This is a genomic window from Micromonospora pisi (assembly GCF_003633685.1).
GTDB classification, from domain to species: Bacteria; Actinomycetota; Actinomycetes; order Mycobacteriales; family Micromonosporaceae; genus Micromonospora_G; species Micromonospora_G pisi.
On record NZ_RBKT01000001.1, the window covers coordinates 6,325,278 to 6,382,503 of the forward strand.

Genomic DNA, 57,226 nt, shown 5'->3' on the forward strand with positions numbered 1-57,226 from the left:
TCAAGACGAACATCGGTCACCTCGATGAGGCGGCCGGGGTGATCGGACTCATCAAGACGGCGCTGAGTCTGTACCATCGCGAACTCCCACCGAGCCTGCACTTCCGGTCACCGAATCCGCTCGCCCGACTGGAGCAGAGCCCGTTCTTCGTCAACACCCGGCTGCGGGAGTGGACCAGCCCACCGGGCCGGCCGCGCCGGGCCGGTGTCAGCTCCTTCGGCATGGGCGGCACGAACTGTCACGTGGTGCTCGAGGAACCGCCCGCGCCTTCCCCCGCCCCGTCCCACCCCGGCCGGTCGGCTCACGTCCTGCCGCTGTCCGCCCGTTCGACCGAGGCGCTGCGCGGCAACGTGCAACGCTACCTCCAGCACCTGAACGGGCAGGACGACGCGGCATTTCCCGACATCTGCTTCTCCGCCGCGACCGGCCGGCGGCACTTCGACACCCGCATCGCCGTCCTGGCCTCGGACGCGACGGACGCGCGCGCCCAGTTGGCCGCCGTGCTGGCCGCCCCGGATCTGGCCACGCTGGCGTCGCACGTCGGGGGCCGGCGGCCCACGGTGGCGTTTCTCTTCACGGGCCAGGGCTCCCAGTACGCCGGGATGGGCAGATCCCTCTATCAGAGCCAACCGGTGTTCCGCGCGGCAATCGACCGCTGCGACGAGGTGCTACGGCCGCTCACCGGCTGGTCCCTGGTCGAGGTCCTGTACGGCTCCGACCCGGACGGTTCCATCGACTCCACCGCAACGGCGCAGCCGGCGCTGTTCGCCCTCGGCTACGCGCTGCACGAGCTGTGGGTGTCCTGGGGCGTCCGACCCGACCTGCTGGTCGGCCACAGCCTTGGCGAGTACGTCGCCGCCTGCGTCGCCGGCGTGTTCAGCCTGGAGGACGGACTGAGGCTGGTCGCGGCCCGGGGCCGGCTGATGCAAGAGCTGCCCGGGGTGGGCGGCATGGTTCAGGTCGACGCGGACCGGGCGACGGTGGCGCCGTATCTGACGGGCCACGAGGAGGCGGTCACGGTCGCGTCCGTCAACTCGCCGGAATCCACGGTGATCTCGGGTCGGCTGGACGTCCTCGCGGTGATCCGCCGGGAGCTGACCGCCGCCGGGGTCGGGACGGTCTCCCTCAACGTCTCGCACGCCTTCCACTCCCCGCTGATGCGTCCGATGCTCGACGCCTTCCGAACGGTGGCCGAGTCGGTCCGCTACTCGGCGCCGACCGTCGACATCGTTTCGAACGTGACCGGGGAACCGGTCGGCCCGGGCGAGTTGGAATCCGCCGGCTACTGGGTCCGGCACGTCGTCGATCCGGTCCGGTTCGACCGCGCGATGCAGGTCGCTGACCAGCGCGGTGTCGGCGTCTTCGTTGAGCTCGGTGCCAAGCCGACGCTCAGCAACCTGGCCCGGCGGCAGGTGACCGGACCGGACGTCCATTGGCTGCCCAGCCTCACTCCCCGCGACCCGGACGCGGCGCTCGCCAGCATCCGCCAGCTCTATCTCGCCGGTGTGCCGGTGGACTGGTCCGGCTTTGACGCGCCGTTCCGGCGCCGCCGGGTGCCAGTGCCCACGTACGCCTTCCAGCGCCGGCGTCACTGGATCAAGCCCCGTCCGGCACAGCCGCCGGACGGGTCCGGACCCGTGTCGGTCGGGTCGGCACCGGTCGCGCTCGCGCCGGTCGCCGTCGCCGCGCCACCGGCCGGCGTCGACGTCGGCGACACGGTGTCCCGGCTCGACGTTGTCTGGGAGCCGGTAGCGGTCGGCACCGCCTCCCCGGCGGCGCGCCGTTACTTCGTGGTCGGCGACGAATCCGACCTCGCGAACGCGCTCGCCGGCCAGCTCCGCGCGCACGGCCACCGCTGCGTCGAGGTGGTCGGGGCCGACATGTCCGGTACGGTGTCCGCGCTCGACGGCGACCGACGCCTGTCCCGGGCGTTCGCCGAGCTCGCCGCCGGCGCCGCCGAGTTGCACGTGGTGTTCGTGCCGGCCCTTTCCCCGGACATCGCGGTGCCCGAGGCCCAGGCACGGCTGCTGACCCGGGCCCGGAACCTGCTGGAACTGGCGGCGGGTTCCACAGCCACGAGGAGCCTGTGGTTCGTCACCGGCCGGAGCCGCCCCGATGGGCCGACGACCGAGGCCGAGCTGGGGCACTCCGGTCTGGCGGCCCTGGCGAGGACCGTCAACGCGGAGCACCCGGAACTCGTCTGCGTCGCGTTGACCGTTCCTGCCCTGTCCGCCGGCAACGACCTGGAACTGGCCGCGGCCCTGCTACAGCGGGACGGCCTCGACGGCGAGGAGGAGTTGGCGGTCCACGGCGGCCAGGTGCACGCCGCACGCCTCACCGCCACGTCGGCGAACCCGGCGCAGGTCCGGTCGGTGCTGCCCATCCGCGCGGACGGCACGTACCTGATCACCGGTGGCACCAGCGGAATCGGGCTGCGGCTCGCGGTGGCCGTCGCGCGCCACGGTCCCGGAAGGCTGGTTCTGCTCAGCCGGCGCGGTGAGCCGGCACCCGGCGAGGAGGCCACCTGGGCCGCGCTGCGCGCGACCGGCATCCAGGTCGAGATGGTACGCGCCGACGTCGGCGACGGGCCGCGGATGCGCGAGGTGCTTGCCGGGTGCGGACCCGACCTGCGGGGCGTATTCCACTGCGCGGGTGTCCTGGACGACGCCATCCTGCTGCGCCAGGACCCAGAGCAGGCGGCCCGCGTGCTCCGGCCGAAGGTGAACGGTGCCTGGCTGCTCCACGAGCACACCCGGGACCGGGAACTCGACTTCTTCGTCCTGTTCTCCTCCCTGGCCTCGGTGCTCGGCTACCAGGGCCAGGGCAGCTACGCCTTCGCGAACGCCTTTCTCGACTCCCTGGCCCGGTACCGGCGGCAGCACGGCCTTCCGGCGCTCAGCGTGAGTTGGGCGAGCTGGGCCGGCGCCGGCATGACCGCCCGGCTCGCCGAGGCCCACCGGGCACGGCTGCGCGACAAGGGCGAGAGCCCACTCCTGCCTGGAGCCGCCATCGCCGCGCTGGCCTCCCTCATGGCCGACGACGCGACGCACGCCGCTGTGGCGTCTATGGACTGGGACCGCTTCGCCGCCTCCGCTCCGCGTACCCCGTCGATGGTCAGGGCCCTGGTGCGCGCGACGGTCCCGACGGCCCCGACCGGTGCGACGTTCGCCGCCCGGCTGCGCCAGGTGCCGCCCGATGCGTCCCGGGAGACCCTGCGGAACACGGTGACCGCCGCCGTCCGGGCGATCCTGGGTGGTGACACCGGCGAGATCGACCCCACCCGGGGCTTCACCGACCTGGGTGTGGACTCCCTCGGAGCGCTGGACCTGACCAGCAGGCTGAAGACGGACCTCGGGGTCGCCCTGCCGGCGACCCTGGCATTCGAGCACCCGTGCCTGGACGACCTGGTTACGCACCTCGAATCGCGGTACTTCGCCGAGGAGATCCGGGCCGAGTCGGTTACACCGGCCGTCGCCGGTAGGACCGCAGCCGAGCCGGAACCGCATGCGGAGGTCGCGCGGCCGGCGGGCGCGGTCGCGCTCATCGGTATGTCCTGCCGCTTCCCCGGCGCCGCCTCACCCGACGAGTTCTGGGACCTCCTGGTCCAGGGGCGGGACGCGGTGCGTGAGATCCCCGCCGAGCGCTGGGACGTCGATCAGGTCTACGACGCCTCCCCCGAGACACCGGGGACGATGTACGTCCGACGGGCGGCCTTCATCGACGACCCGGCGGCCTTCGACCCCGCGTTCTTCGGTATCTCGCCGCGTGAGGCGGCGAGCATGGACCCGCGCCACCGGCTGCTCCTCGAGGCGGCCTGGAGCGCGGTCGAGGCGGCCGGGATCGACCCGGGCTCGCTGCGTGGCAGCGACACCGCCGTATACCTCGGCTGTGACGAGTTCACCAACGACTACCTCCAGCATGCGGCGTCCCACCTCGACTCCGACCCGTACGTCGCGACCGGCACGACGTTGAGCTTCACGGCGGGGCGCCTGTCGTACAAGCTGGGCCTGCACGGACCGAGCATGGTGATCGCCACCGCCTGTTCCTCCTCACTGGTGGCGATGCACTCGGCGGTGCGGGCGATCCGCCAGGGCGAGTGCGGCATGGCCATCGTCGCGGGCGCCAAGCTCATGCTCGGACCCCAGGAGACGATCCAGCTGTGCCGGCTGCAGGCGCTGGCTCCCGACGGCCGGTCGAAGGCGTTCGCCGCGGACGCGGACGGCTTCGGCCGTGGCGAAGGCTGTGCCGCGGTGATCCTCAAGTCCCTGGACCGGGCGGTGGCGGACGGCGACCCTGTCCTGGCTGTGGTGCGCGGCACCGCGGTCAACCACGACGGACCGAGTTCCGGTCTCACGGTGCCGAGCGGTCCGGCCCAGACACGTCTGGTCAATCGGGCGTTGGCCGACGGCGGGCTGGACCCGGCGGACGTGACCTACCTCGAAGCACACGGGACGGGCACCCCGCTCGGCGACCCGATCGAGCTGCGCGCGTTGGGCGAGGTGTTCGCTCAGCGCCGGCAGCCTCTGCTGGTCGGTTCGGTCAAGGCGAACATCGGCCACCTCGAGGAGGCGGCCGGCCTGGCCGGCGTCATCAAGGTGGTGCTCGCGCTGCGCCACGGCGTGATCCCGCCGCAGATCCACTGTGCGACGCCGACCGACAAGGTGGACTGGGCGAGCCTGCCGGTGACGGTCCCGAGAACCGCGATGGACTGGCCGACGGGGGCGCCCCGGATCGCCGGCGTCAGCTCGTTCGGAATGAGCGGAACCAACGCGCACGTACTGCTGGAGGCGTTTCCGTCGTCGGCCGGGCGACCGGCCGTTCCGAGCGGGCCGCTCGTCTTCCCGTTCTCTGCCCGCGACCGGGCCGACCTGGTCGCCACCGTCCGGGCGTTCGTCGACGTGCTGGCCGCGCCGCACGACGCGGCGGAGGTCGCCTACACCCTGCAGGTCGGACGCAAGGCTCATCGCTGCCGGTTGGTCGTGGTCGCGGCGGACACCGCGGCGCTGCGGGCCCGGCTGGAGGGCTTCCTCCGCGGCACCCCCTCAGACGCGGACACCGTGTCCGGCGAGGCGGGTCGGACCAACGGCACCCAGCCGGCCGACACCGTCCGGCGGCTGATCGCTGACGGCGACCTGCACGGCCTCGCCAGGTTGTGGTGCGACGGGCACCGGGTCGACTGGCATCGCCTCTACGTCGGCGACGTCCCGCGCCGGATCGCGCTGCCGACGTACCCGTTCAAGCGTGAGCGGATCTGGATAGGTGAGGAAAGGACCCCCCTGGTGCCCTCTCAACGGACCGTCGACCAGACGCCCGACCGCGCCGACCTGGCGCGGGAGGTGGCCGCCGATCCGCCGGACGGGCTGTTCGACACGCTGCGGGCGCACGTCGCCGACCTGCTCGGCATGGCGCCGACGGCGCTGCCCGCGACGGCGTTCTTCGACAATCTCGGGGTCGACTCGCTGGTCTACATGCGGGTGAGCCATCTCGTCCGGGACCGCTTCGGGGTGGTGATCTCCTTCCAGCAATTGACCGAGGAGGCGAACAGCCTGCAGGAGCTGGTCGACCTGGTCTCCTCCCAGCTGACCCGGCGGCCGGCCGCACCGGCATCGGCGCAGCCCGGGCCGCGCGAGATCGACCCGGCACGGGCCGCCGCACCGACGCCCGCTACGCCGGCCGACGCCGCATCGGGGGTGCCGGCGTCGCGGCCGGAGCCGCAGTTCGGGTCAAGGCCCAGCGCGCCGCAGCGGGGACAGCAGCCGACCGAGCAGCTGACCGACCGGCAGGCCCGGTTCGTGGCTGAGTTCGTTGCGGCGTACGCGACGCGTACCAGCGGATCGAAGGCCGCCGCCGAGCAGGACAGACCGGTGCTGGCCAACTGCCGGATGCCACCGTTTCAGGCGCTACTCAAGGAGGTCTCCTACCCGATCGTCGTGGAGAGGTCGGCCGGCGCCCGGTTCTGGGACGTCGACGGCAACGAGTACGTCGACATCTCGATGGGCTACGGGGTTCACCTGTTCGGCCACTCGCCCTCCTTCGTGCTGGACGCACTCCGGGACCAGCTGGACAAGGGCCTGCACATCGGTCCGCAGGCCGTCTCCGCCGGGTCGGTGGCGGGACTGCTCTGTGAGCTGACCGGCATGTCCCGAGCGGCGTTCTGCAACTCGGGGACGGAGGCGGTGATGGCCGCACTGCGGTTCGCGCGCGCGGCGACGGGGCGTACCCGTTTTGTGATGTTCGAAGGCTCCTATCACGGCTGGTCCGACAACACGCTGGCCCTGCCCGCGGGCACGCGCAGCGCGGTCCCGATGGCGCGAGGCATCGGCGCCGGCGCGATGGACGACGTGGTGGTGTTGGAGTACGGGACCGAGGAGAGCCTGGAGATGATCCGCGAGCTCGGTCCTGAACTCGCCGCGGTGCTGGTCGAACCCGTGCAGAGCCGGCGTCCGGACCTGCAGCCGGTGAACTTCCTCCGGGAGCTGCGGGAGGTGACCCGGGCTTCGGGCACGGCCCTGGTCTTCGACGAGGTGATCACCGGGTTCCGGGTCCACCCGGGCGGAGCGCAGGTGTGGTCGGGAGTGGACGCCGACATCGTCACCTACGGCAAGATCCTCGGGGGTGGCCTGCCGATCGGGGCCATCACCGGCCGGGCCGAGTTCATGGACACCGTCGACGGCGGATCGTGGCAGTACGGCGACGACTCCGCGCCGACGGTACCCACCACCTTCTTCGGCGGCACCTTCAACAAGAACCCGCTGTCGATGGCCGCCGCCCACTCCGTTCTGACCAGGGTCAAGGCGGAAGGGCCCGAGCTGCAGCACCGGCTCGCCGACAGCGTTGCCTGGCTGGCGGACGACTTCAACGCCTTCTGCCGTCAGCAGGGCTTCCCGCTGCGGATCGTGCACTTCTCGTCCCTGTTCCGCTTCATCGGCGAGGGCGAGTACAGCCTGCAGCGGTTCCCGATCGCCATCGACCTGTTCTTCCGTCTGCTCGCGCTCAAGGGGGTCTACGTCCTCGAGACCCGGGTCTGCTTCCTGTCCACGAGCCACACCCCCGACGACGTCCGGTTTGTTTCGGAGACGGCGAAGGAGTGCCTGATCGCGCTCCGGAACGCCAGCTTCTTCGCTGAGGCGACCGCTGCCGGGCTGGCGGACGCACAACCGGGGCGTCGCCTGGCCGACGACGCCCGGCTCGGTCCCACATTCACCGTGCCGTACTCCGGGCACCAGGCCGAGTCCGCCGACGTGCTGTTGACCGGCGCGACCGGATTCCTCGGCGCCTACCTGGCCAGGGACCTGCTGCGCAACACCTCGGCGCGGGTCCACTGCCTGGTGCGCGCCCGCGACGCCGAGCACGCCCGCCAGCGGGTCCTCGACAACCTGGCGGCGAACGGGTGTCTGGAGTCCGGAGCGACCGAGCGTGTCGTCGGTGTCCCGGCCGACCTCGCCCGGCCGCGGCTCGGGATCGACGATCGCACCTGGCGACGGCTCGCCGAGGAGATCGGGGCGATCTACCACAACGGGGCACAGGTGAACTCCCTGCTGCCCTACGACAGGTTGCGCGCCGCCAACGTCGCCGGTACCCGGGAGCTGCTGCGCCTGGCGACGCACGTGCACGCCAAGTCGTTCCACCACGTCTCGTCCGACGCCGTCTTCGACGCGTACGGCTACCACCGTTACGCCACGATCTATGAGGACGAGCCGCTGGCCCACGCCGCGAGCCTCTACGGAGGCGGCTACGCCGAAACCAAATGGGTGGCCGACAAACTCGTCGAGCACGCCCGGGCCGCCGGCCTGCACGCGTCCATCTACCGCCCAGGACCGATCATGGGTGCGTTGTCCGGAGGATGCGGTCAGCTCGGCGACTTCATCACGCGCTTCATCAAGGGCGTCATCCAGTTGGGCGCCTGCCCGGAACTGGAGGCGACGGTCGACTTCGTTCCGGTCGACGTCGTCTCGGAGCTGATCGTCACGCTCTCGCGCGACGACGTCCCCCGGACGTACCACCTGACCCACCCGAACCCCATCACCTACCGGGAGTTCGTCGACGCGATTCGCGACGCCGGATACCGCCTCGATGTGCTGCCCCTGCACGTGTGGGACGCGGAGTTGGCGAAGCTGCGTTACGAGGACGACAACGCCCTCTATCCGCTGCTGCCACTGTTCACCGAGTCGTCCGACCCGGTGTTCCGGCGGTCGAGGCTGGACACCCGAAACGTGTCGGCCCACCTCCTGCGGCATCCGCCGTTGCTGGAGTTGGTCCCCGCGTACCTTCAGCGGTTCGCCGCGGCCGGGTTCCTGCCGCCCCCGTCCGGGCAGGTGGCCGGACGGCGCACCGAGGCACGGCGCAGTTGGTGAACGCGACCCTGACCGTGGCCGACATCGACCACGAGTGGATCCGTCGGCGCCTCGGCTGGCCGCTCGGCGCCAGCGAGGCGATCACCGTTTGTGCTGTGTCGCAGTCGGGTGGCCTCATGGGCGGCGTGTACCGGGTGAGCTGCGCCGGCCGGTCCTTCGTCTTCAAGGAGCCACCGGACGGCGGCACCCAGTGGGGGAGGTTGGCGCTGGACACCGGCCTGGTCGCGCGGGAGGTGCAGCTCTATCGACTCCTACAGTCGCTACGACCGCCGGTACCCGGGATCACGCCCGCCTGTCACTGGTCGACGTTGAGTGCCGGCGGCCTGGGAGCCCTCGCGCTGGAGGATCTCGGCCCGTCAGCCCCGGTCGGTCCCGTGATGGCCGCTGGCCTGACCAGCCCCCAAGCCGATGCCGCCATGCGAAGCCTGGCCCGCGCCCACGCCATCCTCGCGGCACAGGGGGTGGACCGGCCCCCACCTCCGTACCGGTGGCTCTACGCTGCCTCATCGCCGGGGCTGATCGCGGCGGTCCGGATGGGCCTGGACGATCTGCCGCGGGTGGCGGCGGAGCGGTGGCCGGAGAACCCGATGCTGCGCCGCCTACGGCGGATCGTCGACATCGACGTCGAGTCGGTGCTCGCCGACGCCCATTCGGCGCACTGCCTGGCGCTGTGTCACGGCGACGCCTGGGCGGGCAACATCCTGTTCCGCCCTGGCGGGGGAGGCAGCCAGTCAGTCGAGGCGCTTCTGCTGGACTGGCAGTTCGCCATGTGGGGCAACCCTCTCTCCGACGTCGCGCTGCTGCTCATGTCGTCCCTGACGCCGGCCGCCCGACAGGCCTCGGAGGATGAGCTGCTGCGCCGCTACCACACGGCCCTGACCACCTACTGGCCGGTCGACTACACCTTGGACGCCTGTCGGGACGACCTGCACCGGGCGGAGCCGGCCGCCGCGCTGGTGGCGCTGGCGTCGCTCGAGGCGTACACCAGCGGGATGGGGAACCAGGAGCTGCCCCGCCTGGCGGCCAGGGTCCAGACATGGCTGGACCGGGTGGCCTCCGACCGTCGCTGAGCCGGGTCAGCCGGTAGGGCGGGAGCGGGCCAGGGCCAGCGCACCGAGGACCATGGCGATCAGGCCCACCAGCAGGGCCACGTAGGCTCCGCCTCGCCCGTTGCCGGTGCCGATGCCGCTATCGGAGGTGGCCACAACCAGCCCGCCGAGGGCCATGCCGATCAGCCCTGCTGCCAGGGCCGCGTAGGCCCTGCCTCGCCCGTTGCCGGTGCCGACACGAGTGGTGGGGCGGGCCAGTGCCAGCCCTCCGATGATTACGCCGGTCAGCCCCAGCACGGCGGCCACGGTCGCCCCGAGTCGCCCGGCGCTCATGGTGTAAACACTGGCGGCAGCCGGTTGGGCCGAGACGTGCGCGGCCGCCGGTGCGGCGAGTCCGAGCCCCCCGAGGAGGGCGGGCGTGGCGGCAAGCACCAGTCGGAGTGACCTCAGGGTTGACGAAAGACTCATGTCCCTCTCCTCTTTCGTGCATCTCGTTTCAGCGGCATGGATGTCGTCTGATCGTGTCGCAGTGCGCGCCCCCGGTCGTCCAGCAGACGGAGGCAATTCGGGCTGCCGCCGACGGCGTCACCCGGCTGCTGTAGACGCCGCAGGCGCCGCGAAGGTACTGCGTTCGCGGTAGGCGGCCGCTCGTCCGCGAGCAGGATTCGCTCGCAGCAGCATCCGGCTAAGGTGCGCGCATGAGCACAGGGCGGTTCGGTGTTCGGGCCGGTGTCAGAGATTGGGCGATGGCCGTTTGCGTGGCGGCGGTGCTGTTGATCGCCGGGCTGTCCGAAAATCACTCCGCCACGGATATTGACCTACTCGGCTACGCGCTGCTGCTGGCTGGCGGCCTGGCGCTGGCCGCGCGCCGCCGGGCTCCGGTTGCCGTCCTGGCCGTCACCGGGCTGTGCGCGGTGGGCTATCAGGCGGTCGGTTTCGACGTGCCCGCCGTCGCGTTCCTGTTCGCGGTGTACGCCGCCGTGCGGGCGGGCCACCGCGTCATCACCGTCGTGGCGGCTGTGATGATGCTGGCCGCTCTTCCGCTCGCGGCCCTCGCCCTGCCACAGGACATGTCCGTGGGCGAGGCGTTCGCCCGGGGCCGGGGCGCCCTCGAGTTGGCTTGGCTGGTCGCCGCCGGTGCCGCGGGTGAAGCGCTGCGGCAGGCCGAGCGGCGGGCGGACGAAGCCGAACGCACCCGGGAGGAGACCGCGCTGCGCCGCGCCGACGAGGAGCGGCTGCGCATCGCGCGGGAGCTGCACGATTCGCTCACACACCAGATCTCGATCATCAAGGTGCAGGCCGAAGTAGCCGTCCACCTGGCCCACAGGCGCGGTGAACAGGTGCCGGAGGCTCTGCTGGCGATCCGGGAGGCCGGTCGTGAGGCGACCCGGGAACTGCGAGCAACGCTGGAGACGCTGCGCGACGATGGCAGGACCCCGCCGCACGGGCTCGACCATCTCCCGGAACTGGTGGAACGGGCCCGTGCGACCGGCCTGGACGCGACGTTGACGATCGCGGGGCAACGACACGAGGTGCCGGCCGCGGTGGACCGGACCGCCTACCGGATCGTCCAGGAGTCCCTCACCAACATCGCCCGTCACGCCGCTGCCGCTACGGCATCGGTCCGGATCGACTACCGTCCGGACGCCCTCGCGATCCAGGTCGACGACGATGGCAGGGCCACGCCGGACAGCGTCCCGGTGCCCGGTGTCGGGCTGATCGGGATGCGCGAACGAGTCACCTCCCTCGGCGGTCACCTGCGTGCGGAACCGCGTGGCGAGGGTGGGTTCAGCGTCCACGCCGAACTTCCGGTGGGCCGAACGTCATGATCCGCGTCCTGCTGGTCGACGACCAGCCGCTCCTTCGCAGTGGCTTCCGCGCGCTCCTCGACGTCGAAGACGACATCGAGGTGGTAGCCGAAGCCGCCGACGGAGAGGACGGCCTGGCGCTCGCCAAGGAACACCTGCCGGACATCGTGCTCATCGACATCCAGATGCCGGTCATGGACGGCATCGAGGCGACCCGGCGTATCGCCGCGGACCCGACCCTGTCCGAGGTGCACGTCGTCATCCTGACCAACTACGGACTCGACGAACACGTCTTCCACGCGCTGCGCGCCGGCGCCGCCGGGTTCCTGGTCAAGGACATTGTGCCAGAGGACCTTCTGCACGCCATCCGCGTCGCCGCGCGCGGCGACGCCCTGCTCGCACCCTCGATCACCCGCAAGCTGATCAACCGGTACGTCACCGAGCCGCTCCACACAGCCGCCAACAGAAGGCTGCAAGGGCTCACGAACCGCGAACGCGAGACGGTTGCCCTCCTCGCGCGGGGCTTGTCCAACGACCAGATCGCCGAACGTATGGTGATCAGCCCGCTGACCGCCAAAACCCACATCAACCGGGCCATGGCCAAGCTGCACGCCCGTGACCGGGCTCAACTCGTGGTCCTCGCCTACGAGTCCGGCCTGGTGGCCCCACGCGACCGCTGACAGTGGCGGCCCGCACGGTTCACCCTCGCGGAGTGACCGACGCTCTGGCCACCGCGATCACCGCCGGCATGCGTGGCGACGCGCCCAATTGCCGACGAGCCCCGGTCAATCGCTGACGGATTGACCGGGGCTCGTCGGTTGGCGACTGTCAGACGAGGTCGAACCGGTCGAGTTCCATGACCTTCGTCCACGCTGCGACGAAGTCAGCCACGAACTTGTCGCGGGCGTCCTGGCTGGCGTAGACCTCCGCCAGGGCGCGCAGCTGGGAGTTGGAGCCGAAGATGAGGTCGACCGCGGTGGCGGTCCACTTCACCTCATCGGTGGCCAGGTCGCGGATCTCGTACACGTGCTCGTCGGACTCCGACGACTTCCACCGGGTGCCCGGGGAGAGCAGGTTGGCGAAGAAGTCGTTGGTGAGCACGCCGGGCTGGTCCGTGAGGACGCCGTGCCGGGTGCCACCCGTGTTGGCCCCGAGGGAGCGCAGGCCGCCGATGAGGACGGTCATCTCGGGAGCGGTCAGGTTGAGCATGTAGGCACGGTCGATGAGCAGTACTTCCGGCTGGGTCTTCTCGCCGGGACGCAGGTAGTTGCGGAACGCGTCGGCGCGCGGCTCGAGGACCCGGAAGGACTCGACGTCGGTCTGCTCCTGCGTGGCGTCGGTGCGGCCCGGGTGGAACGGCACGGTCACCTCGAAGCCGGCTTCGCGTGCCGCCTTCTCGACCGCGGCCGAGCCGGCCAGCACGATCAGGTCGGCGAGCGAAATCTTCGCGCCGCCGGCCGCGTTGAACTCCCGCTGGATGCCCTCGAGGGTGTCCAGGACCTTCGCGAGCTGCTCGGGCTGGTTGACCTCCCAGCTGCGCTGGGGCTCGAGACGGAGCCGAGCGCCGTTGGCGCCGCCGCGCTTGTCGGTGGAGCGGTAGCTCGCGGCGGAGGCCCAGGCGGTGGAGACCAGTTGGGCGGTGGTGAGGCCGGACTCCAGGACCTTCGCCTTGAGGGCGGCAACATCGGCGTCACCCACGAGTGCGTCGTTGACGGCCGGCACCGGGTCCTGCCACAGCTGGGGCTCGGCGACCCACGGTCCCAGGAAGCGGCTGACCGGACCCATGTCGCGGTGCAGCAGCTTGTACCAGGCCTTGGCAAAGGCCAACGCGAACTCGTCGGGGTTCTCGAGGAAGCGGCGCGAGATCTTCTCGTACGCCGGGTCGAAGCGCAGCGACAGGTCGGTCGTGAGCATCGTCGGCTTGTACTTCTTCGACGGGTCGTAGGCGTCCGGGATGATCGCCTCGGCGTCCTTGGCGACCCACTGCTTGGCGCCGCCGGGGCTCGTGGTGAGCTCCCACTCGTAGCCGAAGAGGATCTCGAAGAAACGGTTGCTCCACTGCGTCGGCCGGTCGGTCCAGGTCACCTCGAGGCCGCTGGTGATCGTGTCACGGCCCTTGCCGCTGCCGTGGGTGCTCAGCCAACCGAGGCCCTGCGCCTCCAGCGGGGCCCCCTCGGGCTCCGCGCCCACGTGGCGGTCGGCGACGCCGGCACCGTGGGTCTTGCCGAAGGTGTGGCCGCCGGCGATGAGGGCGACGGTCTCCTCGTCGTTCATCGCCATCCGGCCGAAGGTCTCGCGGATGAAGTGTGCCGCCGCCCGGAAGTCCGCACTGCCGCGAGGACCCTCGGGGTTGACGTAGATGAGTCCCATCTCGGTCGCGCCGACGCCCTGCGCCATCTCCGTGTCGGAGACGTAGCGCTCGTCGCCGAGCCAGGTGTCCTCCGGGCCCCAGAAGATCTCCTCGGGCTCCCATACGTCCTCGCGGCCGAAGCCGAAGCCGAAGGTCTTGAACCCCATCGACTCAAGGGCGACGTTGCCGGCGAGCACGAGCAGGTCGGCCCACGAGATCTTCTGGCCGTACTTCTGCTTGACCGGCCACAGCAGCCGGCGGGCCTTGTCGAGGTTGGCGTTGTCGGGCCAGCTGTTGAGCGGAGCGAAACGCTGACCGCCGTCGCCGGCCCCGCCGCGACCGTCCTGGATGCGGTAGGTGCCGGCGGCGTGCCAGCTCATCCGGATCATCAAGCCGCCGTAGTGGCCGAAGTCGGCCGGCCACCAGTCCTGCGAGGTGGTGAGAACCTCGACGATGTCCTGCTTGAGGGCGTCGACGTCGAGCTTCTCGAACTCCTTGGCGTAGCTGAAGCTCTCCCCGAGCGGGTTGCCCTTGGACGAGTTGGCGTGCAACACGGAAAGGTCGAGCTGGTTGGGCCACCAGTCCCGGTTGGTACGCGGACGACCGCCGGTCTTCGGGGTCGGCGAGTCGATCGCCGGGTTCTCGCTCTCACTACCGTGTGCGGTAACGGAGTCGTGCGCGACCGGGCAGCCGGCCGCTTCCTTCTGGTCCACGCCCTGTGCGCTGGAGGGACCATTGTTCTGGGTGTCGCTCATTTGCTTCCTTCCGAGCTGGCGAATCGCTGGGGCGTGCGTTCGGTCGCGCAGTCGGGGCAGGTGCCCCAGTAGACGACCTCCGCCTCGTCGACCACGAAACCGTGGTCGTCCGAGGCGGTGAGACAGGGAGAGTGGCCGACGGCGCAGTCGACGTCGGCGATCGCACCACAGGAGCGGCAGACGACATGGTGGTGGTTGTCCGCGACCCGGGACTCGTAGCGCGCGGTCGCACCGGCAGGTTGGATGCGCCGCACCAGACCGGCGTCGGTGAGCGCACGTAGCACGTCGTATACCGCCTGGTGGGAGACTGTGGGATGTTCCGTCCGTACCAGCGCGATCACCGTGTCGGTGTCGACGTGCGGGTGGTCGCGCAGTGCGGTGAGCACCGCCAACCGTGGCCGGGTCACGCGCAACGAGACCGCCCGTAGCTGCGTCTCGAAGTCCGACGTCACGTGATGAACATAGCCCACTGTTCTGGAACGGATCAAGTTTGGCTCCAGTTCCAACCCGTACACCTCGGTGACGCTGCGTGCAGGGAGCGACCACCGTGGTTGAGCTCACGATACGAGTGAGCAGCCGTTCTCGCAGCCAGTTGGATTACGACCTGTTTTCATCAGATTGTGATAGTGCGGGAGTGGCGTCAGCGGACTACTTGAGTGGTCTGTCGGATCTCCCTGTATATCGGTGACCCCCGCCGGCTCACTCTGAGGCGACCGCTCCGAACCCGGGGCCGGAGCGGTCGCCAAGTGCTGCGGACAAATCCGAGCGCGACCCGTCAGCGATGCCCACGGGCGTTGAGCCGAGCGGCCTGGCGTGTCAGGTGGTCGCGCTCGGCGAGGTTGGGTGCCCTCCGGGCCGCCTCGGCGTACAGCCGTGCCGCCGTCGTCAGGTCGCCGTCGCGCTCGTGGAGGTGCGCCGCGACCGCGGTGTGGCGGGGCAGTGAGTCGTCCAGCGCCACGAGTGCTGCCAGGCCGGCGCGCGGTCCGTCGGCCTCGCCGACGGCCACCGCGCGGTTGAGCCGTACGACGGGGTTGTCGGTCAGGCGCGCGAGCTCGTCGTACCACTCGACGACCTGTACCCAGTCAGTCTCCTCGGCGGTGGGCGCGTCGGCGTGGAGTGCGGCTATGGCGGCCTGGGCCTGGAACTCGCCCAGCCGGTCGCGGGCGAGGGCCGCCTGCAGGATCCCGACGCCCTCGGCGATCGACTCGGTGTCCCACCGACCGCGGTCCTGCTCGGCGAGCGGCACCAGGCTGCCGTCAGGCGCGGTCCGGGCGGCGCGCCGGGCGTGGTGGAGCAGCATGAGGGCGAGCAGTCCCGCCACCTCGGGGTGGTCGATCGCGGCCGCGAGCTGCCGGGTGAGCCGGATGGCCTCGGCGGCGAGGTCGACGTCGCCCGAGTAGCCCTCGTTGTAGACCAGGTAGAGGACGCGTAGCACGGTGGCGACGTCGCCGGGCTGGTTGAACCGCACACCGGAGACGGTGCGCTTGGCCCGGCTGATGCGCTGCGCCATGGTCGCCTCGGGCACCAGGTACGCCTGTGCGATCTGGCGGGTGGTCAGCCCACCGACAGCGCGCAGCGTGAGCGCGACCGCGGACGACGGCGTCAGCGACGGGTGGGCGCACAGGAAATAGAGCTGGAGCGTGTCGTCCACCATGGGCGCGGGCCCGGGCGTCGGCTCCTCGTCGAGGAGATCCTCACGCCGGCGGCGGGCGGCGTCCGCCCGGGTCGCGTCGAGGAACCGCCGCCAGGCCACGGTGACCAGCCAGCCCTTCGGGTCCCGAGGCGGGTCGGCCGGCCAGACGCGGACCGCCTCGACCAGCGCGTCCTGCACGGCGTCCTCGGCCGCCGCGAAGTCGGCTCCGCGGCGGACGAGGATCCCGAGCACACCCGGCGTGAGGCTCCGTAGCAGAACCCCGTCCAAGTGAGAGGTCATTCCGTGATTGTGCATGCCTCGCCCAGGAACGGGCGCAGCTCGAGCCACTCGTGGATCGGCTTCCCGCCCGCCCCGGGGGCGGCCGACAGCTCCCCGGCCAGCTCGATGGCGCGCTCGTAGCTGTCGACGTCGATCACCATCCAGCCGGCGATGAGGTCCTTGGTCTCCACGAATGGGCCGTCGGTGGCCGGCGGGCGACCCTCGCCGTCGTACCGGACGAACATCCCCTCGGGGGCGAGCGCCTGATTGTCGACGAACTCGCCGGTCCCCTCGAGTCGGGCCGCGAAGTCGCGCATGTACTGCACGTGGGCCGAGATCTCCTCCGGCGTCCACTGCTCCATGGGTACGTCGTTGGCCGGAGCCGGGGCGCCGCGGTAGTGCTTGAGCAGCAAATACTTGGCCATCGTGTTTCTCCTCGGCGCTGGTACGACCCATTCTGGTCGCGTTCGTTGCGGGGACGGAACCAGCCACGGGTTCTCGACATCGCTGCGCGAATCTTTCTGAGTTTCGTAGCTGAACCTCGGTGGGCCGGGTCGCGATTCGCGAGCAGCACCCGGATCGGGGTCATCGGGCTACGCCCGCTCCAGGCGGTCCTTCGATACCAGCACGCCGTCGGCGAAGCAGAGCCGGTAGAGGTGGTCCACGTTTGTTACCAGACCGGTTCCGGCCTGGTAGTAGACGCAGCTCGCGCCGGTCGGCGGCTCGGCGATCACTCGCGGTGCCTCGCCGAACTCGCGCGGCGGCAGCAGCGGCTCGATCTCCGCCCGGGGGCGGCCGAGCCGCAGCTGGTCGTACTGATCGTCCGGAAGTCCGGTCCGCATCACGGTGAGCAGCTGTACGACGGCAAGCCCCGCGACCAGCGCGAGCCCGACGCCCAGCGGCAGCGCGGCGGTCTGCAGCTGCCGGCGCCGGGTCAGCCGGTTGCTGACTCGCAGTGCGAAGCCGGACTGGCCACCGTCGTCGGCCCGTGGCCCGGCGTCATCGGGTAGCACCGCGCTCACCGACCAGCCGCCGCCGGGTCGTGGGCCGGCGTCCAGTCGGCCACCGACCAGCCGGACCCGCTCGTCCAGCCCGATCAGTCCCTGCCCGGTGCCGCTACCGCCGGCCGGCTGCGCCGGTGCCTCGTTCGCGACCTCGACGAGGGTGCCGGCGCCGTGCCGGGCGAGCGTGACGGTCACCGTGGCGTCGGGTGCGTACCGGGCCGCGTTGGTCAGCGACTCCTGGACCACCCGGTGGGCCGCGAGCCTGGTCATCGGCGACCACCCGGGGACCGGCTCGTCGTGCTGGAGCCGCACCCGCAGTCCGGCCCCGGCGGCCCGCCGGACCAGGTCGTCGATGCTCTCGTCCGCCGGCTGCAGGGCGGCGGCGTCCGTGCTACCGAGCACCTGGACGATGTCGTGCAGCCGGTCCGTCGCCCGGACCGCGCCGGCCCGCAGCTCGCCGGCGGCCCGGCGCTGCGCGTCGGTGAGGTCCGCCGCCAGCTCCAGCGCACCACCGTGCAGCGCGATCAGGGCCAGTTCATGCCCGAGCGAGTCGTGCATGTCCTGCGCGATCCGGGCCCGCTCGCGCAGCCGGGCCTGCTCGGCAACGATGCCGTGGTCCCGCTCGCGCTGCTCCGCGCGCAGTCGCCGGTACCGGCCGACCCACCAAGGCAGCACCGAGGTGACGAACGCGCCCATCACCAGCGTGAGCCAGGTCGAGCTGGGCTCGGGTGAGCGCCAGAACGCGAGCGCGAGGCCGATGAACGCCACAGCGGTGAACACCCACAGCGCGAGCGCGAGCGAGGCCATCCGCCGGCCGGCCGGGTAGGCCAGCATGATCATCACCAGCGGCAGCCAACCGCCGCCAGCGGCCAGCGCCTCCGACATGGACAGCCCGGCCGACGCCGCCAGCAGCGAGGCCCAGGCCAGGTCGGCTCGCCGGTATCGCACTCCGCCCACCCTACAAGTCACGGCTGGCCGGCACCCCTGACGAAGGTAAGGGGTGCCGGTCTGACGGAAGACCGATGTCCCCGGCGGGCCGGCCTCAATAGCCTCGACGAGCACCACCCACCGTCCGGTGCCGGACGAAACGACCGAAACACCGAAACACCGAAACACCGAAACACCGACCAGGAGACACATGATCACCGCTCGCGGCTTGAACAAGCGGTACGGCGAAAAGCTCGCCGTCGACGACCTCTCCTTCGAGGTACGCCCAGGCACCGTCACCGGCTTCCTCGGTCCCAACGGGGCGGGCAAGTCCACCACCATGCGACTGATGCTGGGTCTGGACCGTGGCTCCGGAGAGACGCTGTTCGACGGTCGCCGGTTCGGCACCATCAAGCATCCGATGCGCGAGATCGGCGCGGTACTCGAGGCGAAGGCATTCCACCCCACCCGCACCGCGCGCAACCACCTGCGCATGCTCGCGGCCGGCAGTGGCATCCCGGCCTCCCGAGCCGACGAGGTGCTCGAGTTCGTCGGCCTGTCCGACGTGAAACGCAAGCAGCCCAAGGGCTTCTCGCTGGGCATGGCCCAGCGGCTCGGCCTCGCGCAGGCGCTGCTCGGCGACCCCGGCACGCTGATCCTCGACGAGCCGGCCAACGGTCTGGACCCGCACGGCATCCACTGGCTGCGCGATGTGCTCAGGTCGTTGGCCGCCGAGGACCGCACCATCTTCGTCTCCAGCCATCTGCTGTCGGAGATGTCGCTGATGGCCGACCAGTTGGTGGTCATCGGGCGCGGCAAAATGATCTACAACGGTGACGTTGACGGTTTTGTCAGGAAGTTCACCCAGACGAGCGTCCTGGTCCGGACGCCGCAGGCCGAGCAACTCGCGGACGCGCTGCGTGGGGTCGACCGCGTCACCGTCGACGCTCTCGGCGACGGAGCGCTGCGGGTCGGCGGTGCCGACCCGGCCGCCATCGGCGAGGTGGCCTACCACGCTGGCGTCATGCTGCACGAGCTGACTCCCCAGACGGCGTCGCTGGAAGCGGCCTTCATCACCGCGACCGGCGCGTCCGAGGAGTACGTGGCGCACGAGCCCACCGGCGCGTCGCCGCCATCCGGGCCGCCCGCGGCCGGCCACGGCACGTACGGGGGTGTCGCATGAGCGACGCGCTTCGGTTCGAGTGGGTGCGGCTGCGCACCCTGCGCTCCACGTACTGGCTGATCGCCTCGGCGCTGGTCCTCAACGCCACCGCCGCGTTCCTGGTCGCGTTCGTGACCCGCGACGACCCGTTGGACAACGACATCGTCGGCACGGCGATCACCAGCGGCGGCGCGAATCCGCCGGTGCCACTCGCGGCGGTCTTCATTGCCGTCATCGGCATCCTCGCCACCGGTCACGAGTACCGGTACGGCACGATCCAGCCGACCCTGACAGCGATCCCGCGGCGCTCGACCGTGCTCGTAGCCAAGATCATCGTTGTGGCGGCGGTCGCGACAGCCTTCGCGGTGGTGTCCATGATCGCCAACGTCGCAGTGGGAACGGTCTTCTGGGGCGAGTTCCCGGATCTGACCAGTCACCCGCTCGATGAGGCGCTGCCGGGGTATCTCATCCTGGTGCTTCTCTGGGGGGTGTTGGGCACGGTCCTGGGACAGCTGTTCCGTGGCGTGGCGTCACCGTTGATCCTGATCCTGGCGGTTCCACTGGTTGTCGAACAACTGATCTTCAGACTGTCGTTCGTTCCGGCGCTGGACTGGTTGCAACCGGCAGTCAAGTTCCTTCCGTTCCTCGCCGGTCAACAGTTGGTCAACCTCAGCGGAGAGGCCGGCGGCACCACCGTGGCCGGGTCCGGGTTCGAGCTGTTCGACCGGTGGGCCGCCGGTGGCGTCTTCGCCACGTTCGTCGCGATCATCCTCATCGCCGCCCGGACCTTGTTCGAGCGCCGCGACGCCTGACGGGACGGCACGGCGGGTTGGGCGGCGGCGGATGGCCCGGCTTGCCACGTGGGCGGTGTTGCCGGCGGTGCCGGCGACCGTGGGAGCCGGGCCGCCGGGGGAGCGCCACGACCAGTGCCGCCGGTACGCCCGGGACCCGGCTCCTCGTGAACGGTCCGGCCGCCGGCAGACCGTGAAGGCGCTGGCTGGCGCTCCCTCTGTTTAGATGTTCCGACGAACGAGGAAGGGAGCGGTACGCCGTGACGCCAGAGCTTCAGGAGCAGGAGCAACGCCTCCAGTTCGACCGCTTTGACCATGACGACGCCTGGGACCTGGGAAATCGTCTGGTCGGGCTGGCCAGAGAGCGCGGCCATGCTGTCACCGTCGACATCCGCCTGGGCGACCAACAGCTCTTCCACTACGCGTTTCCCGGCACCTCCGCCGACAACGACGACTGGATCGAACGGAAGATCCGCGTCGTCCGTCGGTTCGGACACAGCTCCTACCTCGTCGGCCAGACCTACCGAGACCGCGGCACCACCTTCGAGGAACAGTCCCACTTCGAAACCGCCCTGTACGCCGCGCACGGCGGCTGCTTCCCGATCATCCTCAGGGGCACCGGCCCGGTCGGCACCGTCACCGTCTCGGGCCTGCCCCAGCTCGACGACCACCGCCTTGTCGTCGAGGCCATCGGACTCTTCCTGGACGCCAAGGGCTCCGAGGAGCAGTCTGTCTCGTGAACGGCTCCGTCTCGCCGTCGCGTTACTTCTGGTATCCGTAGTTGTCGCAGGTCCGGCGCTGGAGAACGCAGTTTTTGGTGCGCTTGTTCATGGTGTCGACGTCCCACATCACAAACGCGTCACCGTGCATCGACGAGGCGCTCTTACCCTCCTTGTCCGAGGAGAGGTAGTAGCCCGCCGGGGTGCCCTTGGCCCCGTACCGGATGTCGAAGGTGATTGCCGGGATCTTCACCGGGTGACTGCGTGGGCAGGTGTTGCCGGCGCCGTACGCCACATGGTCCTTGTGGTTGGGGCTGTCCAGGTGCTTGCCGTCCCAGCAGTCCGGGAACTGCATCATGAAGTGCAGCGTGGCGTCCCCGCCACAGATGGGCCAGTTGCCGTTGGTGCTGCGGGCGATGCCGTCGAGGTCGCCGGGGCCGTAGAAGGCGCAGTAGAACTGGCCGGTCGCGCCGCGCGGCGTCGGTTTCTTCTTCTTGGCGTCGCCGGTGATCATGCGCAGACCGTTGGGCATCGGCATCTGGCCCGTCGAGTTCGACATGTGCGAGCGGTAGTAGACCCGGAAGCCCGTGGTCTCGACCGGCTTGCCGGTCGCGTTGTCGTAGAGCGTCGGCACCCAGTAGGCGGAGTGGTCCTGGACCGGCTTGCAGGAGGTGGCCGTGAACTTCGTCAGGTCCTCGGCCACGGTGTTCGCGTCGACGGCCTTGTTGCCGACGAAAGAGTGCATGTGCGAGGCGCCGGGCAGGCCGGGGGCGACAATCGGGTCGTCCGGCAGCGAGTGACTGTACTGACAGTCCGCCCGGAACTCCGGGAGGTTGCCCACGCCGGCCGGAACGGGGTCGACCTTCAACGCGTTGTACGCGCTGACCTGCGCCTTCCACGCCGTGTTGTCAACCGGGACCCAGCCGGTCCTGGGGATCTTCGGAGCGGTAGCGGCCGAAGCCGTAGCGGCTGCGGACGGCGTCACGGAGGCTGAGACGGAGGCGGACGGCGACGCGCCGAGCGCCTCCGCCTGCGCGGCCGACGGTGGGGTGTCCACGAGGGCGTTGGCCGCGTTCGACACTTCGGGTTTGGTGGCGGCGTCGGCGAGGTACACGACTGCGGCCGCGACGACGATCACGACGGCGGCCACGCTGGCGGCCATGCTCCGCCTGTCCCGGGCGAGCCGCCGCAGGAGGCCCGGACGGGACGGCGGTGGGCTTGCTTCGGGTTCGCGGAACGAGGTGTACGACACGGGTCACTTCTCCAGAAGCAAGGCACGACAAGCCGACCGGACGGCCACGGCCGCCGTATGTTAGGCGCTCTCCGCCCGTACCCGATAGGTTCTTAAACCTTCCTTAAGCACTCGGCCGAAGGACTGGACCTGTCCTCGGGTGGGTCAGCGCTTTCCGACTCCGTCGAGGAAGGTGGAGACGACCACGTCGGCGGCCCGGCCCGGCGCGAGGTCGGCGAAGTCGTGCGCCGCGTTGTCCACGAGTCGACCGAGCGTGGCCAGGGCCCAGCCGTCCGGGAGGTCCGCTCGGATCAGGCCCTCGTCGACCGCGCGGGCGAGGAAGTCGCGCAGGCGGCCGGTCTGCGCGTCGGCCCGCTCGGCCGCCTCCGGGTCCTGTCGGATCAGGCGGCGCAGGTGCAGGGGCCACTGACGGCTGACCGGGATGATCGATTCGACGTAGCGGTGCAGCGCCACGACGACCGGAGCCTCGGTGAGTCGGGCCTCGTCGAGCACCTTCTCCGAGGCGTCGAGTTTTGCCACGTAGACGGCGGACAGGAGCGCGTCCCGGGTCGGGAAGCGTCGGTAGACGGTGCGCCGGTCGACGCCCGCCTGCGCCGCGATCGTCGCGATGCTCGTCGCCGGGTCGTCCGCGAGTAGTCGTGCACCGGTGTGCAGGACTGCGTCCAGATTGCGTACGGCATCGGCTCTCATCGCGCTAACTGTACCGTCGGTGTGGCGGAAAACCGCCGCTGAGCTGTTCTCTTGTGACGGTCACGGCCGACCGGGGCGCCCTCCGCTACGAAGCCGGGGTGTTTGGCATCGTCTGCCCGTTATCAGATGCTGGCCGAATGAAGTGTCACACACTTGTGGCGGTTGAGTGGCGCTAGAGCCGCGTCTGGCTAGCATTTGTGGAGACGAAGGTCTGCCAGCAGGAGGACATCATGATCATGCGCGACAAGCTCTACATCGGTGGCACCTGGACCGCCCCGAGCAGCCCCGACCTGCTCGACATCCGCTCGCCCCACGACCAGTCGCTGGTCGGCCGTTCGGTACAGGCGTACCCGGTCGACGTGGACCGCGCGGTGTCCGCGGCGCGCCGGGCGTTCGACGAGGGCCCCTGGCCGCGTACCTCCCCGAAGGAGCGGCAGGAACTGATCATTCGGCTCAACGGGTTGCGGGAGGCACGCGCCGACGAGATCGCCGAACTGATCACGAAGGAGCGCGGCAACCCGCACTGGTTCAACAAGGCGGGGCAGGCCGGACTCACCCGGCAGGCGCTCGGCTACCTCAAGGCCGCCCGCGAGTTCGGCTGGGAGGAGACCCTCGAACCCTCCGTTCCCGGCGCGTCCTTCCGCAGCGTCGTACGCCGCGAACCGACCGGCGTGGTCGCCGCGGTCATCCCATGGAACTCGCCCTACTCCGCCGCGCTGGCCAAACTGATCCCCGCGCTCCTGGCGGGCTGCACGGTCGTGCTCAAGACATCGCCCGAGAACTCGCTGAGCATGATGGTGCTGGCGGAGATCTTCGACGAGCTGGGTCTGCCCGAGGGCGTGGTCAGCATCCTTCCCGCCGACCGCGAGACCAGCGAGTACCTGGTCGCTCATCCCGGCGTCGACAAGATCTCCTTCACCGGCTCCACCCGGGCGGGCCGGGCGATCGCGGCCGTCGCGGGTCAGCAGCTCAAGCGGGTGGGGCTGGAACTCGGCGGGAAGTCGGCGATGATCATCCTGCCCGACGCGGACCTCAAGCAGGTCGTACCGTCGCTGAAGTTCTCCTCCCTGGCCAACAACGGCGAGGCGTGCATCGCGCAGACCCGGATCCTCGCCCCACGCGCCCGGTACGAGGAGATCGTCGCCGAGCTCAAGGACCTGCTGGAGAGCCTCAAGGTCGGTGACCCGTCGGACCAGGACACCTTCGTCGGCCCGCTGGTCCGGGCAGACCAGCAGGAGCGCGTACGTGACTACATCCGCCTCGCGGTCGAGGAGGGTGCGCGGCTGGTGACCGGTGGCCCGGAGTCCCCGGAGGGACTGGAACGGGGCAACTACGTCAAGCCGACGCTCTTCGCCGACGTCGACAACTCCATGCGGATCGCCCGCGAGGAGGTCTTCGGTCCGGTCCTCGTGGTGATCCCGTACGAGGACGAGGAGGAAGCGGTCCGCATCGCCAACGACTCCGAGTACGGTCTCAGCGGCGGGGTCTGGACCGCCGACGACGCCCACGGCCTGGAGATCGCCCGACGGGTGCGTACCGGCACGTTCACGGTCAACGGGGCCCCGATCGGCTTCGACGGTCCGTTCGGCGGCTTCAAGACCAGCGGCGTCGGCCGGGAGTACGGTGCGGCCGGCCTGACCGGGTACGTCGAGCAGAAGACCATCACCGTCCCCGCCTGAGGGAGCTCGCTCAGAGCACCCGCACCGGACTTCCGGCGAGGAAGGCGTCGATGTCCTCCACCGCGTCGCCGTAGAACACCCGGTAGGTCTCCCGGGTGACGTAGCCGAGGTGCGGGGTCAGCACCGTGTTCGGCGCCGTGCGGAGCGGGTGGTCGGCGGGCAGTGGTTCCACGTCGAAGACGTCCAGCCCGGCGCCGCCGATCCAGCCCTCCCGTACCGCGGTGAGCAGGGCGGCTTCGTCGATGATCGGGCCCCGTGAGGTGTTGACCAGGTACGCGTCCGGGCGCATCGAGCGCAGCTCGGCCTCGCCGATCAGGCCCCGGGTCCGGTCGCTGAGCTGGAGGTGGACGGTCACGATGTCCGAATCCGCGAACAGCTCCTCCTTGCTCACCGCGCGTACGCCCAGTTCGGCGGCGTGTTCGGGCCGGAGGTTCTGACTCCAGGCCACGATCTGCATCCCGAACGCCCGACCGACCGTCGCCACCTGGGCGCCGAGTCGACCCAACCCGACCACGCCGAGAGTGTGCCCGGCCAGGTCGCCGCCGATCGTGCTCTGCCAGCCGCCGGTCCGCACCCGCTGTGACTCGGCCGGAACCTGACGTACGAGTGCCAGGATCAGGGCCCAGGTGAGTTCGGCGGTGCCGGTGCCCACCCCACGGGTGCCGGTCACGGTGACGCCCCGTCGCTTGGCCGCCGACACGTCGATGGCGACGTTGGCCATCCCGGTGGTGACCAGCAGACGTAGCCGGGGCAGTCGGTCGAGTACGGCCTCGGGGAAGGGGGTCCGTTCCCGCATCGCCACCACGACCTCGGCGTGCGCGAGCCGTTGGACGAGAACGTCGGGGTCGTCGACGTGCTCGGTGAGAACGGTCAACTCGACCCGCTCACCGAGCCTCTCCCAGCCACCGAACTCGCGTGCCGCGTTCTGGTAGTCATCGAGCACCACGACCTGAACGGCCATCCCCGCCTCCCACGACATCCCGGCCCGCCCGGCTGTGGACACATCCGCAGGTGACGGCCTTTCCGTTCGACGATCATGGCATGGTCCGGCGGGCGTCGCACCGAAGGCCGAAAAGTTCACATCCAGTCCGCGCCCGGTGGGTGTCAGCCCGGCGGCTTCCGGGTCGGACCCCTGCGCACCTCGTCCTCAGTGGAATGCGAGCATGTCCGCCATGGAAATCTACGAGGACGCCCGTGAGGTATCGCGGGCCGATCTGGCCGCGTGGTTGCGTCAGCTGGCGAGCCAGCTGGAGACCGGTGGACAGCTCTTCTACGGTGCCGCCGGTGCGGTGACCGTCGCCGACCAGGTCCGGTGCGAGCTGGAGATCGAGCGGGAGAGCGACACGGAGATCTCGGTCGAGATCGAGTTCTCCTGGACCACCCCCGCGCCGGCCGAGGCCCCCGAATCGTCCGACGAGGCGGAGGCTACGGAGAAGGACGAGGAAGCGAAGGACGCGGAGGAGAAGACCCCGGAGGAGAAGACCCCGGAGAGCGACGCCAAGCCCACCGAAGCGGCATAGGCGGGCGTACGGTCCGCTCGCGGATCTTCGTGGTGGCGGGACCACCCACGCCGCTGGACAGGTAGGTCGAACGGCTCGTCACCGCAACCGGTGACGAGCCGTTCCGATGCCGAGCCGTGGCGGGTGCCGACCCGCCGTTGTCCGGCGCCGGGTCACCTCGGTCACCCGGGAAAGCGGTCGATGTTCTGCTCGACCCAGGTACGCAGGTGCGCCAGGGGTTCGCAGGCGTCCCGCCCGAGGGCGGTGAGCGCGTACTCGACGTGCAGTGGCACGGCGGGGTAGACGGTCCGGTCGACCAGGCCGTGGTCTTCGAGGCGCCGGAGGGTGTGGGTGAGCACCTTGGGGCTGATGCCCTGTAGGCGGGCGCGGATCGCGCCGAAGCGCTGCGGCCCCTGCTCGAGCGCGCCGAGGGCGAGGGCGCTCCACTTGTTCGCGAGCAGGTCGAGCATCTCCCGGCAGGGGCAGGCGGCGGCGTAGACGTCGCGGGTCCCGCAGGTCTCGGTGGCGCTGTGGTTCATGCGGGCACCGTACTACCCGACGGAAACTACGATCCCTTGACGGTAACTATCGCGTCGGGGATAGCGTCGGCGTATGAACGATGTAATGCGTGCGGTGGGTTACCGCCGGAACCTGCCGATCACCGACCCGGAGAGCCTCCTCGACGCAGAGGCCCCGATTCCCGCGCCCGGCCCGAACGATCTTCTCGTACGGGTGGAGGCGGTCTCGGTGAACCCGGTCGACGTCAAGGTCCGGGCCGGCGTCGACCCCGGCGGTGAGCTGAAGGTGCTCGGATTCGACGCGGCCGGCGTGGTCACGGCGGTCGGCGACCGGGTGAGCCGGTTCACCGTCGGCGACGAGGTCTACTACGCGGGCTCGATCGGCCGGCCGGGCAGCAACGCCCAGTACCAGGTGGTCGACGAGCACGTCGTCGGACACAAGCCGACAAGCCTGTCCTTCGCCGAGGCGGCGGCGCTTCCGCTGACCACGATCACCGCCTGGGAGGCGCTCTTCGACCGGTTCGCCCTGACCGAGAAGAGCACCGGTACGCTGCTCGTCCTCGGGGCGGCCGGCGGCGTCGGATCGGTGGCGGTCCAGCTCGCCCGTACCCTGACCGAGCTGACCGTGGTCGGCACCGCCTCCCGGCCCGAGTCCCGCCAGTGGGTCACCGAGCTGGGCGCTCACCAGGTGGTCGACCACCGGAACCTGGTGGAGGCGGTACGGGCCGTCGCCCCGGACGGCGTGGACTATCTGATCAGCCCGTTCACGGCGGGCAACATCGAGCGCTACGCCGAGATCGTCCGGCCCGGGGGGCACATCGTCGCCATCGACGAGCCCGAAGGACTGGACCTGCTGCCGCTCAAGGCCAAGAGCATCAGCTGGCACTGGGAGTTCATGTTCACCCGGCCGCTCTTCCTCCCCACCGACCCCGCCCAGCACGAGCTGCTCGAAGAGGTGGCGCGGCTGGTGGACGCCGGACGGGTGCGTACCACGATGACCAGTCAGCTCGGGCCGATCAACGCGGCGAACCTGCGGCGGGCGCACGAACTGGTGGAAACCTCCTCGACCATCGGCAAGCTGGTCCTCGCCGGCTTCTGACCCCGGTGCCCGGGTCGACGTCGGTCAGCTCTTCGGACGGAGGGCGTCGACCCGGGCCACCGACTCGTCGATCCGGGCCTCGGTGATCCGACCGGTACGGACCAGGTTGACGACGTCGTCGAGGGTCTGGTTGACGATGTTCGGGTCGTACGTCTGCTGGTTGCCGAACACCAGCAGGTCGAGGCCGGCTTCGAGGGCCAGTGCGACCGCCTCGTCCCGGCCGAACTTGCTGGAGATCGCGACGGCCTGCATGTCGTCGCTGACCACCGGTCCCTTCCAACCGAGCTGGCCCCGGAGCAGGTCCGTCACGACGGCCGGTGAGAGCGAGGCCGGGAGCTTCGGGTCGAGCTGGCTGTTGAGTAGGTGGCCGACGAGGATGGAGTCGACGTTGCCGCTGGCGATCAGCTTCTGGTACGGCTCCAGCTCGTTGCGGTGCCAGGTCCTGCTCACGTCGACCACCGCGAAGTCGGTGTTGCCGGTGGCGCTGCCCAGCCCGGGGAAGTGCTTGAGTGAGGTCTTCACCCCGGCTGCCCGGTGAACCTGGATCTCCTCGGTCGCGTTGGCGACGACGATGTCCGGGTTGGCGGAGAAACTGCGGGCCAGCTTGCCGATCGCCGGGTTGTTCGGGTTGACGTCGAGGTCGACGACCGGTGCGTAGTTGAGCGTGATGCCGACCGACGTGAGGCTCCGTACGAGCCCCTGGGCCCAGGTGCGGGTGGCCGCCGGGGAGTTCTCCGCCCCGATCTCGGCCTCCGAGCGGGTGGCGGGAAATCCGTTGCTCGGATTGAGCCGGGCGACCCGGCCGCCCTCCTGGTCGATCGAGACGATCAGCCGTCCGGGAGAGGCCTGTCGCAGGCTCTTGACGAGCGCGGTGACCTGCGCCGGTGAGGTGATGTTGCGTGGGGCGTCGGTCTTGAGGTCGCGGTCGAAGAGGATCACGCCGCCGAGACCGTCCCGGACCGCTTTCATGACCCAGTCGTCGGCGCCGAGCTGCTCGCCCCGGAAACCGACCACGAGCAGGCTCGCGATCTTGCGACGTAGTGCCGCCTCGTCGAGCGGCGCGGTCCCGGCCGCCCGGGAGGTGGGCGACTGGGGCGAGCCGGGCGGCTGGGGGCTCGGCCGGGGCCTGGCGGTCGTCCCCGATCCACAGCCGGCGAGACCGGCCGCGACCGCGGCGGAGCCGGTGGCCGTGAGCAGCAGCCGGCGGGTCAGGCGGGCATCCTTCACCTGGTTCACGCTACGACCGTCGTGGTGGCCCGGTAGCCATATCGTGGCTCTTCGACGCCCCCAGGGGGACAAAGCCGAACCGGTGAAGGCCCGGGAGTCGGGATTGTGTCGTACCCCGGCGGTTACATGTGTTCATGGCTGCCCCCGCCCTGGCCCAGGATCTCGACCGGTCCCGCGTGCTGTCGCTGCGCGAGGCCCGCACCCGGCTGACCCAGCTTGTCGCCCTCGCCGAACTGACCGACACGGTCACGGTCATCACCCGCGACGGCGACCCCCGACCGATCGCCGCGATCGTGCCGGCACCGGCGGCGCGCACCGCGGCGCGGGCCCGCGCCGACGCCGACCGGGTCGCCGAGGTCACCGCCGGCTGGGCCCGCCGCCTCGACGAACTGCACCAGCAGAGCGCGCGTCGGCACGCGGCCGAACTGCGGGCGGTGACCGACGCCCTCGCCGAGGCGTGGGCCGAACTCGACCGCCGGGTCGTCCCCGGAGGCGATCCGGCCCTGCTGCGGCTACGCGCGGCCCACGCCGACCTGCTACGCGGCTGAGCCCTCCACCGCACGGCCGGGTCGGTCAACCGGGCGCGGCCGGCAGCGGGTGGGTGGAGGCTCAGCGTGACTGGAGCGACTTGACGTTGTCGCCGAAGGTCCAGCCCTTCGAGCCGTCCCAGTTCAGCGACCAGGTCATCAGCCCCTTGAGCCCGTTCTGGTAGGTGTTCCATGCCTGCGCCACCAGCGCGGGCGACATGTACCCGCCCCCGGCACCCGGCTGTGCGGGCAGGCCCGGCACCTGCTTGTCGTACGGCACCCGGATGGTGGTGCCCTGGACGACCAGGCCCGTGTTCAGGCAGTTGGTCTGCGCGGTGAACCCCTGCACGGTGCCGGCGGCGTACGAGTCGCCGGAGCAGCCGTACATGCTGCCGTTGTAGTACTGCATGTTCAGCCACCAGAGCCGGCCGTTGTCGGCGTACTTCTTCACGATCGGCAGGTAGGCGCCCCAGATCGACCCGTACGTGACGCTGCCGCCGGTGACGTACGCGGTCTCGGGTGCCATGGTGAGCCCGAAGTTGGCCGGCATCTGGGCGAGTACGCCGTCGATGATCCGGATCAGGTTCGCCTGCGACGTGGACAACTGGTTGATGTTGCCGCTCCCGGTCAGACCGGTCTCGATGTCGATGTCGATGCCGTCGAAGTTGTACCTCTTGAGGATCGGCACCACTGTCGCGACGAAGCGGTCGGCCACGGTGCTGGAGCTGAGGTCGATGCCGGCGGTCGCGCCGCCGATGGAGAGCAGGATGGTGAGCCCCGCCGCCTTGGCCTGGCACATCTCGGCCGGGGTCGCGACCTTCACACCCGCGTCCATGCCGTCCTCCCAGAGCACGGTGCCGTCGGAGCGGATGACCGGGAAGGCCGCGTTGATCACGTTGTAGCCGTGGGTACGGATGCGCTGGTCGGTGATCGGGATCCAGCCGAGCGGGGGGTGCACCCCGTTGGCCGCGCCGTCCCAGTTCTCCCAGTACCCGTGCAGCACCTTGCCGGCCGGCCGCGACTTCACCGCGCACGTCTCCGACCCCGGCGGGGAGGTGGGCGTCGGGGTACGGGTCGGCGTGGGCGACGGGGTGGGAGTCCGGGTGGCCGTGGGGGAGGGCGTCGGGGTGCGGGTGGGGGTCGGGCTGCCACCGCCGTCGCAGGCGCCGAGGTCGCGCCAGAGGGAGGCCGCCGCGACCGGGTTCCAGCCGGCGCCCGGTGGTGGTGTGTGCGTCACCAGTGCCTCGTAGAGCCGGCCGTTGTAGGTCACCCGGCTCCCGGCCGGATAGGTGGTGCCCTCGGCCCAGGGAGGCGACGAACAGACGACGAGGACCGCCGGCGGGGCCTTGTCGGCCGGCGCGGCGAGACCGTTCGGCGCCGAGACGAGCCCGGTCGCGATCGCCGTCGCGGCACCGGCGACCAGGGCGATTACCTCACGTCGAAATCTCATGACACCCACCCCCATCGATGGCCGGGAGCTTATCAGTTAACTTTGCTAAATGTAACTCTGTCGATCTGTCGGTGGCCCCTCGGTTGGGTCGACGAAAGGGCGTCTAACAGGACTCAACGGACATATAATCTTTTCTGTTGGTGAGGGAGAGATGATGTCTTGTGCCGTGACGGCGCGGAGTCCGCGTGGCTGACTCTCCTCCGTCCCGAATGCTCGGCCGGACGACCCGGACCCGCGACCTGACCGCGCCGCTGCGCATGTTCATCCGTACGGAGGCGGGCAGCGCGGGCGTGCTGGTCGCCGCCATCGCCGGGGCGCTGCTCTGGTCGAATCTCGGCCCGCACTCGTACGAGGCGTTCTGGCAGACCCGGTTCTCCATCCGGCTCGGCGACTGGAGCGTCGGCTACGACCTGCGCACCTGGGTCAACAGCGGGCTGATGACGCTCTTCTTCCTGGTCGTCGGCTTGGAGGCGCGGCGGGAGTTCGACCTTGGTGACCTGCGCGACCGGCGGCGCTTCCTTCTGCCGGCGCTCGCCGGTATCACCGGCATGCTGCTCCCGGTCCTGATCTTCCTGCTGATCAACCAGGGCGGGCCCGGTGCGCACGGCTGGGGCGCGGCCATGTCCACCGACACCGCCCTCGCCCTCGGGCTGCTCGCACTGCTCGGGCGGGACGTACCCGAGCAGGCGCGGGTCTTCCTGCTGACCGTCTTCGTGGTCGACGACCTGCTCGCGCTCGTGGTCATCGCCGTGGTCTACAGCGAGGACATCAAGGTGCTGCCGCTGGTCCTCGCGGTGGTGTTCTTCGCCGTCGTGCTCGGCCTGCGGGTGTTGGGCGTACGGCGTGGCGTCGTCTACGCCCCGGTCTGCGTCGCCCTCTGGGGCGCGTTGCTGGCCAGCGGGGTCGAACCGGTGGTGGCCGGACTCCTCATCGGGCTGACCGCCACCGCATACTCACCGGCCCGGGGTGCACTCGAACGGGCCAGCAAACTGTTCAAGCTCTACCGTGAGCAGCCCACCGCCGAACTCGCCCGCTCCGCCACCCTCGGACTGGCCCGGACGCTCTCACCGAACGACCGGCTCCAGCGGTGGTACCACCCGTGGACGAGCTACGTCATCGTCCCGCTCTTCGGCCTCGCCAACGCCGGCATCACCATCGACGGCGCGTTTCTCGCCGACGCATTCACCTCACCGATCACCCTCGGCATCCTGCTCGGATACGTCATCGGCAAGCCGGTCGCGGTGGTCGGCGTCGCGTGGCTGCTGGCGTGGATCAGCCGGGGCCGGATCCGCCCCACGGTCGGCTGGGCGGCGGTCCTCGGCAGCGGCACCATCGCCGGCATCGGCTTCACCGTGTCGCTGCTGATCGCCACCCTCGCCTTCGACGGCCGGCAGCTCGTCGAGGCGAAGGTCGGGGTGCTCGCCGCGGCCCTGGTCGCCTCCCTGCTCACCTGGACCGTCTACCGGATCACGGCGGCCCTGCCGAAGGCCCGCAAGGCCCGTGCCCTGCTGGGGGTGGCCGACCAGTTGGCCGACCTCATCCCACCGGTCGACCCGGACCGCGACCACGTACGGGGACCGGAGAACGCCTCGGTGACGGTGGTCGAATACGGCGACTTCCAGTGCCCGTACTGCGGTCAGGCCGAGCCGGTGGTACGTGAACTGCTCACCGACGCCGACCTGCGCTACGTCTGGCGCCACCTGCCGCTGAGCGACGTGCACCCGCAGGCGCTGCTGGCGGCGGAGGGGGCCGAGGCGGCGGCCGCCCAGGGCGCGTTCTGGAAGATGCACGACCTCCTCCTCGACCACCAGGACAAGCTGACGCTGCCGGACCTGCTCGGCTACGCCGACCAGCTCGGCCTGGACCCGGAGCGGTTCCGCGAGGACCTGCGCTCGGAGACGCACGCCGGACGGGTCGCTCGTGATCTCCAGTCGGCCGACCTGAGTGGTGTCTCGGGCACGCCGACGTTCTTCATCAACGACCAGCGCCACTACGGCGCGTACGACATCGACACCCTGACCCGGGCGATCAAGATCGCCCGCGCCCGGGCCCGGATCGGCGCCGCCCCGACCTGACAACCGCAGCCGGCCGCCACCCCACCACGCCGTCGGAGAACCCGTCGCTCAATGCGACTCGTCCGCGTCGAGGTAGACCCACTGCCCGTCCTCGCGGACGAAGCGGCTCCGCTCGTACACCGTGTTGACCTGCCCTGATTCCCGGTAGTGCGCGCGGAACTCGACCGTCCCGGTGGTGTCGAAGAGTCCACCCTGTTCAGTGCCGAGGACGTCGAGACGGGTCCACTGCTGCCGGGGGTCGAGCGTCAGCCGAGCCGGCCGGGTGGTGGAGTGCCAGGTCCGCGACAGGTAGTCGGCATCACCGACGGAGAAGGCGCTGAACCGGGACCGCATCAGCTGCTCGGCCGTTGCCGCGGTGGTCTCCCGCCGGTGCAGACGGCCACAGCAGCCACCGTACGGTTCGGTCGAACCGCAGGGACAGGGCCGGGTCGGTTGGTCGGCGGTCGCTCGACGGGCGGGGCGTTTCGGCACAGGATCATTCTGGCCCAGTGTGCGTCGGGTCGTCGGCACCGGCCGGTCACGGGTGACGCGGCGCAACACGAGCACTGCGGTGTCGGCGCCAAACAGGGGAGAAGCGAATCTTCACAGGATCTTAGGCAACGACTGACCCGGTTGCCGGAGTTTACGAGGTGTGCAGGATCAAGGACCGACGCCCGACGGCGAGCGGAGCGGCCCACCCCGCCGACGGCGTAAGAGCCGCCTCGTGACGGCGGCCGCACTCGCATCGGTGCTTCTGGTCACGGGCGTGGTCGTGGGCCTGCCCCGGTGGCGGGCGGCCGACCAGCTCACCCAGGTCGACCCGGGATGGTCCGCCTGGGCCCTGCTCGACCGGAAGACCCTGGCGGTGACCGGTTCCAGCAACGCGGCGAGCCCCAACCGGGTCGAGTTGATGGTCGCGGTCTGGATAGCCGCCGACGACCTGCGCCGGCTGGCCGAGCGCGGTTTCCAACCCAATGCCGCCGAACTCGCCGCGCTCTCGTCGGTGCTCAGGTACGGCGACGATCAGGCCACACAGACGTTCTACCGGCGTAACGGCGAGGACCAGATCATCCAACGACTGATTGACCTCTGCGGCCTGGTCGAGACGGTGATCCGCCCCGGGTGGTGGTCACTGACCGAGATGTCGTCGAACGACGCCGTACGCATGGGCACCTGCATCGCCGACGGGCGGGCCGCCGGCCCCCGGTGGACGAAATGGGTGCTGGACGAGATGCGGCAGGTCCCCAGGGAGGAGCGGTTCGGCATCGTCGCGACCCTCCCCGCCGACCAGCAGGGCGCGGTCGCGATGACCAACGGCTGGACGCTGCACGTGAACGAGGGGCTGTGGGTGGTCAACTGCCTGGCCATCGCCGACAACTGGATCCTTGCCGTGCAGACGCGATACCCGCAACGAATCGGCGACCTCGGCTACGGGGCGAAGACCTGCGCCGACATCGCCCGGCAGGTGCTGCCGCGAATCCTGGGCGGGGCGAGTTGACCGGCAGGATCAGCGCCACCCTCGCCGTGGCGCGACGCGTCGGCCGGTCCGGTCTGCTCGGGCTGCGCCGGCTGGTCACGCGGCGCTGGCTGTGGTGGACCGCCGCGAGCGTGGGGCTGCTCATGCTCGCGGCCGGTGGGGTGGTGGTGGCGTACGTCGCCTCCGTACCGGTGCCGAAGGAGCCGACCGTGGTGCAGGCCTCGGTCCTCTACTACCGCGACGGGAAGACCATCCTGGCCCGGATCGGGATCTCCGACCGTACCGACGTGACCCTGGAGCAGATCCCGCTCGCGGTACGCCGGGCGGTGCTCGCCGCCGAGGACCGCAGCTACTACGACCACGTCGGCGTCTCGCCCCGGGGAGTGCTGCGGGCGGTCTGGGCGAACCTGTTCAGCGGTGCCTCCGAGGGCGCCTCGACCATCACCCAGCAGTACGCGCGCAACGCGTACCTGACCCAGGACGTCACCGCCGAACGCAAGGCCAAGGAGTTCGCCCTCGCGCTCAAACTGGAGCGAAGGTACACAAAGGATGAGATCCTCCAGCGCTATCTGAACACCATCTACTTCGGACGTGGCGCGTACGGCATCCAGGCGGCGGCCGCCGCCTACTTCGGCATCTCGGTAGAGCAGCTCACGCTCACCCAGGGCGCGGTGCTGGCCAGCCTGATCAAGGATCCATGGGCGTTCGACCCGGTGGTGGACCCGGTCGGCGCGCAGGACCGGTGGCGCTGGCTCGTCGGGTCGATGGAGACACTCGGCTGGGCCGACCCCGGCACCGCCGACGGCGCGTACCCGACGGTCACCGACCGGTCGCCGAACCGGGAGGCGTTGAGCGGTCCGCTGGGCCTCGTCGTCGACGCGGTCGAGAACGAACTCGTGGCGAAGGGCATCTCCCGGCAGGTGCTCTACGCGGGCGGGTTGCGGGTGGTGACCACCCTCGACGTGACCGCTCAGCGGGCCGCGCTGGACCGGGTCGAGAAGGCGCTGATCGAGCAGCCGTTCGGGCTCCAGGCCGCGCTGGTGGCCCAGGACCCGGGCACCGGCGGCGTGCGGGCGTACTACGGCGGGGACCGGGGCAGCGGCTACTTCGACTACGCGCAGGCGCCACGCCCGGTGGGCGCCACGTTCAAGCCGGTCACCGTCGCTGCCGCGCTGCACGCCGGCATCCCGTACGACACCCGCTGGAACGGCAGCAGCCCGCGAATCTTCAAGGACCGGTTCGGCGTGCCCCTCTACAACCCGAACAACTTCCAGTGCCCGGACTGCACCCTGGAGTTCGCGCTGACGCAGTCGCTGAACACACCGTTCTACGCCGCCGCGCAGAAGGTCGGGCCGGACAAGGTCCGCAAGCTGGCGACCAGCCTCGGCGTCCCGGACAAGTACGGCAACCAGCGCACCCTGGTCGACGCGAAGAACGAGCCGGCCGCCGGACGTACCCGGGCCGACATCGCCCTCGGTCGTTACCCGGTCGCGCCGGTCGACCTGGCCGGCGTCTACGCCACCCTCGCCTCCGGCGGCACCTACAGCGAGCGGCACTTCGTCGACTCCGTGGAGGACGGCGAAGGGCGCCGCTACTACTCGGCCGCACCCCGCCGCAGCCGGGCGGTGAGCCAACAGGTCGCCGCCGAGGTCGGTCAGGCCATGGCCACGGCGTTGGACTCCCGGCTCCCGGCTGGCGAGCTGCCGATCCCGCTCCCGCCGGTGGGCAAAGCGCCCCAGCGGCCCACGCTCACCGAGCCCGGGGCCAACCGCCCGGAGCCGGACCGGCCCGCCGCCGGCATCTCGGGTAGCCAGATCCTCGGCGACGGCCCGGACACCCAGGATGCCTGGATGGCCGGCTACACCGCCCAGCTCGCCACCGTCGTCTGGGTCGGCCACACCAACCCCGGACCGGTACGCGACATGGCCGGCAAGCCGATCACCGGCGACGGCCTACCACTGACCCTCTGGCGCGACTTCCTCACCGACGCACTCGCCGGACAACCAGCGAGCCCACTCCCGTCAGCGGCAAACTCCGGTGGCCATCGAGTCACCCGATGATCCGCAGCAGGACCGTGTGCCATCAGACATGGGTCGCTGCCTTCCGCTTCTGTCGAGAACAGTGCGTTACGATATCGATTTTTTCAGATCGGTATTCCGCCGAGCAAGATGTCGGATAGCGCTGACGTAGCGGTCTGTTGCGTACTGCTGCAGGATGCGACTGAGCGGTCCACCGGCTCGCGCGATCAGCGATGCCGGACGGCTGAAGGCCCGAATCCGGATACGTACGTCGCCCGTGTTGGTCTTTACGATCTCGAAGGCTTCCTCGCCCCGCTCGGGATGACCGGGCAGGGTGCCGTAGGCGAATCCGCGACGATTGTCTTCATCAACGGTGTAGACCACTCGGCACGGGGCGGTGAGATGTAAGGGACCCCAGCCGACTCGAAGGACTACGACGATCCCCGGCGCCGGGCCTCCGGCGGCGGTGATGACGGCGAGCCCGGCCTCTCGATGCATGCGCCAGTCGAACAGTGCGGCAGCCGCACGCTCGAAGACCTCGGGTCCCGTTCCGAGGCTGACGTCGCGGTGTACGTGACCGTACCCCCTGGGCAACGGTTCGGTACAGGTGGCGCCGACCTCTTGATACGTCAGTTGGGCAACGGTCAGCTCGGCAAGGGCCTTTGTCACATCACGCCGCATCAGACCACAGTAACCAAACGCCTAACTCGGAGCATTCGCTATGCGAGGTCCAGCGAATGTCGGCCAGACTGACGAACAGGAAGATGTCAAACCGGTACCGCGACCCTCCCCGAACCTGCCGAGGCGAGTACGCGTTTCTTCCGCCGTCCGTGCGGACGCGGACGACGAGCCGTGACGCTCGGCGTCCCGCGACCTGCGGGCATCCTGAACTGTCGAGAAGCGGATGCCGGAGACGGGTATCTGCTGGACGGCGAAGTCAAGCACCCGCTGCCCGCTGTGGAGTGGAGAGCCAAAGCGTGGCATTGAACCATAGCTGTGGCGCTCTCGGCCGTGGCCGTGGACGACATGGCCGGCGATCCGCAAAGCCTAGTACTAGAAGAATACCTGCCAGACTACAACGCCGACTACGACCAGCATGACGAGAGGCAAGGCGATCTTGACTGCGGGCGGTTGCCTTTTGATTCGCTGCCGAAGTAGCAGGGCACGCCACTCCGTCCAGGCCCGCGCGCGAAGTGCCCAGTCGAATTCCAAGGCAAGCAGCCCGAAACCCGCTAACAACAGCGGCAGACCAAACTCTGGCGCCCACACGAGCAGCAAACCCGCGATGGAAAGGAGCATGCCACCAGCGCCGACGATTACCCGTATGAAGGGTGGGCGGCGCCTATGACGCTCGCGCTGAGCGGCCACTCGCGCCAGTGTCGCTTGCTTGACGGATTCCATCTCTGATGCGCTCAACATGCTTCCCTCCGCATGACTGAACCTAATGTCCTGGCCGAGCGTAGTTGCGGTAAGTTGCGGGTGTCCCTGGGGTTCGCGCACAGCAGACAAGATTTTCGATGTCACCGGATATTTCGACTTCGTGCATCTCCATCCGCACACCACGACGCCAGTCACCTACACGATATGGAATTGGTATCCGCCGGGCCATGGAGTGCGGCGAGCGGCTCCGACAGTGCACCGGTCGTGCTATTGGTTGCGAGTCGAACAAGATCAGATGCACGGTAGCCGCGATCCGGGCGTCGCGGTGCGTAACAGTATGCGGCGGCGCGCGGCGTCCGCTCGTGTCGAGATCGGTGCCATAGTTCGCTCGGAGTGCCAAGGTCAGGCCAATGTCGGGCCGTTTTTTGCGAACGGATCGTGGCTGGCTGGCTGGGCTGGTCGTCGCCGTTCCAGTTCTCGGGAAGATTGTCGTCGCGCGCATCGCCTCGGGTGGCTTCGAGAGCCCAAGGATCGGGCGAACACCAGGCTGTGGCGGAGTTGTTCCGGTGGTGGCGGTAGGTGGCCAGGCAGGGCGAGCGTCCCGCCTGGCACACGTCACGCGTCGGTCTTGATGCCCCGGGTGAACGCCATCCAGGCGTCGGCGCTGAACGCCAGCACCGGACCGGTCTTGTCCTTGCTATCGCGCACCTGGGCGGTGTGGTCGACGTACCGAGCTTCGACGCACTGGCCATTGGTGCCACTGCGAGTGCTCTTGCGCCACTGGGAGTTCATGGCGGCTCCTCAATCTTGGTACTCGCTGTCCCGGATCTTCTTGATCATCGCAGCCGAGGCGGTCGCGGACAATGCCGAGGCGCGCAGGCTGTTGAAGACGACGGTACAGCGCCGGACGTCCTCGCCTTCGGCGTACAGGTCGCCGGTCAACCCCTCGATGTAGACCACCCCGGCACTCTCCGCGAAGTTGAGGATCGCGAAGCTCGACAGCATGGACGCGTACGCACCCTCGCGGAACGGGATCACCTGGATGGTGACGTTCCACAGCTTCGATGCGTCGAGTAAGGCCGTGAGCTGTGGGCGCATGACCGTTGGACCGCCGATCTGACGGTGTAGGACTGCCTCGTCCAGGACCGCGACCATACGCAGGTTGCCCGTGTGAATGAGTTTCTGACGCTCCAGCCGAGCCGCCACGCGTTGTTCGATGGCCTCGGGTGACGGTTGGAACGCGTCCTCGGACATCATGGCCCGCGAGTATTCGGTCGTCTGGAGCAGACCGGGCACCACGATCGTCTCGAAGTTCTGTAGCTCGTCGGCGGCGGATTCCAGGCCGATGTACTGGCGGTAGGTCGGCGGCAGGTCGCCGTACTTGGCCCACCAGCCGCGTTGCTTGCCGGACCGGGCCATCGTCAACAGCGTCTCGCGTAGCTCGGCATCGTCCACGCCGTACTGGTTGAGCAACGCGGTCAGCGCTGGTCCCTTGATGCCGACGCGTCCCTGCTCGATGCGCCGCATGGTGCTCGGCGACACCTCGATGACTTCGGCTGCCTGTTCGGTGGTCACGTCGGCTTCCTCGCGGACTCGCCTGAGCTGCGCGCCGAGCTGGAAGCGAAGGAACGTCGGGCTCTCCATGTTCGACATTTTGCACCTGTCATGGCGGGTAGGCGCAACCACACGCCGTAGAACATGAATGCATGTCCATACTTGACCTACCGGATTTGCGCGCGCAATATTGGCCAGGCGAGCCGCACCACACGATCCGGAGCGCGGCGGTCGGTGCTCCGCCATGGCCCGGCCGCCGCGCTCCCCATCCAGGGAGGCGTGATGAACCGGCGCGTGTCGTACGACGAGTACCTGAGCGCTGTCGCGCTGACCCTGGCCCGGAGGCATCGGCCGGTGTGGTCATGGACCAAGTGGCGCTACGTCTGCCGGTGCGGGTCTGACCTGCCGTGCCGGACCAAACACAGGATTCCGATCAACCGGGGTCACTGGCCAGGGGAGGACGATTGACCAGTCACGGACCAGTCATGCCGATCTGGAACTGCGCGGGGTGTGGCCTGCCTTGGCCCTGCCGTACTCGGCAGCAGGAACTGCGGGCGGTGTACGTCGACGCCCCGGTGTCGCTGTCGCTCTACCTCAGCTCGTACCTGGTGATGGCGATGCAGGATCTCCCGGGCACGCCCGCCGGGGTGCTGCACAGACGGTTCATGGAGTGGATGCGGGAGGGGCAGCCCAGGGAAGACAACTGGGTCCGGGTCGCTCGCCGTTCGCGCTGAGGTCGGGCGGCGGCGCCGGCAAACAGGCTGGGCGGTGAGGACGTACGCGGGTATTGTCTTGGGCATGGAGATCACCCGTCGCAGTGCCGCCGCGACCGCACGAGCTACCAGCTCGTCGGTTGCCGCCGCCTGATCTCCTGATTCTTCGCCGGCGACCGGAAACGGCTCGCCGGCGATTCGCGTATTCGTAGCACCTTTCCCGCGCCTGCGGGCCTTTCCGGTCACAGTGACCCGAGAGGCCGAATCCCCATGACACCCGAACAGATCGTCCGGACCTTCGTCGACTGGTTCCGCGAGCGGGGGCACGCGCTGGTGCCCGGAAGCTCGCTGATCCCACCACCGGACGACCCGGTGCTCTTCACCACGTCGGGCATGCATCCGCTGACCCCGTACCTGCTCGGTCGACCGCATCCGCTGGGGACCCGGCTGGTCAACGTCCAACGCTGTCTGCGTACGACCGACCTGGACGAGGTCGGCGACAACACCCATCTGACCGTCTTCGAGATGCTCGGGTCGTGGTCGCTCGACGACTACGACAGCCCGCAGAGCCTGCGCTGGGGTTACCAACTGCTCCGTGAGGGCTTCGGCGTCGACCCGGGCCGGCTGCACGCGACCGTCTTCGGCGGCGACGACCAGGTCGGCCCGGACCGCGCGTCGATCGACACCTGGGACGAACTCGGCGTACCGGTCGAGCTGACCCGGGACGAGAACTGGTGGTCCAACGGCCCGACCGGACCGTGCGGGCCCGACTCGGAGATCTTCGTCTGGACCGGTGAGGTCCCGCCGCAGGGCACCCCGGGCACCGACGGCCGGTGGATGGAGGTGTGGAACCACGTCCAGATGCGCTACCAGCGGCACGACGACGGGAGCCTGGAACCGTTGCCCCGGCCCAGCGTCGACACCGGGCTGGGGGTGGAGCGGTTGGAGATGGTGCTGCGCGGCAACCGCTCCGTGTTCGAGGGGGACGGCCTGGACCCGTGGGTGCGTACGGTCTCGGGGTTGTGGGGACTGGAGGGAGAGCCCCTGCGCCAGGTCTGCGACCACCTTCGGGCGGGGGTCGTGGTCGTCGGCGACGGTGTGCGCCCGTCGAACACCGGTCGCGGTTACGTGCTGCGCCGGCTGATCCGCCGGCTGCTCACCACGCTGTGGCGCGACGATCCCTCGCGCGGTCTGGTCGACCTGCCGTCGGAACCGTTCGAGCGGACCCTCGACCGGTTCGGCCAGCGGATCGACCCCGGGCAGCCGCGCGAGGTCTTCCTCGACGAGCAGCGCCGCTTCCGTGACCTGCTACGACGTGGCCGTCCGGTGGTGTCCCGGTGGCGTTCGCGCGGGCCGCTGACCGACCAGGACTACCACTACCTGCACGACACCCACGGGCTGCCACGCGAACTCGTCGACGGGTTGCTGGCCGAGGCGAACTGAGTCCGCCCGGCCGTCGTACCGCCCGGGTGTGGCATGACTCGGTTGCGGGTACGGACCCACGGCATGAGCGCAGAAACCAGTGACCGGCACAGCGCGGGAGCCAGTGACCGGGGCCAGGTGGAGCGGCGGGCCGAGTACCTGCTGCCGGAGGAGCGGGCGGCCGGCAGCGAGGACCCGCTCGCCCAGGCGCGGGCGATCCTGGCCGAGTCGGACCGACGTACGTCCGATGTGGATGGACCGTCCGACGCCCGCCGGGAACGACGTACTTCGCAGGAGACGGTGACCCCGTCGGAGTGAGAGACGCCGACGACTGTTGTTCCCATCACGACGGTCCCCGGCCGGTCCCTTCGACTGGCGCGTAACTTCCGGATCGTCGTAGTCTGCCGGCGGCTCGGCGCGGTGCCGGGCTGCTTTAAGGAGGCAACAGGGATGCTGGGACTCGAAAAGAAGCTTTCCAAGGCGTGGGAGGGCAAGAGCGCCCAGGAAATCGCCGACGCGCCGGTCACCGCGATCGAGGGTGTGTCCAAGGGCGACGCCGAGCACCTGCTCCAGGCGTTCGGCATCAAGACCGTGCGTGACTTCGGCACCAACAAATACTTCCGGTGGGCCCAGTCCATCGCGACGCTGGCCGACTGACCTCACCCGGGCCCCCAGGGCATCCGGTTGACCACACCGGGGCGGTGACCATCAAGGTCACCGCCCCGGTTGGCGTCTCAGCTACCGCACTGTCACGGCTGGAGCCACCACGGGCTCGTGTACGCCACACCCCAGTCGTTGCAGGGGTGCCCGGCCGGCCCCGGGCTCGGGTTGGCCTGGCTGGGGTCGGAGACCCGCAGCACCACCCAGTCGCCGTCGGCCAGGTCCAGCGGGACGGTGAAGCGGGTGACCTGGCCGGCGACCGTGTCGACCACCTCGGGCACCGTCGGCGCGTCGGTGCCGGGGCGCAGCACCTGGATCCGGAGCGGCTTGCCGACCCACTCCGGACCCCGGTCGAGGTCCACCTCGAATGTGACGTCACCACGGACCAGCGGGACCAGACCGCCCATGCGTACGCCGTTGGCGGTGGCGTCGACCCGCAACCCGGAGACCCGGGTGGCGAAGAAGCGACGGGCGCGCATCGCGGCCAGCACCTCCTGCCGGGTGTTCTGGGTGACCCAGAGGCCGGTCCGGCCCTTCCCCTCCGGGAAGCCCCAGTTCGTGCCGTGCTCGTCGGAGACGCCGGTGAGGCCGGGGCGCCAGCCGGCGTTCAGGCAGGCGGCCAGCGGAGAGGTCTGCCCGCTTCCCCAGCCGTCGAAGAGGTAGTCGTCACCCCGGTTGAACATCTCCAGGCCGATCATCGGCTCGCGTACGCCGGCGGTGAACCGGAAGTTGTCGAACCGTCCGACCTCGCGGCCGGGGTGGTTGAACCCGGCCACTCCGCCGGAGCTGGCGATCCAGCTGTAGAGCCGGCTCATGCTCGACGACTGGAGCAGGTCGGTGTAGTTGCCGCTGAACCAGACGTTGACGTGGCCGAGCAGCGGGTGGGACCACTCGAAGCCGCGGATCGCGGTGTACTGGCCGGGGTCGTCGGCGGCGTCGGCCAGCCGACCGGTGTGGTCCCACTCCGACCGGGACAGTCCCTCGATCGAGAAGAGGGTGCTGTGGTCGGTCAGCGCGGCGACATCCAGGCCGGCGTCGCGCATCGAGGCGAATGCCAGCTCGGGGTCGCCGTCCCCGTCGGACATCGCGGTGTGGTTGTGCAGGTCGGCGTGGACCAGCGTGGTGCCCTGGGTCAGCAGTGAGGTACGCGAGGCGCCGGTGGCCGCGGTGCGGGTCGGCCCGGCGGCGAGTGGGGCGGCTGCCGCGTGCGCGGTCCCGGGTGCGGCGGCCAGCATCAGCAGCCCGCCGGCACCGGCCAGGACGGTACGTCGAGGCGTCCCGTCATGACCGTGCCCGGCGTCCGCCGGGTCGGGTCCGGAGTGCGGTTCGTGGGGTCCGGAGTCTGTACCGCCAGCATGGTGGTGGTGAGTCATGCCGGACAGTGCATCCGACGGTCGGCAACAAATCGATAGCCCTGGTTGTCCAGCCGGTTAAGGGCTGTCGATTGTTTGCCCGGTCAACGCCCGGTCGCGGCATCCACCAGCGTGGCGGCGACGTCCCGTGCCGCGCCCGCCGCGGCTAGGTCGTGGTCGGTCAGGGCGGCGACCGAGGCGCCGTCGTAGAGGAGCACCATCTGCCGGGCCAGGCCGTCAGGTTCGGTGGCGCCTGCCTCCCGGGCGAGGTCCCGGAACAGTGTCCGGAGCCAGGCACGGGAGCTGTCGCAGACCTCACTGGCCCTGCTTCCGGGGGCGAGTTCGGCGCTGGCGTTGACGAACGCGCAGCCCCGGAAGTCCGGCTGCGCGATCGCGTCACCGAGCGCGTCGAAGATCGCGAGCAGGCGCTCCCGTGGCGACTCCAGGCCGTCCAGCTTGCGTGCCACCCGCGCCTGCCGGGCCTCCTGCCGCCGCGACAGGTACGCCCGGACGAGTTCGTCCTTGCTGCCGTACGCGTTGTAGAGGGTGGCCTTCGCCACTCCGGCGTGCTCGATCACCCGGTCGATGCCGACGGAGTGCACGCCCTCCGCGTAGAACAGTTGGTCGGCGGCCAGCAGCAGCCGCTCCCTGGGCGACGCCGAGCCGGTGACTTTCGCGGGCATGGCGCCGACACTACTAGACAGATCGGCCTACCTGCCACGACGGCCAGATCACCAGGTCCCCGCCGCCGAGGCGTGACCGGCAGCCCGCCGGGGTATCACCGGCAGCCCGCCGAGGTATCTTCGTCTCGTGCCGTCGGCGGGAGGGACCGCCGCTGCCCAGGGCACGCCGGCCGCGCAGAGGAGTTCGGGAGATCGCCGCGTCGAGGGAACCGGAGCGCAAGCTCATCGCCTCCAACAAGAGGGCGCGCCACGACTACGCGATCCTCAAGACGTACGAGGCGGGTGTCGCGTTGCTCGGCACCGAGGTCAAGTCGCTGCGGGCCGGACGGGCGTCGCTGGTCGACGCCTTCGCCCAGGAACGTGACGGCGAGATCATGCTCTACGGGCTGCACATCCCGGAGTACGCGTACGGGACCTGGACCAATCACCAGCCCCGCCGGACCAGGAAGCTGCTCCTGCGCCGGGGTGAGATCAACAAGATCCTGGACCAGGTACGTGACCCCGGCCTGACCCTGGTCCCGCTCTCGATGTACTTCTCCAACGGGTGGGCGAAGGTCGAACTCGGCCTCGCCCGGGGCAAGCGCTCCTACGACAAGCGGCAGGCGTTGGCCGAGCGGGACGCGGACCGCGAGATCGCCCGCGCGATGAGCCGCCACCTGAAGGGCCGGACCCGCCCGAGTCGCTGACCGGCGGTGAAGTCGGTGGAGTCGGGGCATGGCCCGGCGGCGGGCCACGCCCCGACGAGTCGCCTACCCGGCCGACCAGCGCTGCGCGGCGCTGCCGTTGCAGTCGTAGAGCTGGGCGCGGGTGCCGTTCGCACCACCGCCGCCGGCCACCTCGACGCACTTACCGGAGGCCGGCACCATCATCGAGCCGTTCGCACCGAAGCTGAAACGCTGGGCGCCGGTGCCGTTGCAGGTCCAGATCTGCACCCTTGTGCCGTTGGCGGTGCCGTTGCCGGAGATGTCGAGGCAGCGGTTGCCGTACACCCGCATCTCCCCGCTCGCGGTTCTGGTCCAGCGCTGGTTGATGCCGCCGTGGCAGTCCCAGATCACCGCCTGGGTGCCGGCGGCGGAACCGGAGACGTCCAGGCACCGAGCGGAGACCGCGTTCACCAGTGAGACGGCGGTGCCGACCGGCGGCGTACCCGGTGGTGTCAGGCTCGCCGGTACGGACTGGAGCGCGGCGAACCAGCGGGCGGCCATCTTGTCGTAGCCGGCGGCGTTGGGGTGCACGCCGTCGGCGAGGTCGGCGGTGGTGAGTGCCGAGTACATGTCGACCAGGTGTGTACGGGCACCCTTCTGCGCCACGATCCCGGGAATGGTCGCGTTGTACGCCCGGACCCGCGCGTCCAGCGTCGCGTTGGTCTCCGGGGTGATGGTGGCGACGAAGAGTTCCACCGTCGGCGCGTTCGCCCGGATCTTGTCGATCAGGGCGGAGAGGCGGGCCGGCGCGTTCGCCACGTCGTAGTTCTGGTTCATGTCGTTGGTGCCGATGTGCAGCAGGACGGTACGCGGGGTGGTCGCCTGGAGCCAGCCGACGATGTTGGCGTCGAGCTGGTCGATCCGCCAGCCGGAGTGACCCTCGTGGTCGTGGTCGCCGAGACTCGCCGGGCCGTTGAATCCGGAACCGACGAAGTCGACGGTGTACCCGCCGTTGACGAAGCGCTGCCACAGGTTGATCCGGTATCCACCGGGAACGTTGAAGCCGTCGGTGATCGAGTCACCGAGTGGCATCACGCGTACCCCGCCGTTCGATTCGGCCTGTGCGGGCGTGGCCTGGGCCAGCGTGAGCCCGACGGCGAGGGCGAGTCCGAGGCCGGCGGCGCCGAGCCGGCGTGGGTTCCATCGCATGGAGTGGTCCTCTCGTCCGGGCCACCCGGGGACGGTCGCGGTGCGCCGCTGGGACGGGGTGCGACGCTCGCATGCGGGCGGCTATATCGAGAGTTGACGATGTAATGCGTCTCCCGGCAGCCCACCGGTGGGATGGGGTGGACCAACGACGGCGTCACTGCGCCGAACGGTCCGACCTCCGGGTCAGGCCCGGGTCGGCGCGTCGCCGTGGGTCCGGTCGCCGTAGACGTACCGGTGCAGCAGTGACTGCGTGTCCGGCAGGCCGTACTCGCCCACCAGGGAGCTGAAGTTGCCGAACTCCACCCCCTCGTACTGCCAGCTTGCCGGCGCGTCGGCGAGCACCCGTACCAGCCGGCGGGCGGGTTCGTCGAGGTGGTCGAACGGGACGCCGGCCGGCAACGGGCCGTGCGGGAACGCGTACCGGAACGCCTCGCCCGCCACGGTCAGCGCCTCCATCGCGTCGACCTGCGGCAACCGGGACAGGTTGGCGGCGAAGGCCGCCTGCGCCCACTCCGGGCCGAGTTGGCGCAGGGCCAGGGTGGCGTACCCGGCGACGTCGCCCTCCAGGTACGGGATCTCGTGGTTCGCTCGGGTGCCGCCGCCGGCCCAGTGCGTCAGCTCCGCCGCCACCCGTGGGTCGGCGGCCGGTCCGTGTAGGCGGGCCAGCGCGATGGCGGCGCCCCACCGGACCAACGCCCGCTCGTCGTCGAGCGCGGCGGTGGCGAGCCGGGCGCTGCCGTCGGCGCCGATCAGCCCGGCGGCGACCACCGCGACGGCGACCGTGCCTTCGTCCGACTCCGCCCCGGTGACCAGCTCGGCCAGGGCCGCGAGACTCGCCGCCGCCTCGTCCGGCGCGGCGTCCGCCGGAAACCAACCCAACGTGTACGCGACGACCGTCCGCAGCCCGGGATCCTCGTCGCGCAGCAGTGGACGCAGTGACCGCAGCCCGTCCCGTACCGCCTCCCAGGCGGTCAGGGCGGCGTACGCGTCCACCGCGTGCAGTTCCGCGTGGGTGCGGTTGTACCGCCCGCGTGCCAGCACCTCGGCGCCGCCCTCGGCCTGGGACCGGATCCGGTCGATCCGGATGCCGTCCGGGAGCTGACCCTCGTCGGAGCCGATCGCGATCCAGGCCACGAGCAGCGCGATGAAGTCACGGTCCCGCGCCTCCGGGTCGGTGACCAGGTCGAGCAGGGCCGGTACGGCGTGCGCGCTGGCCTGGTAGCGGGTGCCCTGGTGGACCAGGCTGTGCAGCAGTTCGCCGAACGCCTCATGACGTACGTCCTGGTCCGCGTCGGCGAGAGCGCGTAGCTGCTCCGGTGTGTCCTCGGCGGTGCCGTACGCGTGCTCCAACGTCGACCAGTCGACCGGGTCGGTGCTCCTCGACATCGGCCCATCCTGCCATCCGGCTCAGCCTGTCGACCTACTCAGCCTGCCATCCGGCTCAGCCTGTCGACCTGCTCAGCCTTCGGCGGCGAGCAGCAGCTCCCGTACGTCCCGCGCGCGGTTCGGGTGGTCGTGACTGTCCACAAACCACTCGTAGTGGCCGTACCGCCCTTCGTCGAGCAGCCAGCGGACCAACGCGATGTCGGGTCCGTCCCCCGGTTCCCGCAGGTGGTACGGGGGCGGGTAGTAGCTGTCGCCGAGCAGGAGCACCCCGGAGTCCGGCACCGCGACGACGGTCGAGTCCTCGGCGTGCCGGCCGCCGACGTGCCGTATCTCGACGCCGTCGGCGAGGGTGAGGGTGTCGTCGAATTCGGTGTGCGGGGGCAGGACGACGAAGCCCTGCCAGTCCGGCATCGCCCGGCCACGGGCGGAGAAGCTGGGGCCGAGCCGGGGGTCGCGCTCCACCTGTTCGCGCAGGTAGTGGTGGCTCCACGGCCGTCGGGCCTCGTCGGCCAGCAGCCGTGCGCCGGCCCGGTGACCGATGATCTCGACGTCCGGCCAGGCACATGCCCCCCACACGTGGTCCCAGTGGTGGTGGGTGTAGACCAACCGTCGTACGGCCGGCAACCCGGCGGCCTCGATCGCGGCCTGGATCCGCCGTGCGGTCGTCGGAGCGTTGCCGGCGTCGACCAGGATGCTGCCGGTGTCGTCGGCGATGACCGCGACCCCGCCCTGCACGGTTTCCGCGTCCTCGTCGTGTGGATACCACCACACCCGTCCGGCGAGATGACGTAATCCTTCGCGCACGAGGCGGACGGTAGCACCGGCGGTCGACGCCCCGGTCCGGGCGGAGCGGTCAGCCCCGGTTCATCAGCCGGCCGACGGCGGCCATCATCTCGGTCGCCATCTCGTCGGCGCGTCCCTCGGCGGCGCCCTCGTGCATGCAGTGCCGGATGTGCCCGTCGAGCAGGCCGAGGGCGACCTTGTCGAGGGCGGCTTGGACGGCGGAGATCTGGGTGAGGACGTCGATGCAGTAGCGGTCCTCGTCCACCATCTTCTCGACGCCGCGTACCTGCCCCTCGACGCGTCGGAGTCGGGACAGGAGCTGGTCCTTGGTGGCGGTGTAACCGCGGGTAGGGGTCGGGGCGGGTGTGGTCATCCATCGACTATAGCTAACCCCCCGGGGGTATGCTACGGTTCGCCGGAAGGTACCCCTGGGGGGTATGTGGCGAGGTGATGCCGAGGAGGCGATGGGAATGCGACCCGACATGGCGTACGAGCACACCGAGCACACCGAGCACACTGAGCACACCGGGCACACCGGGCACAGCGGGCACGACAAGCACGCTGGGCACGACCCGGAGACGTTCCGGCGGAAGTTCTGGCTGAGCCTGGCTCTCACCGTCCCGATCGTGGTGACCAGCCACATGGTCATGGACTGGTTCGGCTACCAGCTCGACTTTCCCGGCATGGCATGGATCGGCCCGGTCCTCGGATCGGTGGTCTTCTTCTACGGTGGCTGGCCGTTCCTGGTCGGCGGAATCAGCGAGATCCGGGACCGGGCACCGGGCATGATGCTGCTGATCTCGATGGCGATCACCGTCGCGTACGTCGCCTCGCTCGCCACCACGGCCGGCACGTTCGACCTCGACTTCTGGTGGGAGCTGGCCGCGCTGGTGACCATCATGCTGCTCGGCCACTGGCAGGAGATGAAGGCGATCGGCCAGGCGCGGGGGGCCCTGCACGCCCTGGCCGCGCTCCTGCCCGACGACGCCGAACGGGTCGGCGACGACGGGCGGGTGGAACGCGTACCGGTGCCGGGGCTGCGCGTGGGCGACCGGGTGCTGGTGCGACCTGGCGCCCGGGTGCCGGCCGACGGGCAGATCACCGACGGCGGTGCCGAACTGGACGAATCGATGATCACGGGGGAGTCGCGGCCGGTGCGGCGGGACGTCGGCGACCGGGTGGTGGCCGGCACCGTCGCCACCGACTCGTCGATCCGGGTCCGGGTCACCGCGATCGGCGACGACACCGCCCTCGCCGGGATCCAACGGCTGGTCGCGCAGGCCCAGGCGTCCAGCGGACGGGCGCAGGTCCTCGCGGACCGGTTCGCGGCGCTGCTGTTCTACGTCGCCATCTCCGCCGCCGTGTTGACCTTCGCCGCCTGGGCCGCCTTCGGTGACGTCGACGAGGCCGTGGTGCGTACCGTCACGGTGCTGGTGATCGCCTGCCCGCACGCGCTCGGGCTGGCGATTCCGCTGGTGATCGCCCTCTCCACGGCGGTCGCCGCCAAGTCCGGCATCCTGGTCAAGGACCGGCTGGCGCTGGAACGGATGCGCACCGTGCAGGCGGTGCTCTTCGACAAGACCGGGACTCTGACCCGGGGCGTGCACACGCTCACCGCACTTGCCGCCGCACCGGGTCACACCGGCGACGAGGTGCTCCGCCTCGCCGGGGCGGTCGAGGCAGACAGTGAACACCCGCTCGCCCGGGCGATCACCACCGCCGCCGCCGAGCGCGGCCTGACCGGCGCCGCGACCGGGTTCCGGTCGCTGACCGGGCGCGGCGTCCGGGCCACCGTCGACGGCTTCGAGTACGCCGTCGGCGGCCCCGCCCTCCTGCGCGAGCTGGACGTACCGGTGCCGTCGGAGTTGGCCGCCGAAACCGCCGCCTGGTCGGGGCGGGGTGCGGCCGTACTGCACCTGGTCCGGACCGGTGGTGAGCAGGCGCGCGGCGGGCGGGCCGAGGTGCTCGGCGCGCTGGGACTGGCCGACGAGGTCCGGCCCGAGGCGCGGCAGGCGATCGCGCAACTGCGCCAGCAGGGCGTACGGAAGATTGTCATGATCACTGGGGACGCCCGGCCGGTGGCTGACGCGGTCGCCGCGGACCTCGGTTTCCGCCCCGGGGTGGACGAGGTCTTCGCCGAGGTCCTCCCGGCGGACAAGGACCAGGCGGTGGCCGATCTCCAGGCCCGGGGACTGCGGGTGGCGATGGTCGGCGACGGGGTCAACGACGCGCCGGCACTGGCCCGAGCCGACGTCGGCATCGCCATCGGTGCCGGTACGGACGTGGCGATCGAGTCGGCCGGTGTGGTGCTCGCCTCGTCGGATCCGCGCGGGGTGACCGGGGTGATCCGGCTCTCCAAGGCGTCCTACCGCAAGATGTTGCAGAACCTGGGCTGGGCCGCCGGCTACAACATCGTCGCGATCCCGCTCGCCGCCGGGGTGCTGGCCTTCGCCGGGCTGACCCTCAGCCCGGCGATCGGCGCCGTGCTGATGTCCGCCTCCACCATCGTGGTCGCCCTCAACGCCCAGTTGCTGCGCGCGGTCCGGCTCGCGCCCGAGCGGCAGTAGCAGTCCCGGCCGGTGTATCAGCCGTAATTGCGTTGAGTGATCCCGGATTTCCCGCCAGGCTGGAAGCCCTCCACCCACTACGCCGGGAGCTTCCGATGCGCCTGCTCCGCGATCTGTGGGCCACCTCACCGCGCCGGGTCGCGGCCGTGGCCTGCCTCATCGTGCTCGGTGCCGTCGGGCAGGCCAGCGCGTCCGCGCTCGCCGGGCCGGTCCTGGTAGACCGCTCGGCGGCCCTCTTCGCCGTGCTCGCCGTCGCGCTGGTCGTCGCGGTCCTCAGCGACCTGGTGGTGGGACTCATCGCCGCCGGGCTGACCGCCGACTGGGCGGCCGACGTACGGCGCCGGCTCTGCCGGGTCGCGCTCGGACAGGACCTGCCGAGGCTGGAGACCACACCCGTCGGCGAACTGCTCGACCGGATCGACGGCGACGTCTACCAGGTCGCCTCCGAACTGCGCGGCAGCGGAGTCAGGATCGCCCAGATGCTCTCCGTCGGGCTGCTCTCGATCGTGGTCGCGATCGGCGTCTGGTGGCCGGCCGGACTGGTGATGCTGCTGCTCGCCCTGCTGCTGGCACTCGGGTTGAGCGCACCGACACAGCGGATCGGGCCGGCCCGGATGCACGAGGAGGAAGCCTGGTCCGACCTGGCCGCCGTGATGGAGGAGTCGATCCACGGCCAGGACGACATCCGCACCAGTCTGGCCCGACCGTACGTGCTGCGGGCCTTCGCCCAACGCGCCAGCGAGGTGCTGGCCAGGGCGAGGGTGGTCTGGGGCATGTCGGCCCGGGTCGCCACCATCGCCGTCGGGGTGACCCGGGCCGGCATCGCCGCGGTGGTGCTCGGCGGGGTCTGGGCGCTCACGACCGACCGGGTCGACGGTGCCCGACTCACCGCCGTCTGGCTGCTCGCCCTCGCCTTCGGCGCGACCATCGAGCATGTCAGCCGGATGGTGCCCGAGTTGCAGTACGCCCTCGGCGCCTGGGGCCGGGTGCAGTTGCTGCGCGACTCGCCGCAGGAGCCCACCGGCGGCGCCGCCCCGACCGACGGTGACCTGGAGATACGCGGGCTCACGTTCGGCTACGGCAGCACCGGCTCCGACGGCGGGCACCGCGCCGCACTGCGGGACGTACGGCTCAGTTTCGTCAGGGGACGTTCGTACGCCCTGATCGGGCGGACCGGCTCGGGCAAGTCGACCCTGGCCAAGGTGCTCACCCGGGCGGTGGACGTACCCCGTGGCACCGTCTTCCTGGGCGGGACCGACCTGCTCGACCTCGACATCGAGGGCCTGCGTCGGTGGATCGGGGTGGTTCCGCAGCGGACCGAGATCCTGGCCGGGACGCTCGCCGAGAACGTCGCCCTGTTCGACCCGGAACTGCGCGAACAGGCCACGCGGGCGTTGCACGAACTCGGCCTGACCGACTGGGTGGCCGACCTGCCCGACGGGATCGAGACCAAGCTAGGTGAGGGAGGGTACGTCCTCTCCGCCGGCCAGGAGCAGCTCGTCGCGTTCGCCCGGATCCTGGTCCGTGACCCGCACGTGGTGATCCTCGACGAGGCCACCGCCCGGATGGACCCGGTCACCGAGGCCCGCGTACAGGCCGCCACCGAGCGACTGCTGCGGGACCGGATCGGCATCGTCATCGCACACCGCCTCTCGTCGGTGCGACGCTGCGACGACGTGGTCGTGCTGGCCGACGGCGAGGTGCTCGAGGCCGGGCCGCTCCGTACGTCGCAACGGTTCGCCCGGTTGCTGGCTAGCGGTCAGGCCGCGGTACACGCGGAACCGGTCCGCCGGGTCGAGCACCCGGTCGGCGTTGGCGCGGGGATCGGCGCGAGCGGTGTTCTGGCCCGTACCGATCCGGATGTCGACTCGTGGCAGCTCGGGGAGGATCTCGGGTCGGAGACCGTACCGGCGCCGACGGACCGGGAGGTCGCAGACCTTCCACCGATCCCGGTGGTACGGGAGCGACTCGCCGCCGCGCCGAAGGCCGACCCGCCGCCGTTGCCGGAGCCGGCGCCGGCACGGACGCTGCGGGAGATCTTCCGACTCGCCGCCAACGACCCCCGCTTCGGGCTCGGGGCGCTCCTCCTGTTCGTGTTCATGGTGCTGCTCGGCCTGGACGGCGCGATCATGCCGTGGCTCTGGGCCGACCTGGTGGACGGACTCGGTGACCCATTCTGGCCGGCCGTCGGGATCGTGGCCGGGCTGCTGCTCACCGTGCCGATGTCGTACTACACGGCGCGATGGTTCCCGGAGTGGTGGGTCCGGCAGATGCTGCGGATCAGCCTGCGGCTGGTGCACGGCCAGACCGGGCCACGCCGGGTCAGCGCGCACACCCCGGCCGAGGTCGTCGCCCAGGGCGGCGACACCGAGCGGGTGGTGATGCTGGCGGACAACCTGCTCGACCAGGCTGCCTGCTTCGTACTGCTGATCTCGATGACGGTGGTCTCGGGGACGCTGGTGCCGGCGCTCTTCTTCGGCGGCACGATGCTCGTCTCCGGGCTGGCCGCCGCCCTCTTCGGGCCGTTGTTGGAGCGGTCCGCGCGCAAGACCGTCGCGGCTCGCGCCGCCTTCGCCACCGCGTTGGTGTCGTCGCTGTCCGCGGCGCGAACGGTGAAACTCGCGGGCGCGAGCGAGCCGGTGCTGGCTCACCTGGCCCGGCTCGACGTGGTCCGCAGCGACCGGCAGCGGCGGGAGATCTCCACGATGGTCTGGGCCAGGTCGACCCCGTCGATGATCGGCGGCCTGCTGCCGATCGCGGCCTGGGCGCTCTATCTCTCCGGCTCACTGTCGTCGGGCGCGACCCTGGTGGCGGTCTCGACCCTGGGCGCCGCCCGGTGGTTCGCCTGGACCACGGCCTCCCTGGTCTCCCAGGTTCCCTCGGCCCGGGTCTGGACCCGTCGTACGGTGGCGATGACCGGGATCGGCGTGTACTCGGCCCCCGTGCCGGGGGTGGACATCTCGACCGGGACCGCGCCGGCCCCGGTCGCGCCGCCGCGCCATCCGCTGCGCCGGTTGGACCTGGTCGGCTTCACCGCCGTGCACGAGGACGGCACGGTCGGTGTCCGCGACGTGGACCTGACCGTCGAGACCGGACAACTGGTGCTGGTGGTCGGTCCGGTGGGTGCGGGCAAGTCGTCGCTGCTGCGCGCGCTGGCCGGAATCGTCCACCACGCCGGGGCGCTGCGCTGGAACGGGCAACCGGTCACCGAGCCCGAGCACTTCCTCCGCCCGAACCAGGTCGGATACGTCGCACAACTGCCCCGGGTGCTCTCCGGTACGGTCGCCGACAACATCCGGCTCGGCCACGAGGTCGACGCGGCCGGTGCGGTCTCCACCGCCCAACTGGAGCATGACCTGGCCGCGGTCGGGGGTGGGCTCGGGCTGCTGATCGGCCACAAGGGCACCCGGCTCTCCGGTGGTCAGCTCCAGCGGCTCGCCCTGGCCCGGGCGCTGGCACCGCGTACCGAGTTGTTGATCGCCGACGACGTCTCGTCCGCTCTCGACGTCACCACCGAGTTGGAACTCTGGCGGGCACTGCGCGGACACGGCGTGACCGTCGTCGGGTCGACGTCGAAGCGTGCCGCGTTGGCCCAGGCCGACCTGGTGGTGGTGCTGATCGAGGGCGAGGCGGTGGCCCAGGGCACCTGGCGGGACCTGGAGGACCACTGGGGCCACCTCGCCGGCTGACCCCGAAGGAAGGGCCCCTTGTTATCGCTTTCGGTAGAGGAAGGGGCCCTTCCTAACGCTCTCCTGGCCCGGGGCGTACCGCGGCCCGGGGTGGACAAGCCGGGGCACGCGGCCCGGGGTGGACGAGCCCGACGCGGGTCAGCGCGGATGGCGGGGCGACCGCCGACCGGTGACCAGGATCGCGACCACGGCGATGGTGCCGAGGACCAGCAGGGCGATACCGATGCCGACGATCAGCCGGGCGATGCCGACCATGTCCTCCTGTTCCGCCGCCGCGTCATCGGCTCGGGCGGTCGCGCTCGGAGTCGCCTCGCCGGGCGGGGTCGTACTCGTGGCCGGTGGTTCGCTGGCCTCTGTGCTCGGGGCGGATCTGGGGGTCGGGGTGTAGCGGAGGATGGTCGCCTTCGTGGAGGAGGGCTGGTCGACGGTTTCGGAGACGGTCAGGAAGGAGTCGCCGTCCCGGCTGTACGTGATCGACTCACCCTGGGGTTCGTCCGGCAACGGAGTGATCCTCGGTGTGCCGGTGGTGACCGCCTCGGCGACCTTGCCGTCGGTCACGTCGAACTCGATCGCGTCGGCGTACGTGCGTAGCACCACGCGGCTGCCGTCCGGTGCGGTGGCGCCGCCGGTGACCACCAGCCGGCCCAGCGCGGACCACGGATTGCTGGTACGGGTCACCGGCAGGTTGAACTGTCCGACCTTGCGTAGCGGTACGGTCGCGCCCGCGCGCGGCGGCTGCTCGGGCGTGTACAGCCGGGGGAGTCCGGGGTCCTTGGTCACGATGATCGGGGTGCCGTCGCCGTCGAGCAGCAGCGCCTCGGCGTCGTGCGGACCGTCCGGGTACGAGAAGCGGTACGGCACCGGAGACTTCGCCCCCTTGGCGAGTCGCCAGAATCCGACGGTTGTCCGGTCACGGTCGTTGTCGCCGATGTCGGCGATCCAGATCGTGCCGTCACGGGCGACCGCCATGTCCTCGGTGTCCCGGGGCAGGCTGGGGTAGGAGACCGTCCGGGTGACCCGGCACCGCTGGTCGAGGAAGAAGATCTTCCGGCGGCTTTCCAGGTCGGCGCTGTCGTTGACCGCGACGTAACCGTCGTCGGTCGTGGCCAGGCCGGATATCTCGACCAGTCGATCGTCGCCGATCGTGCAGACCTCGGTCGGCTCGGCCCGCGCCACGGTTGTCACCACCGCTGTCGACACGGCGGGCCGCTGATTCGGCGGTGCGGCGTACGACGCGGTGGCCGTACTTCCGAGCAGTGCCGTTACCAGGATCCCGACGCGCAACATCGCGCAAGTCTGTCACCTGGCACGGGTATGTCCGGTGGGGGCGGCGTTCCGCTCGCGCGCCGCCCCCACCGATCTCACTGGCCGCTACTTCTTGGCCAGGAAGCCGAGCAGCGCGTCGTTGACCTCCTCGGCGTGGGTCCAGAGCAGGCCGTGCGGTGCCCCGTCCACCTCGACGTACTCGGCCTGCGGCAGCAGTTCGCGGAATGGGCGGGCGGTCGCGTCGATCGGCAGGATGTTGTCGGCGGTGCCGTGCAGGATGAGCGTGGGTACGTCGATCCGGGGGATGTCGGCCCGGAAGTCGGTGACCCAGGTCGGCACGGCGGCGCTGGACGCGAACCAGGAGGCCCCGGCGGCGACGTTCCAACTGTTACGCAGCGCTTCCTCGGAGAGCCGGGTGCCGAGGTTCTCGTCCGTGTTGTAGAAGCTCCGGTAGAAGTCCGTGAAGTAGGCGTACCGGTCGGTGGTGACGGCGGCGAGGATGCCGTCGAAGACCTCCTGCGGCACGCCGGTCGGGTTGTCGTCGGTCTTGAGCAGGAACGGCTCCAGCGAGGCGAGGAACGCCGCCTTGGCGATCCGGGCGGAGCCGTACGTTCCCAGGTAGCGGCCGACCTCGCCGGTGCCCATGGAGAAACCGACCAGGACCACGTCGGTGAGGTCCAGCGTGTCGAGTACGACCTTCAGATCCGCGGCGAAGGTGTCGTAGTCGTAGCCGATGGTGGGCTGGCTGGAGCGTCCGAAGCCGCGGCGGTCGTAGGTGACGACCCGGTAGCCGGCCTTGAGCAGCGCGGCGCTCTGCTTCTCCCAGGAGTGCCCGTCGAGCGGGTAGCCGTGGATGAGCACGACCGGCTGACCCTCGCCGTGGTCCTCGTAGTAGAGGTCGATGTTGGCGCTGTTCTCGGTACCGACGGTGATGAAGGGCATCTCTGCCTCCGGTGAATCGCGGAGAACGGTCGTTCTCGCCTCGTGTAGTAGCCTAGATAACGATCGTTCTCCGCGCACTACCCGGACCGCGATCGGTGAGGTGAGAGATGTCACGGGTCGATCCGACGGAGGTGGGAATAGTGGTCGCAGCGAGTGCCGCACTCGACGACGACGCCGTACGCGCCAAGGTGCTGGCCGCGGCGGACCGGCTCTACTACTCCCTCGGCATCCAGGCCGTCGGCATGGACGCGCTGCGCGCCGAGGCCGGCGTTTCGCTGAAGCGGATCTACCGGCTCTTCCCGTCCAAGGAGTCGATCGTGGAACAGGTCCTGGCCGGGCGGCACGAGGTGTGGAACGCGCTGGTCGAGCAGGCAGTCGAGCTGGACGACCCCCGGCAACGCCTGCTCGCCATCTACGACATGCTGGCCCGCTGGTTCGACCAGGACGACTTCCGTGGGTGCGTCTTCATCAACTCCTTCGGCGAGCTCGGCGCCACCACGCCCCGGATCGCGGCGATCGCCCGAGAGCACAAGGCGGAGTTCCAGGAGCGGCTGGCCAGGATCGTCGCCGAGGCCGGGGGACCCGACTGGCTCGCGCCGCAGTTGGCGATCCTCGCCGAGGGCGCGCAGACGACGGCCGCCATCGCGGGGACGAA

Annotated in this window: 47 protein-coding genes (2 of these 47 only partly in view); 22 read left to right on the top strand and 25 right to left on the bottom strand. The window is 70.3% G+C overall.

Going from position 1 to position 57,226, the window contains the following annotated elements; genetic code table 11:
• Both BDK92_RS27185 and BDK92_RS27190 read left to right on the top strand, forming a co-directional pair.
• Positions 1-8,354 carry the 3' portion of a non-ribosomal peptide synthetase/type I polyketide synthase gene (locus BDK92_RS27185; RefSeq protein ID WP_121159246.1) on the top strand. 4,255 nt of this gene lie to the left of the window's left edge, so the window shows 8,354 of its 12,609 coding nt (coding positions 4,256-12,609); its start codon lies off the left edge, out of view; it ends in the stop codon at positions 8,352-8,354.
• Positions 8,351-9,424: an oxidoreductase family protein gene (locus tag BDK92_RS27190; protein ID WP_121159247.1), complete on the top strand. Its 1,074-nt coding sequence runs from the start codon at positions 8,351-8,353 to the stop codon at positions 9,422-9,424. Before BDK92_RS27185 ends, BDK92_RS27190 begins: the two co-directional genes overlap by 4 nt.
• Before the next feature lie 6 nt (positions 9,425-9,430).
• Here BDK92_RS27190 and BDK92_RS27195 read toward each other — a convergent pair whose 3' ends face one another.
• Positions 9,431-9,871 carry a DUF6223 family protein gene (locus tag BDK92_RS27195; RefSeq protein WP_121159248.1) on the bottom strand — a complete coding sequence of 147 codons (441 nt, stop codon included), beginning with the start codon at positions 9,869-9,871 and terminating at the stop codon, positions 9,431-9,433.
• A gap of 230 nt (positions 9,872-10,101) precedes the next feature.
• Here BDK92_RS27195 and BDK92_RS27200 point away from each other — a divergent pair, with 230 nt between their 5' ends.
• Both BDK92_RS27200 and BDK92_RS27205 read left to right on the top strand, forming a co-directional pair.
• Entirely contained in the window at positions 10,102-11,232 is a 1,131-nt protein-coding gene (locus tag BDK92_RS27200) for a sensor histidine kinase (protein WP_121159249.1), read from the top strand.
• On the top strand, positions 11,229-11,891 hold the full coding sequence (locus BDK92_RS27205; RefSeq protein ID WP_121159250.1) for a response regulator: 663 nt from the start codon (positions 11,229-11,231) through the stop codon (positions 11,889-11,891). The genes BDK92_RS27200 and BDK92_RS27205 overlap by 4 nt, the downstream gene beginning before the upstream one ends.
• A 148-nt stretch (positions 11,892-12,039) precedes the next feature.
• Here the strand turns inward: BDK92_RS27205 and katG are convergent, their stop codons facing one another.
• The 5 genes from katG to BDK92_RS27230 form a co-directional block, all read right to left on the bottom strand.
• Positions 12,040-14,316, bottom strand: a complete 2,277-nt coding sequence (katG, locus tag BDK92_RS27210; RefSeq protein ID WP_121159251.1) for a catalase/peroxidase HPI — start codon at positions 14,314-14,316, stop codon at positions 12,040-12,042.
• On the bottom strand, positions 14,313-14,768 hold the full coding sequence (locus BDK92_RS27215) for a Fur family transcriptional regulator (protein WP_121159252.1): 456 nt from the start codon (positions 14,766-14,768) through the stop codon (positions 14,313-14,315). Before BDK92_RS27215 ends, katG begins: the two co-directional genes overlap by 4 nt.
• A gap of 323 nt (positions 14,769-15,091) precedes the next feature.
• Entirely contained in the window at positions 15,092-16,237 is a 1,146-nt protein-coding gene (locus tag BDK92_RS27220; protein WP_211349671.1) for an RNA polymerase sigma factor, read from the bottom strand.
• 8 nt (positions 16,238-16,245) lie between these two features.
• Positions 16,246-16,653 carry a YciI family protein gene (locus tag BDK92_RS27225; RefSeq protein ID WP_121159254.1) on the bottom strand — a complete coding sequence of 136 codons (408 nt, stop codon included), beginning with the start codon at positions 16,651-16,653 and terminating at the stop codon, positions 16,246-16,248.
• Positions 16,654-16,821: 168 nt separating this feature from the next.
• Positions 16,822-18,180 (bottom strand): sensor histidine kinase, encoded by a 1,359-nt coding sequence (locus BDK92_RS27230; RefSeq protein ID WP_170208695.1) that lies wholly within the window; start codon positions 18,178-18,180, stop codon positions 16,822-16,824.
• Positions 18,181-18,370: 190 nt separating this feature from the next.
• On the opposite strand from BDK92_RS27230, the gene BDK92_RS27235 reads away from it, so the two are divergent.
• From BDK92_RS27235 to BDK92_RS27245, 3 genes are all read left to right on the top strand, one after another.
• Positions 18,371-19,342 carry an ATP-binding cassette domain-containing protein gene (locus BDK92_RS27235; protein WP_121159256.1) on the top strand — a complete coding sequence of 324 codons (972 nt, stop codon included), beginning with the start codon at positions 18,371-18,373 and terminating at the stop codon, positions 19,340-19,342.
• Positions 19,339-20,133: an ABC transporter permease gene (locus tag BDK92_RS27240; protein WP_121159257.1), complete on the top strand. Its 795-nt coding sequence runs from the start codon at positions 19,339-19,341 to the stop codon at positions 20,131-20,133. Before BDK92_RS27235 ends, BDK92_RS27240 begins: the two co-directional genes overlap by 4 nt.
• 239 nt (positions 20,134-20,372) lie before the next feature.
• Entirely contained in the window at positions 20,373-20,852 is a 480-nt protein-coding gene (locus tag BDK92_RS27245) for a heme-degrading domain-containing protein (RefSeq protein ID WP_211349383.1), read from the top strand.
• Between the two features lie 22 nt (positions 20,853-20,874).
• Here the strand turns inward: BDK92_RS27245 and BDK92_RS27250 are convergent, their stop codons facing one another.
• Positions 20,875-22,083, bottom strand: coding sequence for a DUF1996 domain-containing protein (locus tag BDK92_RS27250; protein ID WP_121159259.1), 1,209 nt, complete (start codon positions 22,081-22,083; stop codon positions 20,875-20,877).
• Positions 22,084-22,227: 144 nt separating this feature from the next.
• Complete coding sequence (locus BDK92_RS27255) at positions 22,228-22,773, bottom strand: TetR/AcrR family transcriptional regulator (RefSeq protein WP_121159260.1); 546 nt, start codon at positions 22,771-22,773, stop codon at positions 22,228-22,230.
• Between the two features lie 230 nt (positions 22,774-23,003).
• Here BDK92_RS27255 and BDK92_RS27260 point away from each other — a divergent pair, with 230 nt between their 5' ends.
• On the top strand, positions 23,004-24,452 hold the full coding sequence (locus tag BDK92_RS27260; protein ID WP_121162628.1) for an aldehyde dehydrogenase: 1,449 nt from the start codon (positions 23,004-23,006) through the stop codon (positions 24,450-24,452).
• Positions 24,453-24,462: 10 nt separating this feature from the next.
• Here the strand turns inward: BDK92_RS27260 and BDK92_RS27265 are convergent, their stop codons facing one another.
• A complete protein-coding gene (locus tag BDK92_RS27265; protein WP_121162629.1) occupies positions 24,463-25,413 on the bottom strand; it encodes a D-2-hydroxyacid dehydrogenase family protein in 951 nt (316 codons plus the stop codon).
• 211 nt (positions 25,414-25,624) lie between these two features.
• Between BDK92_RS27265 and BDK92_RS27270 the strand changes: the two genes are divergently transcribed.
• On the top strand, positions 25,625-25,972 hold the full coding sequence (locus BDK92_RS27270; RefSeq protein WP_170208696.1) for an amphi-Trp domain-containing protein: 348 nt from the start codon (positions 25,625-25,627) through the stop codon (positions 25,970-25,972).
• Between the two features lie 161 nt (positions 25,973-26,133).
• Here BDK92_RS27270 and BDK92_RS27275 read toward each other — a convergent pair whose 3' ends face one another.
• Positions 26,134-26,490, bottom strand: coding sequence for a winged helix-turn-helix transcriptional regulator (locus BDK92_RS27275; protein ID WP_121159262.1), 357 nt, complete (start codon positions 26,488-26,490; stop codon positions 26,134-26,136).
• 73 nt (positions 26,491-26,563) lie between these two features.
• On the opposite strand from BDK92_RS27275, the gene BDK92_RS27280 reads away from it, so the two are divergent.
• On the top strand, positions 26,564-27,568 hold the full coding sequence (locus tag BDK92_RS27280) for a zinc-binding alcohol dehydrogenase family protein (protein ID WP_246017268.1): 1,005 nt from the start codon (positions 26,564-26,566) through the stop codon (positions 27,566-27,568).
• Positions 27,569-27,592: 24 nt separating this feature from the next.
• On the opposite strand, the gene BDK92_RS27285 is transcribed toward BDK92_RS27280, so the two are convergent.
• Positions 27,593-28,804, bottom strand: a complete 1,212-nt coding sequence (locus tag BDK92_RS27285; protein WP_246017269.1) for a glycoside hydrolase family 3 N-terminal domain-containing protein — start codon at positions 28,802-28,804, stop codon at positions 27,593-27,595.
• Positions 28,805-28,929: 125 nt separating this feature from the next.
• On the opposite strand from BDK92_RS27285, the gene BDK92_RS27290 reads away from it, so the two are divergent.
• A complete protein-coding gene (locus tag BDK92_RS27290; protein ID WP_121162631.1) occupies positions 28,930-29,343 on the top strand; it encodes a type II toxin-antitoxin system Phd/YefM family antitoxin in 414 nt (137 codons plus the stop codon).
• A gap of 61 nt (positions 29,344-29,404) precedes the next feature.
• Here BDK92_RS27290 and BDK92_RS27295 read toward each other — a convergent pair whose 3' ends face one another.
• Entirely contained in the window at positions 29,405-30,772 is a 1,368-nt protein-coding gene (locus BDK92_RS27295) for a glycosyl hydrolase family 18 protein (protein ID WP_121159264.1), read from the bottom strand.
• Positions 30,773-30,957: 185 nt separating this feature from the next.
• Here BDK92_RS27295 and nhaA point away from each other — a divergent pair, with 185 nt between their 5' ends.
• Positions 30,958-32,847, top strand: coding sequence for a Na+/H+ antiporter NhaA (gene nhaA, locus BDK92_RS27300; protein WP_246017270.1), 1,890 nt, complete (start codon positions 30,958-30,960; stop codon positions 32,845-32,847).
• Positions 32,848-32,895: 48 nt separating this feature from the next.
• Here nhaA and BDK92_RS27305 read toward each other — a convergent pair whose 3' ends face one another.
• On the bottom strand, positions 32,896-33,318 hold the full coding sequence (locus BDK92_RS27305; RefSeq protein WP_121162632.1) for a YchJ family protein: 423 nt from the start codon (positions 33,316-33,318) through the stop codon (positions 32,896-32,898).
• Between the two features lie 256 nt (positions 33,319-33,574).
• On the opposite strand from BDK92_RS27305, the gene BDK92_RS39190 reads away from it, so the two are divergent.
• Both BDK92_RS39190 and BDK92_RS27310 read left to right on the top strand, forming a co-directional pair.
• Positions 33,575-34,324: a serine hydrolase gene (locus tag BDK92_RS39190; protein ID WP_170208697.1), complete on the top strand. Its 750-nt coding sequence runs from the start codon at positions 33,575-33,577 to the stop codon at positions 34,322-34,324.
• Positions 34,321-36,363 (top strand): transglycosylase domain-containing protein, encoded by a 2,043-nt coding sequence (locus tag BDK92_RS27310; protein ID WP_170208698.1) that lies wholly within the window; start codon positions 34,321-34,323, stop codon positions 36,361-36,363. Before BDK92_RS39190 ends, BDK92_RS27310 begins: the two co-directional genes overlap by 4 nt.
• 66 nt (positions 36,364-36,429) lie before the next feature.
• Here the strand turns inward: BDK92_RS27310 and BDK92_RS27315 are convergent, their stop codons facing one another.
• The 4 genes from BDK92_RS27315 to BDK92_RS27330 form a co-directional block, all read right to left on the bottom strand.
• Entirely contained in the window at positions 36,430-37,002 is a 573-nt protein-coding gene (locus tag BDK92_RS27315) for a DUF1990 domain-containing protein (RefSeq protein WP_121159267.1), read from the bottom strand.
• Positions 37,003-37,374: 372 nt separating this feature from the next.
• Positions 37,375-37,740: a PGPGW domain-containing protein gene (locus BDK92_RS27320; protein ID WP_147457130.1), complete on the bottom strand. Its 366-nt coding sequence runs from the start codon at positions 37,738-37,740 to the stop codon at positions 37,375-37,377.
• Positions 37,741-38,316: 576 nt separating this feature from the next.
• Positions 38,317-38,493: a DUF397 domain-containing protein gene (locus BDK92_RS27325; protein ID WP_121159269.1), complete on the bottom strand. Its 177-nt coding sequence runs from the start codon at positions 38,491-38,493 to the stop codon at positions 38,317-38,319.
• A 9-nt stretch (positions 38,494-38,502) separates the two neighbouring features.
• Positions 38,503-39,345 (bottom strand): helix-turn-helix domain-containing protein, encoded by an 843-nt coding sequence (locus BDK92_RS27330; RefSeq protein ID WP_170208699.1) that lies wholly within the window; start codon positions 39,343-39,345, stop codon positions 38,503-38,505.
• Between the two features lie 395 nt (positions 39,346-39,740).
• Here BDK92_RS27330 and BDK92_RS27340 point away from each other — a divergent pair, with 395 nt between their 5' ends.
• The 4 genes from BDK92_RS27340 (at position 39,741) to BDK92_RS27355 (ending at position 42,047) form a co-directional block, all read left to right on the top strand.
• A complete protein-coding gene (locus tag BDK92_RS27340; protein WP_246017271.1) occupies positions 39,741-39,989 on the top strand; it encodes a hypothetical protein in 249 nt (82 codons plus the stop codon).
• A 249-nt stretch (positions 39,990-40,238) separates the two neighbouring features.
• On the top strand, positions 40,239-41,411 hold the full coding sequence (locus tag BDK92_RS27345; RefSeq protein ID WP_121159272.1) for an alanine--tRNA ligase-related protein: 1,173 nt from the start codon (positions 40,239-40,241) through the stop codon (positions 41,409-41,411).
• A 63-nt stretch (positions 41,412-41,474) separates the two neighbouring features.
• Entirely contained in the window at positions 41,475-41,708 is a 234-nt protein-coding gene (locus BDK92_RS27350) for a hypothetical protein (RefSeq protein WP_121162634.1), read from the top strand.
• Positions 41,709-41,840: 132 nt separating this feature from the next.
• Entirely contained in the window at positions 41,841-42,047 is a 207-nt protein-coding gene (locus tag BDK92_RS27355; protein ID WP_121159273.1) for a hypothetical protein, read from the top strand.
• Positions 42,048-42,139: 92 nt separating this feature from the next.
• Here BDK92_RS27355 and BDK92_RS27360 read toward each other — a convergent pair whose 3' ends face one another.
• Together BDK92_RS27360 and BDK92_RS27365 are read right to left on the bottom strand one after the other, a co-directional pair.
• Positions 42,140-43,423 (bottom strand): CehA/McbA family metallohydrolase, encoded by a 1,284-nt coding sequence (locus BDK92_RS27360; RefSeq protein WP_121159274.1) that lies wholly within the window; start codon positions 43,421-43,423, stop codon positions 42,140-42,142.
• An 83-nt stretch (positions 43,424-43,506) separates the two neighbouring features.
• Entirely contained in the window at positions 43,507-44,085 is a 579-nt protein-coding gene (locus BDK92_RS27365) for a TetR/AcrR family transcriptional regulator (RefSeq protein WP_121159275.1), read from the bottom strand.
• Between the two features lie 191 nt (positions 44,086-44,276).
• On the opposite strand from BDK92_RS27365, the gene smpB reads away from it, so the two are divergent.
• The gene (gene smpB / locus BDK92_RS27370; protein WP_121159276.1) at positions 44,277-44,771 is read left to right on the top strand and encodes an SsrA-binding protein SmpB; all 495 of its coding nucleotides are present in this window, start codon (positions 44,277-44,279) and stop codon (positions 44,769-44,771) included.
• A 63-nt stretch (positions 44,772-44,834) separates the two neighbouring features.
• On the opposite strand, the gene BDK92_RS27375 is transcribed toward smpB, so the two are convergent.
• From BDK92_RS27375 to BDK92_RS27390, 4 genes are all read right to left on the bottom strand, one after another.
• Positions 44,835-45,938, bottom strand: coding sequence for a ricin-type beta-trefoil lectin domain protein (locus tag BDK92_RS27375; RefSeq protein WP_121159277.1), 1,104 nt, complete (start codon positions 45,936-45,938; stop codon positions 44,835-44,837).
• 183 nt (positions 45,939-46,121) lie between these two features.
• A complete protein-coding gene (locus BDK92_RS27380; protein WP_121159278.1) occupies positions 46,122-47,324 on the bottom strand; it encodes a hypothetical protein in 1,203 nt (400 codons plus the stop codon).
• Positions 47,325-47,396: 72 nt separating this feature from the next.
• Complete coding sequence (locus BDK92_RS27385; protein ID WP_121159279.1) at positions 47,397-48,128, bottom strand: MBL fold metallo-hydrolase; 732 nt, start codon at positions 48,126-48,128, stop codon at positions 47,397-47,399.
• Positions 48,129-48,177: 49 nt separating this feature from the next.
• Positions 48,178-48,480 (bottom strand): metal-sensitive transcriptional regulator, encoded by a 303-nt coding sequence (locus BDK92_RS27390; protein ID WP_121159280.1) that lies wholly within the window; start codon positions 48,478-48,480, stop codon positions 48,178-48,180.
• A 97-nt stretch (positions 48,481-48,577) separates the two neighbouring features.
• Here BDK92_RS27390 and BDK92_RS27395 point away from each other — a divergent pair, with 97 nt between their 5' ends.
• Together BDK92_RS27395 and BDK92_RS27400 are read left to right on the top strand one after the other, a co-directional pair.
• Positions 48,578-50,674: a copper-translocating P-type ATPase gene (locus BDK92_RS27395; protein WP_121162635.1), complete on the top strand. Its 2,097-nt coding sequence runs from the start codon at positions 48,578-48,580 to the stop codon at positions 50,672-50,674.
• A gap of 95 nt (positions 50,675-50,769) precedes the next feature.
• Positions 50,770-54,363, top strand: coding sequence for an ATP-binding cassette domain-containing protein (locus tag BDK92_RS27400; protein WP_121159281.1), 3,594 nt, complete (start codon positions 50,770-50,772; stop codon positions 54,361-54,363).
• 138 nt (positions 54,364-54,501) lie between these two features.
• Here BDK92_RS27400 and BDK92_RS27405 read toward each other — a convergent pair whose 3' ends face one another.
• The gene (locus BDK92_RS27405) at positions 54,502-55,650 is read right to left on the bottom strand and encodes a hypothetical protein (protein WP_121159282.1); all 1,149 of its coding nucleotides are present in this window, start codon (positions 55,648-55,650) and stop codon (positions 54,502-54,504) included.
• An 84-nt stretch (positions 55,651-55,734) separates the two neighbouring features.
• Positions 55,735-56,571, bottom strand: a complete 837-nt coding sequence (locus tag BDK92_RS27410; protein WP_121159283.1) for an alpha/beta fold hydrolase — start codon at positions 56,569-56,571, stop codon at positions 55,735-55,737.
• Between the two features lie 140 nt (positions 56,572-56,711).
• Between BDK92_RS27410 and BDK92_RS27415 the strand changes: the two genes are divergently transcribed.
• Positions 56,712-57,226, top strand: partial view of a TetR/AcrR family transcriptional regulator gene (locus BDK92_RS27415; RefSeq protein WP_246017272.1) — the 5' portion only. It continues 76 nt past the right edge of the window; only the first 515 of its 591 coding nucleotides appear in the window; it begins with the start codon at positions 56,712-56,714; its stop codon lies beyond the right edge, outside the window.

What these genes read in the sequence shown, in the direction of transcription:
- BDK92_RS27380 (WP_121159278.1), bottom strand. Translation starts at nt 47,324, where the DNA reads ATGTCGAGGAGCACCGACCCGGTCGACTGGTCGACGTTGGAGCACGCG.
- BDK92_RS27200 (WP_121159249.1), top strand. Translation starts at nt 10,102, where the DNA reads ATGAGCACAGGGCGGTTCGGTGTTCGGGCCGGTGTCAGAGATTGGGCG.
- BDK92_RS27290 (WP_121162631.1), top strand. Translation starts at nt 28,930, where the DNA reads ATGGCTGCCCCCGCCCTGGCCCAGGATCTCGACCGGTCCCGCGTGCTG.
- BDK92_RS27225 (WP_121159254.1), bottom strand. Translation starts at nt 16,653, where the DNA reads ATGGCCAAGTATTTGCTGCTCAAGCACTACCGCGGCGCCCCGGCTCCG.
- BDK92_RS27270 (WP_170208696.1), top strand. Translation starts at nt 25,625, where the DNA reads ATGGAAATCTACGAGGACGCCCGTGAGGTATCGCGGGCCGATCTGGCC.
- BDK92_RS27400 (WP_121159281.1), top strand. Translation starts at nt 50,770, where the DNA reads ATGCGCCTGCTCCGCGATCTGTGGGCCACCTCACCGCGCCGGGTCGCG.
- BDK92_RS27405 (WP_121159282.1), bottom strand. Translation starts at nt 55,650, where the DNA reads ATGTTGCGCGTCGGGATCCTGGTAACGGCACTGCTCGGAAGTACGGCC.
- BDK92_RS27235 (WP_121159256.1), top strand. Translation starts at nt 18,371, where the DNA reads ATGATCACCGCTCGCGGCTTGAACAAGCGGTACGGCGAAAAGCTCGCC.
- BDK92_RS27320 (WP_147457130.1), bottom strand. Translation starts at nt 37,740, where the DNA reads ATGTTGAGCGCATCAGAGATGGAATCCGTCAAGCAAGCGACACTGGCG.
- BDK92_RS27375 (WP_121159277.1), bottom strand. Translation starts at nt 45,938, where the DNA reads ATGCGATGGAACCCACGCCGGCTCGGCGCCGCCGGCCTCGGACTCGCC.
- BDK92_RS27280 (WP_246017268.1), top strand. Translation starts at nt 26,564, where the DNA reads ATGAACGATGTAATGCGTGCGGTGGGTTACCGCCGGAACCTGCCGATC.
- BDK92_RS27360 (WP_121159274.1), bottom strand. Translation starts at nt 43,423, where the DNA reads ATGACTCACCACCACCATGCTGGCGGTACAGACTCCGGACCCCACGAA.
- BDK92_RS27265 (WP_121162629.1), bottom strand. Translation starts at nt 25,413, where the DNA reads ATGGCCGTTCAGGTCGTGGTGCTCGATGACTACCAGAACGCGGCACGC.
- BDK92_RS27255 (WP_121159260.1), bottom strand. Translation starts at nt 22,773, where the DNA reads ATGAGAGCCGATGCCGTACGCAATCTGGACGCAGTCCTGCACACCGGT.
- BDK92_RS27390 (WP_121159280.1), bottom strand. Translation starts at nt 48,480, where the DNA reads ATGACCACACCCGCCCCGACCCCTACCCGCGGTTACACCGCCACCAAG.
- BDK92_RS27295 (WP_121159264.1), bottom strand. Translation starts at nt 30,772, where the DNA reads ATGAGATTTCGACGTGAGGTAATCGCCCTGGTCGCCGGTGCCGCGACG.
- BDK92_RS27315 (WP_121159267.1), bottom strand. Translation starts at nt 37,002, where the DNA reads ATGCGGCGTGATGTGACAAAGGCCCTTGCCGAGCTGACCGTTGCCCAA.
- BDK92_RS27410 (WP_121159283.1), bottom strand. Translation starts at nt 56,571, where the DNA reads ATGCCCTTCATCACCGTCGGTACCGAGAACAGCGCCAACATCGACCTC.
- BDK92_RS27395 (WP_121162635.1), top strand. Translation starts at nt 48,578, where the DNA reads ATGCGACCCGACATGGCGTACGAGCACACCGAGCACACCGAGCACACT.
- katG (WP_121159251.1), bottom strand. Translation starts at nt 14,316, where the DNA reads ATGAGCGACACCCAGAACAATGGTCCCTCCAGCGCACAGGGCGTGGAC.
- BDK92_RS27355 (WP_121159273.1), top strand. Translation starts at nt 41,841, where the DNA reads ATGCTGGGACTCGAAAAGAAGCTTTCCAAGGCGTGGGAGGGCAAGAGC.
- BDK92_RS27345 (WP_121159272.1), top strand. Translation starts at nt 40,239, where the DNA reads ATGACACCCGAACAGATCGTCCGGACCTTCGTCGACTGGTTCCGCGAG.
- BDK92_RS27260 (WP_121162628.1), top strand. Translation starts at nt 23,004, where the DNA reads ATGATCATGCGCGACAAGCTCTACATCGGTGGCACCTGGACCGCCCCG.
- BDK92_RS27330 (WP_170208699.1), bottom strand. Translation starts at nt 39,345, where the DNA reads ATGGAGAGCCCGACGTTCCTTCGCTTCCAGCTCGGCGCGCAGCTCAGG.
- BDK92_RS27365 (WP_121159275.1), bottom strand. Translation starts at nt 44,085, where the DNA reads ATGCCCGCGAAAGTCACCGGCTCGGCGTCGCCCAGGGAGCGGCTGCTG.
- BDK92_RS27350 (WP_121162634.1), top strand. Translation starts at nt 41,475, where the DNA reads ATGAGCGCAGAAACCAGTGACCGGCACAGCGCGGGAGCCAGTGACCGG.
- BDK92_RS27240 (WP_121159257.1), top strand. Translation starts at nt 19,339, where the DNA reads ATGAGCGACGCGCTTCGGTTCGAGTGGGTGCGGCTGCGCACCCTGCGC.
- BDK92_RS27340 (WP_246017271.1), top strand. Translation starts at nt 39,741, where the DNA reads ATGCCGATCTGGAACTGCGCGGGGTGTGGCCTGCCTTGGCCCTGCCGT.
- BDK92_RS27325 (WP_121159269.1), bottom strand. Translation starts at nt 38,493, where the DNA reads ATGAACTCCCAGTGGCGCAAGAGCACTCGCAGTGGCACCAATGGCCAG.
- BDK92_RS27275 (WP_121159262.1), bottom strand. Translation starts at nt 26,490, where the DNA reads ATGAACCACAGCGCCACCGAGACCTGCGGGACCCGCGACGTCTACGCC.
- BDK92_RS27205 (WP_121159250.1), top strand. Translation starts at nt 11,229, where the DNA reads ATGATCCGCGTCCTGCTGGTCGACGACCAGCCGCTCCTTCGCAGTGGC.
- BDK92_RS27195 (WP_121159248.1), bottom strand. Translation starts at nt 9,871, where the DNA reads ATGAGTCTTTCGTCAACCCTGAGGTCACTCCGACTGGTGCTTGCCGCC.